A 56,455-nucleotide genomic window follows, 5' to 3' on the forward strand; every position below is an offset into this window, starting at 1 on the left:
CCCCCTGTACTACTTCAGCCGCGAATTCGCGGATAAATCCCGCAAAAGCAGAGTGCTCCCATGCACACAACGGAATAGCATCCGCCTTCAGGCCACCCTGGCCTGCCGCTTCGTCCGCAGTTGCCTCGCCGCCGCCACCATGTTCACCAGTGCCGCCTCCGTTTCTACCCAGCCGCGCGTCTTCAACCCGCAGTCGGGATTGACCCAGAGCCGCTCTGCCGGGATGCGCTCACAGGCCTGTTCCAGCAGCCGTACCATCTCGCCGGTATCCGGCACCCGCGGCGAGTGGATGTCGTAGACGCCTGGTCCGATATCGTTGGGGTATTCGAAGGCGCGAAAGGCTTCCAGCAGCTCCATCTGCGAGCGTGACGTCTCGATGGTGATGACATCGGCATCCATCGCCGCAATCGACTCGATCACGTCGTTGAATTCGCTGTAGCACATGTGCGTATGGATCTGCGTTTCATCGCGCACGCCACTGGCACACAGGCGAAACGCTTCCACGGCCCAGTCCAGATAGCTTCGCCATTGATCACGCCGCAGCGGCAGCCCCTCGCGGAACGCCGCTTCGTCGATCTGGATGATCCTGATACCCGCCGCCTCCAGGTCGCAAACCTCGTCACGGATCGCCAGCGCGAGCTGCCGCGCCTGTTGCTCACGGCTGATGTCTTCACGCCCGAACGACCACATCAGCATCGTTACGGGCCCGGTCAGCATGCCTTTCATGATCTTCTTGGTCTGTTGCTGGGCATAGCTGATCCACTCCACCGTCATTGCGGTCGGTCGGCTCAAATCGCCGTAGATCACCGCCGGTTTGACGCAACGCGAGCCATAACTCTGCACCCAGCCGAAGCGGGTGAAGGCGTACCCGTCCAGCTGCTCGGCGAAATATTCGACCATGTCGTTGCGCTCGGCCTCGCCATGTACCAGCACATCCAGGCCAAGCTGTTCCTGCACCGCGACGGCATGCCGAATCTCGGTCTGCATCGCTTCGGTGTAGTCGGCCAGTCCCAAGCGACCCTGCTTGAATGCCTGACGAGCCAGGCGAATGGCCGGGGTCTGCGGAAAAGAGCCGATGGTGGTGGTGGGAAACGGTGGCAATTTCAGCTGCGCACGTTGCTTCTCGATGCGCTCGGCAAACCCGGACGAACGCTGGGCATGCCGTGGCTTGATCGCCGCCAGGCGCGCCTGCACCTCGGGCTTGTGGATGCGCGGCGACTGGGCGCGACTGGCCTGCACCGCACGGCTGTATTGCAGGGCCGCCTGTACCTGAACGTCCTCGGGCGCATTCACGGCACGTGCGAGGATCGCGACCTCGCTGCATTTTTGCACGGCAAAGGCCAGCCAGCTCCGAAGCTCGGTATCCAGCTGATCCTCACGCACCAGATCCACCGGCGCATGCAGCAGCGAGCAAGATGGCGCAATCCACAGGCGGTCGCCCAGACGCTGCGCCGCATGGCGCACCACCTCCAGCACCTTGTCCAGATCACAGCGCCAGACATTGCGCCCGTTGACCAGTCCCAGGGAGAGAATTTTGTAAGTCGGCAGCCAGTCGAGAATCACCGGGTACTGCTCCGGTGCGCGTACGAGATCAATGTGCAGGCCATCCACCGGCAGCGAAGCGGCCAGCGCCAGATTGTCTTCCAGACCACCGAAATAGGTGGCGACCAGCTTCTTCAACGGTGCCCGCTGCAGCTGGTTGTAGGCCCGCTCGAAGGCATTCTTCCAGTCCTGCGGCAAATCCAGCACCAGAATGGGCTCGTCGATCTGCACCCACTCGACGCCCAGCGCAGCCAGTCGTTCGAGAACTTCTGCGTAAACCGGCAACAGCCTGTCGAGCAGCTCCAGCTTGTCGAACGCAGCCCCCCTGGCCTTGCCCTGCCAGAGATAAGTCAGCGGACCAATCAACACCGGCTTGACCGAATGCCCCAGCGCCAGGGCTTCTTCGACTTCCTCGAACAGCTGCGTCCAGGACAGGCTGAATGCCTGATCGGCACTGAACTCGGGGACCAGATAGTGGTAGTTGGTGTCGAACCACTTGGTCATTTCCTGTGCCTGGCCCGCACCGCAACAACTTTTGCTCACACCGCGCGCCATGGCGAACAACGTATCCAGCGTCGGCTCGCCGCCAGTGGGGCGAAAGCGCTCGGGCACCACACCGAACATCAGCGAATGCGTCAGCACCTGGTCGTACCAGGCGAAATCACCCACCGGCAACAGCTCAATGCCTGCGTCGGCCTGAAGCTGCCAGTGGGCGGCACGCAGTTCGCGGCCCACAGTGCGCAGGCCGTCCTCGCTCAAGTCGCCTTTCCAGTACGCCTCAAGGGCTTTTTTCAGTTCGCGGTCCGCACCGATACGCGGGAAGCCCAGTGAGTGAGCAACAGCCATGCGATTTCTCCAATCCATCTCGATTTCGATGGCGGGAGTGTGTACGCCTTACGACAATGAAACAAACTCAGCTTATTTGATTTAAAGAATAGAAATATTCATGTTGTGACATTTGCGCTCCTGCGTTTTCAAAAAAGGGTCATCCCTTGTCACGACAACAAAATGAATCGGCCCGAAGAACCGAAAGATCTGGGAACACTGCTTGAGCTGCTGGAGCAGGCAGGAGAAGCGGACCAGCCCGTCAGCATCGACTGCATGCTGCAGGCAACCGGACAGCGCAGTTTCGGCGCGCTATTGCTGGTGCCCGGCCTGCTGGTGTTCTCGCCGCTGTCGGGGATTCCCGGACTACCGAGCCTGTTCGCCGTCATGATTGCGCTGATCGCCTTGCAACTGCTGGTCGGTCGGCGGCATATCTGGTTGCCCCAATGGCTGCTCAAGCGCACCGCTCCGCGCAGCAAGTACGACCGCGCGATGGCTTTTATCAAACGCCCGGCAGGCTTTATCGACGGTCTGCTACGACGTCGCCTGGTGTTTCTGACCGAAGGCATTAGCGTATATTTCAACGCCATACTGTGCCTGCTGATCGCCGCCACCATGCCGCCGCTGGAGCTGATTCCCTTCGGCAACTCCATCGCCGGGGCGGCCTTGAGCATTCTCGGACTGGGCATGATGGCGCGCGACGGTTTCATGGTGTTGATTGCCATCGGTTTTTGCATCTGCCTGGCTTACTTCGTCAGCCGCCTGTGGCTGTAGCAGGCTCCGGTCGGCTGTGCCTCCACTCGACAGTATGAGCACGCTGGGACAAACTTCCGTCTCGTAATGAGTCACGCTCAAGTCGTTTCGCCTTCACCCGCCCCTACTCACACAGCGCAGGAAGCCCCGGCATGCTGGAAATTCGTCATCTGAGGACCCTTCATGCCTTGCGCGAAACGGACAGTCTGGTGGAAGCCGCCGAGCGTCTGCATCTGACCCAATCGGCACTTTCGCACCAGTTCAAGGAACTGGAAGAACGTCTGGGACTGCAGCTTTTCGTGCGCAAGACCCGCCCCGTGCGCTTCACCAGTGCCGGTCTGCGCCTGCTGCAACTGTCCGACAGCCTGCTGCCACAACTGCGCAGCGCCGAGCGCGACCTGGCGCGGCTGGCCGGAGGAACGGCTGGCCGGCTGCACATGGCGATCGAATGCCACAGCTGCTTCCAGTGGCTGATGCCCACCATCGACCAGTTCCGTGATGCCTGGCCGGAAGTGGAACTGGACCTGGCCTCGGGCTTTTCCTTCGCGCCACTGCCAGCGCTGGCAAGGGGCGATCTGGATCTGGTGGTGACTTCCGATCCGGTGGAGCTGCCGGGTATCACCTATGTCCCGCTGTTCACCTACGAGGCGCTGCTGGCGGTGGCCAACCAGCATCCGCTGGCCAGCCGGCCCTATGTGCGTGCGGAGGATCTGGCCAGCGAAACCCTGATCACCTATCCGGTGGAACGCGACCGGCTGGATATCTTTACGCGCTTTCTGGAACCGGCGGATGTCGAGCCTGCACAGGTGCGCACCTCGGAACTGACGGTGATGATGATGCAACTGGTGGCCTCGGGGCGTGGCGTCTGCTGCGTGCCGAACTGGGCACTGCATGAGTACAGCACCCGTGGGTACGTCACCGCCCGGCGTCTGGGCGAGAAAGGCTTGTTCGCCACACTTTTCGCTGGCATCCGCGCCGACATGCTGGACTCGCCGTTCATGCGCGACTTCCTGCTGACCGCCAAGGACACCTCATTCGCCACCCTGGAAGGTGTCAGCGCGGCGCCAAAGGTGAAGTAACCTCCGCCACCGACTGCCGATACGGCAGCGCACCCTGTGCTGCCTCGGCATAGCGCAGCACGCCCTGGCGCTCCTGGGCGAGAAAGTCGCTCACTGCCGCGCGCAGCCCCGGATGCACCAGGTAATGCCAGGAGCGGGTAATCACCGGCTCGAAGCCACGAATCAGCTTGTGCTCACCCTGTGCGCCCGCATCGAAGCGTTGCAGGTTTTCGGCAATTGCCAGATCGATGCCCTGATAGAAACAGGTCTCGAAATGCAGCCGGTCGAATTCTGCCAAGCAACCCCAGTAACGACCGTAGAGCCCCTGTGCGTCGATCAGGCTGAAGGCCATGGCGACCAGACGCCCTCCCTGCTTCGCCAACACCACGCGAATCGCTTCGGGCATGCGTTCGGCCAGCAAGCTGAAAAAGCTGCGCGTCAGGTAGGGTTCCCGCCCACGCACGTGATAGGTGTTTGCGTAGCAGGCGTAGACGAAATCCCACTCGGACTCGTCAAGCTGATGGCCCTCGCGCCAGTCAAACCCGATTCCCTGCGCGGCCACCTGTTCGCGCTCCTTGCGCACCTGCTTGCGCTTGCGCGACGTGAAGCCGTCGAGAAAATCCTGGAAGTCGCGATAACCACGGTTATGCCAGTGAAACTGGCAGCCGATACGTTCCAGCCAGTTGCCCCTGCCGCGCAATAACGCATCGGCATCCGGCTCGGTGAAGTTGATGTGCAGACTCGACTGGCCCAGCTCGGCCAGTTCGGCAGTGAGCAAATCCAGCAGCTGTAAGGCGGATTCGCTGTTGCCGAGCAGCCGGTCGCCGGCCACTGGTGAGAACGGCACGGCACAGAGCAGCTTGGGGTAATACTCGATACCCGCGCGGTGACAGGCGTCTGCCCAAGCCCAGTCGAAGACATATTCGCCGTATGAATGGCTTTTGCAATACAACGGCAAGGCCGCCTGCAACGTGCCCGTAGCATCACTCAGCAACCGATGCTGCGGGTGCCAGCCGCTGCTACCACTCACGCTGCGGCTGTCTTCAAGGCTGGAGAGAAAGGCATGACGCAGAAACGGCTGGGGATCAGGCAGTAAAGAATCCCACTGTTGCGGGGCAATCTCGGCGAGGCAGGTAATGGTCTGGATAGGCATGACGAGCAGTCTGGCCCCTTGCGAGCCGGAAAAAAAGCGCTTCGCCCTACAAGCGATGCCCCAATGGTTGCGCGAGGCAGCTGTTTTTGTGGGAGGGCCTTGGCCGCGAGCTTTTGGCGGTAACTCCGTGCTGGCGAAGAAAAGCAAAGCTCGCGGACAAGTCCGCTCCAACCGCCAGCTGGCAGGCCCTACAGGTTGCCCTGCAGGGCCGAATTCATTCTGCCAGCGGACTCACGAAAAGCGGTTACTACTGCGCCCACTTGAGGAAGGCTGCACGGCTTTCCGGGGTCAACAGGTTCCACATCTGCTGCAGCGTGGTCAGGGTGGCGTCGCTGTGCGGCAGAGCCGCCGTCGCTGCGGGTGCAGAACGCAGTGCCACACCCTGAGCAGCCGGCTCGCCTGCAGCACCCAGCGGCGCAACGCTGGTGGCTTGCGGAGCGACCTCACTGGAACCCAGCATCGCGTTGAGCACCGAGGTATTACGGTTACCGGCTTGTGCCTCATGACGCTCGCCGGTACGGGTGTTCAGCGCCCAGGCAGGGAAGTCGGTTTCGAAAGCCCGCGCCTCGGCCAGGTTCTGCGGACGGTCGAACTCCAGACGCCAGGTTTCACCGGCCTTGCCTTCGAAATTGAAGATGGCCGTGCGCCCGCGCACCAGTTCATGGCTGATGCCACCATCGATATCGAAACCGTTCTTGTAGAAGGCATGAACCTGGTAGGCACCCGGCTGCAGGTGCAAACGCTTGTCCGAGGCACCGAACATGGAGTTTGCAGCCGAGTGAGGCTGGCCATTGATGCTGCGGATTTCCAATTCGCTTGGCACCACCAGTTCCAATACCTGGTTCTGCGGCAATGGCGCACCGGAATACAGCTGAACGTGGGGCTGCTGGGCACAGGCTGCCAGCAGGCAGGCCATGACAATAACGAACAAACTGCGCATGAAAACTCCTAAGTGCAAAAGTCCGCCGAACTTCGTCGGCATTGGGTTTGATTACAACCGGGAAACAATAATAAGTCTGAATAGTTTCACTTAAATGACAAACCGGGCTGTCCTTGAAGGAACAGCCCGGTTTGTTTTAACCAATTCCGTGAAGTGGAATCAGAAGTCGTAGCGCAGACCTACGGAGAGGCCGGAAGCCTTTTCACCGGCTGGATTCACGCCAGCAATTGCATTACTACGCACATTGGCTGAGCGGGCCTGTTCCCATGGAACCTGTGCGGAGTTGTCGTCGTTATCGATTACCGCGTAGTTGGCATATACACGAACAGCCTTGTCCAGCTTGTGCTCGACACCTACTACCCACATATCGGCGTCAGCATTGTTGGCATCGGAATCGCGGGTCATCCACATGGCCTTCAGAGCCGTATTGGATGCGACCTTGAATTCGCCACCCAGGCCATAGACATCGGACGACCATGCATCGCGGGAGGCTTGAATCGGAGAGTCATGGTCGACTGTCTGATAGAAGCCAACCAGCTTGAAGGCATCAGTCAGTTTGTAGGCGGCAGCGGCACGAATGCCGTCGCGCTCGCCCCGGCCCTGATCTTCTTCGACCGTCTCGTATGCCAGAGAGGCCTCCAGCGGGCCACCAGCATAGTTCAGCGACAGGCTGACGGCATCGCTGTCCTGATCCTCGACAGCCCACTGGCCTTCGTACATCGAGTAGGCCAGTTTTGCATTGAAACCGCCCATGGTCGGCGTGGTGTACTGGATGGTGTTGTCATAACGCTCGTCGAAACGGCCATTGCCGAAGCGGGTCAGGTTGCGCATGTCACCGACCTGGTCACCGAACAGGTTGGCCGGGCCACGGGCAACCTTGAACGGACTGTCGAAACGACCCAACTGCACCGCACCGAAGTTGCCGCCCAGGCCGACAAAGGTGTCGCGGGTAGCGAAGCTGGTGCTGTCGCCATCGCTACTGCCAGTCGTGAAATTGATCTGCTGCTCGATCTGGAAGAATGCTTTCAGATCAGGGTTGATCTGGTGATCACCCTTGAAACCCAGGCGCGAAGAGTTGCTCGACAGGTTTGTTTCGGAATAGTCGGCGCCATCATCCAGATAATCCACAGATACATGCGCACGACCATAGAAAGACACATCGGCCATTGCCACAGCAGGTACCGCCATCGCAGCACCAACAGCAATCGCAATCAACTTCTTCTTCATCGGGAAAAGCTCCTTCGTTTATGAAACGTCGTCCTGCGAATGACATGACGTCGTCTGTTTCGACGGAGGCGATTATGGAAACCCTATATGACAGAAGGTTGTCTGCAATATGACAATTAGAAGTTTAGGGAACTTTTCGCGAAATCCAGGGCGGAAATAAAATCCGCCCTGAATTCAACTCATCAGCGCTTGCGCAGAATTACGCTGCCGATGGAATATCCCGCACCGAAGGAGCTGAGCACGCCGATGCTGCCAGCCGGCAGGTCATCCTGATGCTTGTGAAAGGCGATCACCGAGCCGGCGGAGCTGGTGTTGGCGTAGGTGTCGAGGATCACTGGCGCCTCTTCCGGGCTGGCGTCGCGACCCAGCAGCTTGCGCACGATCAGATGGTTCATGTTGAGGTTGGCCTGGTGCAGCCAGAAGCGCTTGACCGCCTCGACCTCAATGCCGCTCTGCTGCAAGTGTTCGCCGATCAGCTCGGCCACCATGGGACAGACCTCCTTGAACACCTTGCGGCCTTCCTGCACGAACAGCTTGTCCGGATCGCTCATGTGCTCTTCGTCGGTGCGGTTGAGGAAGCCGAAGTTGTTGCGGATGTTGTTGGAGAACTCGGTCACCAGCCTGGTGCTGACGATGTCCCACTGATGCGCAGAGGTCGCCAGATCGGCGCGCTCGATGATTACCGCGGTGCAGGCATCACCAAAGATGAAATGGCTGTCGCGGTCACGGAAATTCATGTGCCCGGTACAGATTTCCGGGTTGACCATCAGCACTGCCCGCGCCTGACCCAGTTGCACCGCGTTGGAGGCGTTCTGGATGCCAAAGGTGGCCGAAGAACAGGCCACGTTCATGTCGAAGCCGAAACCCTTGATGCCCAGTGCAGCCTGCACTTCGATGGCAACCGCCGGATAGGCGCGCTGCAGGTTGGAGCAGGCGACGATCACGCCGTCGATATCGGCTGCGGTCTTGCCTGCGCGAGCCAGCGCTTCTTCGGCGGCTTTCACCGACATCTCGCAAAGGATCGACCATTCATCATTGCTGCGCTCGGGAATGCGCGGAGTCATTCGTTCAGGGTCGAGAATGCCGGCCTTGTCGGTGACAAAACGGCTCTTGATACCGGACGCCTTCTCGATGAAGGCCGAACTGGACTCGGGCATCGGCTGGACATCACCCGCCTCGATGGCGGCAGCGTGCTCGGCATTGAAACGGCGCGCGCAGGCGTTGAATGACTCCACCAGCTCGTCGTTGGAAATGCTGTGGGCAGGGGTATAAAGACCGGTACCGCTGATGACGACGTTATGCACTGCCGTTCCTCTCGAATGGGGGCTTGATCGAAATGTGTGCACCAGCGGGCGTTGTGAAAATCCGCTAAAAACCCTGAAGTCCGGCGCATGTGGTGCTGGCTATTGTGCATGAAAAGCCGAAAGATTCCGTAACGTTGCGCCTATTTCCGGCCTTGGAATTAAGCCTTTCCCTACATTTGTGCGTGACCGACTGGTCTGAACGTGAAGCATGAAAAGCGATGCGTCCACCTTCTGAAAGATAGCTCCCTTTGACGGCCCTGCCACCCGTCTGCACGGCCCTGGGATATCCTTGTGTACCCACCTCACCCGCTGGAACCCTTCATGAAAGACTCACTCGTCGAACTGATCACGCTCATCAGCTCGGGCTGCATGGATGACCAAGAGATTTCCCGTATCGCTGACGAAGCCGCCCAGGCCTATACCGACCCCGCCGGTTTTCTTCAGGCCAATCCGGATATCAACTACGACGATGAGTTCCCCATTCCACTGGGCGAGTGGGTGATTGTCGGCAGCCTGCCGGATACCGTGCTGTTCCAGGCAGACGATTACCAGGCGCTGTTCGCCCAGATCGTGGCTTCGTTCGGCGCGGGCGTCAGCTTTGTGCTGCAACCCAAGCAACTGGCGAAGACCGAGCCACTGAAGGCGCTCAACCGCATCCAGACCCAACTCGGCGCGCTTTACCCCGAGAAAGGTGGCTATGTGCTGGTTAATTTCAGCGAACCGCTGGACGATGAACTGCAGGCGGTGCTGGTTTACAGCTGCGATGTGGAGAGAGTGATGGCGCTGGCAGTGGAAGTCGGTATTTATGCTGCACCGGCCAACGGCTCGTAGGGTCTATAAATTCGACTTTACCGATTGTGGCGCCGCCTGAGCGGATCGAGCAGTTTCGACAGGCCGTTGTGGTCGATTTCCTGCATCAGCGCCAGCAACTGGCCGATTTCCCCCGGCGGAAAGCCCACCCTGGCGAACCAGTTGAGGTAGTTGCCCGGCAGATCGGCAATCAGCCGTCCCTTGTACTTGCCGTAAGGCATCGTTCGGGTCACTAGCAGCTCCAGGTCTTCGGGTTTCATTACGACTGACCGATTGCAAGAAAGGCCGCAAATACTGCCACAGACCGACTCGTCCCCACAGGCCATTCAGCGCCGCTATCGGTCGTATAGACAGGCTCATGCGGGCAGATCGGTGCCTCTTTGGCACAATGCCCGCATCGTCCGACACCGGACCATCGACAGCATCGAGGAAAGCCATGACGGACCAACCCAATCCCGCACCTGAACTGGATGACGCCACCCTGGCATTCGCCGAACAGGTGTTCGCCAGCGCCCGCGCCGGTGATGCCGAACGCCTGGGTGATCTCATTGACCAAGGCCTGCCTGTCAATATCCGCAACCACAACGGCGATAGCCTGCTGATGCTGACCAGCTACCACGGCCACTTCGAGGCCACGCGCCTGCTGCTGGAACGGGGTGCCGATCCGCAACTGCGCAACAACAAGGGCCAGACGCCATTGGCCGGCGCAGCGTTCAAGGGTGATCTGGACATGGTGAAGCTGCTGGTCGAGCGCGGCGCCGATGTCGAAGGCGCTTCAGCCGACGGCAAGACCGCGCTGATGATGGCCGCGATGTTCAACCGGACCGGGATCGTCGAATACCTGATCGAGCAGGGCGCAAACCCGCACGCCACCGACGTCAACGGCGCCACGCCCCTGGCCGCTGCAGCCTTGATGGGCGCGACCGACACCCAGGCCCTGCTGAGCAGCCTCGGCAAGGACTGACCAAGCATGTCGCGCCAGTAGCGATGGCGTTTAGGTCCGTCATTACACTGCCTGGTGGATCGATAAAACGTGATCCACCCTACAAGAGCACCCTGACGACTCAGCCAGCCAGTGGGACGGACCGTCCACCTACGCCTTGAAGCGGCTGACGTTGTTCAACAGCGTGTCGGCCAGCTCACCCAGACGATTGGCCGTCTGGTGGTTGCTGCCCACTGCACTGCCGTTCTCCTCGGCCATGCGCGCAATCATGGTGACCTGCTTGGCGATTTCAGCCGAGGCCGTGCTCTGCTCGCGCAACGCATGGGAAATCTCCGCCACCGTGGCCAGCACCTGATTGGCCGCCTCACGAATACCGCCCATGGCCTCACCGGCATGCTGGGCACGCTGAACGCCTTCATGCACGCGCGCCACGCCCTGCTCCATGCCTGCCACAGCGTCCTGGGTGCCATGCTGGATCGACGCAACCATCTCGGTGATTTCCTTGGTCGAATTGGCCGTGCGCTCGGCCAGCTTGCGTACTTCGTCGGCAACCACCGCAAAGCCGCGCCCCTGCTCGCCGGCCCGCGCCGCCTCAATGGCCGCATTGAGCGCCAGCAGGTTGGTCTGGGCGGCGATGTCACCAATCACACCGACAATCGCCGAAACCTGGCCCGAACGCTCACCCAGCTCTTCGACGGTTCGCGCCGAACTCTCGACCGAACGAGCGATCTCGCTGATCTCGGCAACCACTGAGGCGACGATGTCGCCACCTTGGCGCGACAGATCACCGGAGTGCTTGGCCAGGCTGTCCGCCTCGCTGGCATTACGGGCGATATGCTCGATACCGACGGTCATCTGCTCCACTGCGGCAGCCATGCTCGATGCCGCATCGCTCTGGCATTGCGAAGCCACATGAATCTGCCCGGACGAAGCCACCAGATTGCGCGCCGAATCGGCGACGTGATCGGAATTGTCCTTGATGCTGCCAATCAGACTGCGCATCGCCTCGGCCATCTCATTGAAGCTGCCGGCGACAAAACGCAACTCGTCGCGCGCGGCCAGATCGATGCGTGCGGTCAGGTCGCCCGAGGCAAGCCGCTGACTGCCCTGGCGCAAGCTGCGAATGCTGTTCATCACCGACAGATAGGCACCCACCGACAGATAGCCGATCAACCCCAGCACGGTAACCAGCGCAGCGATATTCAGGTACAGGACCTGTTGCGCACCTTCGATGCGCTGATTCAGCAGCGCATCCAGGGCAGGCAACAACACGTCGTACATCTGCGCATAACCAATGCTGATGGCCGCAGTGGTCATCTCGAAAAATTGTGCTGAAGACGTACTGTGCAGATCATCATGCAAGGTGATCTGCTCCACCACCTGGCTGACTTCACGGTGCTTGGCCCCCAAAGACTCGAACGCCCGTTGAAGATCGCCCGAGAGTTCTGGCCGTAGCGCGATTACCTTGTCGAGATTTTCACGCATGCCGCCCATGGCGGCCTTGATCTCCTCGGCGAGAACAATGATCGCAATGCGCCCTGCGTCATCCACCTCGCCCTGGGCCAAAGCGCCTGCGCCCCGGGCACGCAGACGCCCGAAGCGCTCCAGCGCAAACGGCAGATCGTTGAGCGCCGTGGTCATCAGATAGAAGGTTTCCGCCTCCGGGTCGAACGTCAGGGCATAGGTGTCCGACAGTGTTCGCTGGAAGCGCAGCAGCTCTGCGATCAGCGCCGTGTGGGCGGTGGCATTTTCGGCCTGTGACGCATTCAAGCCATTGCGCTTGATGGCATCCCAGGCGCTGTTGATTGCCCGCCATTGCTGCAGCTCGCGCCTATCCGCCGCCAGCGTACGCTCCAATTGGCGCAACGCTTCGTCAACGTTGGCTTCGCGCTCGCGTCGCCGGGCCGCAACTTCGGTGTCGCCACCGAGCAGCATCGAGGACAGCCCGCGATGCTGCTGCACATACTCCACCGTCTTCAGCAGGGGACGCGCCAAAGCCGTGGCAACCAGTTCATTCTGTGAGCGCTCGATGGTGCCATTGAGTTGCCCGGCCAGCGTCAGAATCAGGCTGGCAAAGGAAACAAGCGACAACAGGCCGAGCAGGCTGAATTTGACCGGATAGGACAGACGATTCATCAGTCCTTCGGCTGGTGAAAAGAGCATTTTCATAGGTGTATTCCAGGACGATTCGTGACGTTCGCACGAAGCCGTTCGGTATTGCGCACAGGAGGCCGGAACACGCACGCACTTCAGTGTGGACCCGCATCAGAGTTTCCGCGTGCTTGCAGAATCGGCCACGACCGCAGGTGCGTCCCTGACCATAATCAAGGAATGCGCCATGACCGTGATATCACTGCGCCAGCATCCATCAAGACCCTGAAAACACAGGCGCTGGGCCCATGTAATGGTGCTGCGACCAACGGAAGCAGCCACCAACAGCTGCTCGAAAAAGCGAGCGGCAGCCTTTTCCGTACACGCCATGAGCCTTGATGAAAACTGTCAGCGGGAGGGTGCTCGCTGCGGCGGGCCATGAATGTCGAAACCAATCGCTCATGTCGATTGCAGGGGCTGGCCGACTCCACCACACTGCCGTCATTCCCACCTGTGACCGGAGTTGCTTCATGTCTGCACACACTTCCCTTTCGCGCGACACCATTCTGGCCCACCCGGACGCGCTGAACTGCACCATCTACCGCGCACACGCAACTGATCCGGACGGCGAAGAGCAAGACATGGGCGATGCACGCATCGTCATCACCGGCACCTTCGAGCCACCGATCGAGTGGGACGCCAAGGAGCGCGCCGACTACTTCGACGGCATGCCGCCGGAAGCCTTTTTCACCGCCCTGTTCGCCAGCGAAGCCGAAGCCGACTCCAAGGGCTACTTCACCGTCGAGGCAGACGACTATGCCGCCGTCACCGACAAGGACGGCAACGTCGCCATGTATTACGTCTGCGAGCGTGGTGAGGATGACACCTACGTACTGCTACGCGAGGAAGACGAGGACGACGAATAAGCAGCGGCCAGGCCCGCCCCACCAAGAGGAATCGCATGAGCCCTCTGCAACACCGCTGGCAGTCGCCGGTGGCTCGCATGAAGCTGGTCGCCGGCTGCCTGCTGCTGCTCGCCGCCCTGCTCTATGTGCTGGCCACCGCGATGGAGCCGCGCCATGCGGCCTGGGGCTATCTGGCCTCTTTCGCGGAGGCGGCCATGATCGGCGCCATTGCCGACTGGTTCGCCGTCACCGCCCTGTTCCGCCGGCCACTGGGCCTGCCGATTCCGCACACGGCAATCATCCCGCGCAGCAAGGCACGCATCGGCCAAAGCCTGTCGACCTTCATCACCACGCACTTTCTTGCCACGCCACTGGTGCTGAGCAAGCTGCAGGCACTGGATTTGGGTGGCCGCCTGGCCAACTGGTTGCGCCACCCGGACAACGCCGAAGCGGTCGGACGCCAGCTGGTCGGAATGGCACGCTTCGGCGCCGACTCGCTGCAGGATGAGCGCGTGCGCAGCTTCGTTCAGGCCAGGCTGACCGACCGCGTGCGCAAGGTGGATCTGGCGCCGCTCTGTGGCCAGATACTGGAAGTCCTCACGCATCAGGGCAAACACCAGGCCATGCTCGATGAAGCACTGATCCGGCTCGATGCCCTGCTGCAGGATGAGGACACCCGCACCCTGGTGGCCAATGCCATCACCGCCGAGGTCCGCACCCTGCGCTATCTGGGTCTGGGCAAAGCCGTAGGCGGCTGGTCGGCGAACAAGTTCGTCGACGGCATCTCGGCACTGATCGCCGAAGTCGCCAGCGACCCGCTGCATCCCCTGCGCGAGCGCTTCGACGAGCATCTGGCAGGCTATATCGAACGTCTCAGGCACGATCCAGGCTATCGACTGGAAGTCGAGCGTATCGTCGCCCAGCTCCTCGAACATCCAGCCACTACCACCTATATCCAGTCACTCTGGAAAGAACTGACCGAGTGGCTGCAGGCCGATCTGGCCAGCCCCGAATCGAGAATTGGCCGGCGTATCGTCAGGCTCACGCAAGGCCTCGGCGAAGCGCTGGCGAGCGACCCCTCCATACGCAACTGGATCAATGAACGCCTGCTGGCCACGGCGCCAGCCATGCTCGAACGCTACCGCGGGCAGATTGGCGCCTATATCGCACAGCGCGTGGAAAACTGGGAAAGCCGGGAACTGGTCGAGCAGATGGAGCAGAGCGTCGGCAAGGACCTGCAATACATTCGTATCAACGGCACGCTGGTCGGCGGGCTGGTCGGGCTGGCGCTGCATGCCCTGACCCAGTTGGCCACCGGCTGACCTCAGGTGCTGAGCAGACGCATCCGTTCACTGAGCTGGCTAGCGCTGGCATCGCCCGTCAGGGGCTGGTCGCATTGCAACACGGCCGGCGCGCCATCCAGGTACCACAGGCGGTTGGCCAGCTCGTCCGCATCTCGGGCCTCGTGGGTCACGCAGATCATCGCCATGCCTGGATGAGTATCGAGCAGCCGGGCGATCAGTGCGCGCAGTTCGCAAGCACGGTCCGGGTCCAGCGAGGCGAAGGGTTCGTCCAGCAACAGCAGTTGCGGCTTGACTGCCAGGCAACGCGCCAGTGCCGCTCGGCGCGCCATGCCCAGCGAAAGCTGGTCCGGCAGGCGGCCACCCGCCCCGGCAAGCCCCACCTCGCCAAGCAGTCGCTCGATATCCGCAGGCTCCGCGCCGACCAGCGCCAGGTTCTGCCGCAACGTACGCCAGGGCAGCAAACGATGTTCCTGAAACAGGTAGCCGATACGCAGCCCGTCGTGCGCCTGAATCATCGGACTCAGTCGACTGTCCAGCCCGGCAATGGCGTTGAGCAAGGTGGTCTTGCCCGCGCCGGAAGGCCCCAGCAGACAGATGCGGTCGCCTTCGGCCACGGTCGCAACGACCCTGCCGATGACCGGATGCCCCACCACCGGCCCATCCACATACAGTTCAAGCATGCGAACCGCCCGCCGCACGCCAGGCCGACGAACGCCGCTCCAGCGGTTGCAGAAGCACCAGCTCAATCAGCTGCACCACTGCAATAAAGGCGAGGCTGTAGGCCAGGATGCTCGCCACATCGAATATCTGGAAGGCCATGTGCAGCTGGAAACCGATCCCGTCCGAGCGTCCCAGCAACTCAACCACCAACACGATCTTCCAGATCAGCGCCAGTCCGCCACGTGTCGCGGCCATCAGATAGGGAAACAGCTGCGCAAGCCAGACATCTGCCAGCCGTTGCCAGCGACTGAAGCCATACACCCGCGCCATCTGCTCCAGCTTCGGATCGAGGCTGCGCGCGCCTTCACGCAGGGTCACCGCGACGTTCGGCACCTTGTTGATCACCACCGCCAGCACCGCCGCTGCCTCCACCAGGCCGAACCAGACATAGAGCAGGATGATGGTCACCAGCGCCGGCAGGTTGAGGAACAGCACCAGTAACGGGTCCAGCAGCGCATTGGCCAGCCGAGAACGGCCCATCCAGATGCCGATCAGTGTGCCCAGCAGCATCGCCAGCACAAAGCTGAAGATCACCCGGCGCAGGGTTACGCCCAGGTGATGGGTCAGTTCGCCGCTTTGCAGCGCCAGCCAGAAGGCGTCCAGCACCGCCAGCGGTGTCGGCAGCAATGAGGTCTGAGCGATCAATGCAATAAACCCCCACACCACTACGGCCAGTGGCAGCGCAATCCAGCAGGCCCAGCGTGTGGAAGTCACCGGTCGGCCTGGAAAAGTTCAGCCGGCATCAGCCTCGCCGGAGCGGCGCCGGCAAGCCTCAGCAACTGGTGCAGGTGGGCGATGCGCGCTTCGTTCAATGGCGGCGCGATACCCTCGACGAAACTATCGCGCAACGCGGCGAAAACCGCGTCGTCGGCGGCGCGCATCAGAGGGCGGATGGCCTCCCAGTGGGCGGGTTCCTGTGCCAGTTGCGCCTTGGTCTGGTGCAATGCTCGCGCGAAGCCTGTCAGCAAGGTTTCATTGCGTGCCGCCCAGGCCTCGGGAAACAGATAGCCAAGCACGGGCAGATTCGGCTCCAGCTCCAATTCAAGCAACAGATCCGCCAGAGCAAATGCCGTACGCACACCGCCTTCGCCGCGCATCCGTGCCGAAAACTGCCAGAAGGTCAGCAGCGCATCCGCCTGCCCGCGGCGCAGCGCCTGACTCAGCAGCGGTGGCGCAGCGTACTGCACGTGTACCTCGTCCGCCAGGTCGATTCCCTGCCCGGCGGCGGCCCGCTGCAGCAACAGCCAGCCGAGCCCATCCGGGCCACCGGCGACACCTATACGCTTGCCGCGCAGGTCGGCCAGGGTACGGACATCACTGCCCTCGGTGACCAGCACTTCGCCGATCTGCGACGAAAACGGCACATAGCGATAACCCGTTCCAGCCTCGTAGCGCGCCTGTGCCCAGAGCAGATCACTCACCGCGCCATCAACGCTGCCGCTGGAAACCGCCAGACGCGAGGCCGGCAGGTCAGCCACCAGCCGCACCTTCAACTCAAAACCGTTGGCCTGGTCAAGCCGGTGACGCTTGAGATGGTCGAGTTCCCAATGCGCAGTACCAAACTGCAGGACGCTCAGCGTCAGGATCGGCAAAGCCCCCTTCTCGCCCGGCGCGGCGATGGCTGCGCTGACGAACAAGGCAGACCCCATCAGCAGCAACCGCGCGGCACGATAGGAAAGGCGCAGCAAAGCGTTCAGGGAATCTGCGAGGGTACGGGCGAGGTACGACGATAAAGGCATCATGCCGGCAGGTTACGAATCCTCCGGGCCGGCACGAATGATACTTTGGTGCTTCTTCGCTGCTGCGATGGTCGCAGCAGAGCAGCCGCACACAGATCAGGCATAATCCGGCACTGGCCCAGTCACCTGGCGGATCGATATGCAACTGGCAAGAATCAACCGGCTTCTCGCCGGCAAGGCCGTACCCTACACCCGTCCCGGCAGCCACAGCGCCATTGCCAAGCAGCCGCTCGAAGGCCCGGTGCAGGTCGGCCCCGAAGGCCTGGAGGGTGACGAGCAGGGCGACCGCAAGGTACATGGTGGCCTTTACAAGGCCGTGCATCATTATCCCTACGAGCATTACCGCCGCTGGCAGGAACAGCTGGGCGCCCTGCTACTGCTGGAACAGCCCGGCGCTTTCGGCGAGAACATCAGCACCTGCGGACTGAGCGAAGCGGATCTGTGCCTGGGAGATGTGCTGCGTTGCGGTGAAACGCTGCTGGAAGTCGTCCAGACGCGACAGCCCTGCTGGAAACTCAACGACCGCTTCGGCATCCCCGACATGGCCCTGCGCGTGCAGCAAACCGGGATGACCGGCTGGTACTACCGGGTGCTGGAACCTGGCGAGCTGGAAGCCGGGCAGATGCTGAACCTCGAACACCGGCCCTTCCCGCGCTGGCCGCTGAGCCGGGTACTGGAAGTGCTTTACCAGCGCACGCTGGATCAGACCGCCCTGCTCGAACTGAGCGAACTGCCGCTGGTACCCTCCTGGCAAAAACTGGTCGAACGGCGGTTGAACCAACACAGCGTGGAAGACTGGAGCAAGCGCCTGTACGGGGCCGACTCCGAGGGCTGACCGCGATTGTCCACAAAGCTCTCTGCGACCAATGGCGCAGCCCAGACTGTGCGCTGCGCCACAGCGTCCGGATGGGGAGGTGATACCTTCGCGCCCGTCATTTTCCAGCATGGGAACCGTCGTGAAACTACTTATCCAGAGCGCTGCCCTGGCACTGGCCGCCACCATCGCCAGCCATACCTTTGCCGAAGCCGAGCCGCCCGCCACCCTGGCCGAAGCGGTCACTCACTTCTCCGAATACAACAAGCGGCTCGACCAGTCACTTGCTCAAGAGCTGACATCCGAGCGAATGATGGAAATCCACGAGCTCACCTATACGCTCCAGGCCGCGCTGGCGATGATCAACGAAGAAATGGACGGGCTTGCCGACACGCTGGAAGAAATCCATATCGCCTCGGAAGCCCGCAATGCAGAAGATGTTGAGTCATACGGGGCCGATTATCTGAAAACCGCAAGAGCGGTGATCAAGTAGAACGCAGACTGCTCAGGGCTCTTCGGCAACGATATCGAAACCGATCTGGTTATCGACGATCACGCGATACTCCAGCGTCTGTCCTGCCACCACCTGCGCCAGTTTTTCGCGGCGCAGGCTGAGCTTGCCGCACAGGGTGTCATCCAGTGGATCAGTGCTGATGCTGACAATCCGCGCCCCGCTCGGCACCTGGAAGCGCACCACCTCGCCCACATGAATCCGCGCTGCCAGCTCACGGTCGATCAACACGGCGATATAACAGCCGCCACCCCGAAGACCGAAGTCCCGCGTCACCACAACCTCACCGGCATTTTCCAATGGCTGCTGGTAGGCCAGTACCCGATCCTCGGGGATCGGCTTGATATCCTCCGGGTCAGGCTGCCAGGAAGAACAGGCTGTCAGTGACAGCAGAGAGGTCAGAGCTACGATCAGACGCATGGCGATTCCTTGGCAATTAAGCGCACCGGGCATCCGGTACGCGGCAATATGACAGCGTCGAGAATGCCAGATAACCCGACGACTGCGAGAATCTGTCTGGCGTTCGCCATGAAACGCCGGCCTCGCTCAAACCGAGGCGGCAATACGCTGCACCAGCCGCTGCTGCAGCTTCTCCAGCTCGGCATGGTCCGCCTCCTTCGCGGCATGCACGCCCAGGCCCTGCCCCGCATAACGCGGGACGATATGCACGTGGATGTGAAACACCGTCTGCCCCGCCGGAGCGCCGTTGAACTGTGCCACCTGCACACCATCCGGCTGCAGCTCGTCAACGATCACGCGAGTGAGTCGCTGCACCACCTTCATCACCTTGCACAGGGCCTCGGTGTCAACATCGAGCAGATTGCAGGCTGCCGAACGCTTGGGAATCACCAGGGTGTGGCCGGAGGACTGCGGAAACAGGTCAAGGAAGGCGAGCACATCGTCATCCTCATAGAGCCTGTAGCACGGGGCATCGCCCCGAATGATGGTGGCGAAAATGTTCTGCGGGTCGTAGGCCGTGGTGAGGCTCATTGAAGGCTCCGTGGGATTGCAGTGGGCCGAACCATTATAGGGTTAGGACGAATTTCGACAGAGTCCGAAATTGCCGATGATGTTCCACCCGCCATCCGACCAGTGAACAGTGCCTGCGGTGATTCTTCCTCTAGCCTTTTTCCACCCGGAAAAAAATTGCTGCACATCACCGGCACGAGGACAACCCGATGAAGATTTCCATCTATCTCACCTTCGACAGCCAGGCTCGCGAAGCCTTCACGTTCTACCAGCAGGTGCTGGGCGGCACGCTGGAGCTGATGACCTTCAGCCAGGCACCGGACGCCGAGCAGTTTCCCGCCGAATATCAGGACCGCATCATGCACGCCTGCCTGACCCTGGCCGATTACTGCCTGATGGCCTCGGATACACTGCCCGGCGAGCTCTGCGGCGGCGCACCTTATGAAGGCATCAAGGGCTCCTCGATCAGCCTGCATCCAGAAGGCGTAGCCGAGGGCGAGCGCCTTTTCAATGCACTGTCCGAGGGTGGGCAGATCGTGATGCCACTGGAAAAGACTTTCTGGGCCGAACGCTTCGGCATGCTCACCGACCGCTTTGGCGTGTCCTGGATGGTCAATTGCGAGCAGCCCTGAAACGCTTCATCAGCACAGCAGGTGCATGTTCAGCGCCGAATGCCGTGCGCCATACTGGCGCCAGAACGACATCCGGAGCAAACCTGTGGACCTGCTATTTCTCGGCACCTCGTCCGGTACCCCGACCAGAGCCCGCAACGTCAGCGGACTGGCGCTGCTGGAGGACACCAGCAAGGGCTGGTACCTGATCGACTGCGGCGAAGGCACCCAGCATCGTCTGCTGCGCACGCCCCTGTCCTTGCACCGACTGCGCGCGATTTTCATCACCCATGTACATGGTGATCACTGTTTCGGCCTGCCCGGCCTGCTCGCCAGCGCCGGCATGATGGGCCGCAAGGCGCCGCTTGAGATCATCGCGCCGGAAGGCATCGAGGTGTGGATACGCGCAACGCTGCAGATGAGCCAGAGCTGGCTGGGTTACGAGCTGATCTTCCGGGCCGTCGAAAGCCTGGGCGAATGGTGCAGCCCGAACATCCGCGTCGAGGCCATTGCCCTTTCGCACCGCGTACCCTGCTACGGCTATCGCTTCACCGAGGCGCGCCCCGACCCGCGCCTGAATATCGACCGATTGGAGCGTGATGGCATTCCGCGTGGTCCGCTGTGGGGCCAGTTGGCTCGCGGTATGGATGTTGAATGTGAAGGTCGCACGCTATGCAGCGACGACTACCTGAACTTCACCCGCCCGCCCCGGCGCATCGTGGTGGGCGGCGACAACGACCGTCCCGAACTGCTCGCTGACGCCTGTCAGGCGGCCCACGTACTGATCCACGAAGCAACCTATACCGAGGCCGTCGCCAGCACCAACGGCAACACCTTCGGGCACAGCACCGCCGCCCGGGTAGCAGGCTTTGCCCGGCAAGCCGGCGTACCCAACCTGCTGCTGACGCACTTCAGCGCACGCTATCAGCAGGGCCAGCCACGCGGCCATTCCATCGAAGACGTACGCCAGGAAGCAGCCGAGCATTACCCGGGACAACTGTTCCTGGCGTACGACTTCCTGCGACTGCACTTAGGCAAGGATGGGGTTTTGCTACAGGTCGAAACGCCCTGATCCGTTCGGGCACAGACCACTACTCGCCCCCTGGCCGAGTAAAAACCCGTGCGTCTCACCACGCTCACACGCCTGTTCACACCTTCACGTTTTTCTGTAGTACCCACAAAGCGCTTGACCCTGTCACTGCGTCAGGGTGTTCACTCTGCGTATCAGATTGTCGAGGACTCACTCATGGCCGGATGCTGCGGTGGTGAACACAAACCTGGGATAGCGCCAAAAGAGGCGACTGCCACCAGCGAGGCGGCAGTTTTGTCTCCGGGTATGCGGACGGAACCGCTGACTGCCGAAGGGCAAGCGCGAATCAGAATCGAGCAGATGGACTGCCCGACGGAAGAAAAGCTGATTCGCCACAAGCTGTCCTCCCTGCCCGGTATCAGTGAACTGGAGTTCAACCTGCTTCAGCGGGTATTGACTGTTCGCCATACAGCAGACGCATTGCCGATAGCGCTGGCGGCGATCCGCGACCTGGGTTTCACGCCAGTGGTCGAGGGCTCGACTGCGGCGGATGAAAAGACAGGCGCTCCCCCTCGCAAGAAAGCCTGGTGGCCGCTGGCGGTATCGGGCGTGGCGGCAGTATCGGCCGAGGTGCTGCACTTCGCTGAGCTGGCGCCCGAGTGGGTGGTGGCCGGCATGGCGCTGTTCGCCATTCTGCTGTGCGGCCTGGCGACTTATAAAAGGGGCTGGATTGCCCTGAAGAACCGTAATCTGAACATCAACGCGCTGATGAGCATTGCGGTTACCGGCGCGGTGCTGATTGGGCAATGGCCAGAAGCGGCGATGGTCATGTTCCTCTTCTCCGTCGCCGAGTTGATCGAGGCGAAGTCCCTGGACCGGGCTCGCAATGCCATCCGAGGCCTGATGGACCTGACACCGGAACGCGCCACGGTGCAGCAGGCCGACGGTTCATGGCTTGAGGTGGATATTGAAACCATTGCCCTGGGTGCGCTGGTCAGGGTACGTCCGGGGGAGCGAATCGGCCTCGATGGAGAGGTCGCATCGGGCAGTTCCAGTATCAACCAGGCGCCGATCACCGGGGAAAGCCTGCCTGTGGACAAAGGCATCGGCGACCCGGTTTTTGCCGGAACCATCAACGAAACCGGCTCGCTGGAATACCGGGTCGTGGCTGTCGCAGCCAACACCACGCTGGCCCGCATCATTCATGCTGTAGAAGAGGCTCAGGGCGCGCGTGCGCCGACCCAACGCTTCGTCGATCAGTTTGCCAAGGTTTACACCCCCGTCGTTTTTCTGCTCGCGCTGGCCATAGCCTGCGTGCCGCCACTGTTCATGGCCGCGCCCTGGTACGACTGGATCTATCGCGCGCTTGTACTGCTGGTCGTCGCCTGCCCCTGCGCCCTGGTTATCTCGACGCCCGTCACCATTGTCAGCGGCCTGGCTGCGGCTGCCCGAAAAGGCATCCTGATCAAGGGCGGCGTCTACCTGGAAATGGGCAGAAAACTCAGCTTTCTGGCACTCGACAAGACTGGAACCATCACTCACGGCAAGCCGGTACAAACCGATTTCATTGCCTTGGCTGAACAGAACCCGGAGCACTGCCGCGCACTGGCGGCGAGCCTGGCCAGTCGTTCCGATCACCCCGTATCGCAGGCGATAGCCAGGCAGGCAGCGCAGCAGGGACTGAGGTTTTTCGAGGTTGAAGCGCTTGAAGCCCTGCCGGGCCGAGGGGTACGGGGCACCATCGAAGGGATGCACTACCAACTGGGCAACCACCGGCTGGTGGAGGAACTTGGCCTCTGCTCAGCAGAACTGGAAGTGAAACTGGAACAACTCGAACGCCAGGGCAAAACGGTAGTGGTGCTGAGCAACCCGCAGCATGCGATTGCCATGTTTGCGGTTGCCGACACCGTGAAAGCTACGAGCCGCCAGGCAATCGAAGCGCTTCACGCGCTTGGTGTGAAGACCATGATGCTGACCGGCGACAACCCTCACACCGCAGAAGCGATAGCAACGCAGGTAGGCATCGACGAGGCACGCGGCAATCTTCTTCCGATCGACAAGTTGAAAGCCATTGAAAGCCTGCAAGCGCGCGGACACATGGTTGGGATGGTCGGCGATGGCATCAATGATGCGCCGGCGCTGGCGAAGTCCGAAATCGGTTTCGCCATGGCGGCTGCCGGAACGGACACAGCCATCGAAACGGCGGATGTCGCCTTGATGGATGACGATCTGCGAAAGATTCCGGCCTTTATCCGGCTCTCCCAGCAAACTGCAGCCATTCTCAGACAGAACATCGTGCTGGCGTTGGGGATCAAGGCGCTGTTTCTCGCCATTACCCTGACGGGGCAGGCCACCATGTGGATGGCGGTTTTTGCAGACATGGGCGTCAGCCTGCTGGTGGTGTTCAACGGTCTGCGTCTGCTGAAGAAGTAGCGGGGAAACGACACTCGCACCAAGCCCCATCGGCCTGGTCTGGATCAGCCATGCAGGAGCAGCATGCCGGCCCCTGCTCAAGCGACTCCCACCAACCGGCAGCGCTGTGCTTCAGGCCGGCTGTGCTGCCCTCAATAACCTGATCTGGCCCGCCTCAACCAGAGCGGCCAGGGACGTTGGCCTGCCCAGATAGAATCCCTGCACGGCTGCACAACCCATGCCGCGCAACAATTCGAGCTGACCCGAGGTTTCGATCCCCTCGGCCAGCACTGGAATATTCAGGCTGTGCCCCAGCGCCAGCACGGCGGAAATGATTGCCCGTGCCTGCGGATTTTCCTCGATGGACGGCATGAAAGAGCGGTCCGTCTTGATCTTGTCGAACGGAAATGAGCGCAGAATATCCAGCGATGAATAGCCGGTGCCGAAGTCATCCAGAGCAATGCTGACACCCATTCGCTTGAGGCGCGTGAGCACGTCCAGTGCCTTGTCACGGTCGGCAAAGATGCTCGATTCGGTCAATTCCAGCTCCAGCCGCGCCGGCGCCAGCCCGGTATCGCTGAGGACCCGTTGCACCAGATTCACAAGGTCGTCGTGGATAAACTGCATGGGTGACACATTGATGGCGACGCTGTAGGGCTCCGCCCAGGAGGCCGCATCGCTGCAGGCCTTGCGCAGCACCCATTCGCCGAGCGCCAGAATCGTCGTATCGCATTCGGCAAGCGGGATGAACTCGGCCGGTGGAATGTTGCCCTGCGTGGGGTGCTCCCAGCGCAGCAAAGCCTCGTAACCGTGAATGTGCCCGCTGGCAAGGTCAGTCTGCAATTGATAATGCAACTGCAACTGATCCTGTTCGAGGGCGACACGCAAGTCTCTGGCCAGGGCCTTGCGCAGACGAACCCGCTCATCCATCTTCGGCTCGTAGAAGCACACCTGCCTGCCCAGCTCTCCCTTGGCGCGATACATGGCCAGGTCAGCATTGCTGAGCAGGCTTTCCCTGGTACTCGCATCCTGCGGATAGATGGCGCCGCCTATACAGGCGTCCAGACGGAACAAGCCGAACGAGGTCAGCATGGGTTCGTTAATCACTGCCTGCAGTCGCTCGACGAAGGCGTGCAGCCCCTCCGTGCCCTCCTGCAGCCGCAGCACCACCGCAAACTCGTCACCGGACAGACGCACGGGATAGACCTGATCGTTCCCCAGGGCTTTGAAGCGCTGGCCGAGCTGCTGCAAGACCTGATCGCCGGCCATGTGACCATGCAGATCGTTTACCGCCTTGAAACCATCCAGGTCGATGAACAACAGCCCCACCTGCTCGTCGGTCTTTCGCGCCTGATTCAGTGCCTGCTCCAGATGGCGGTTGAAGCTTTCGCGGTTGGGCAGTCCGGTCAGCGCGTCATTCATGGCCATGTACTGCAACCGCACAAGCGACTCCAGCCTGACACTGCCGTCGATCAGGTAGCTCGCCAGGCTAGCGCCGAAGATCAGCAGCGTCACACCAGCCACCACGAAGGCCAGCGCCTGCATGGCAGGTGGATTGGTCACGGCATGCTCCAGCAACACCGGCGACACACCGAAGCCGGCCATCCCGGTGAAATGCAGCGAGACGATGGCAAGCGACAGGAACAGCGCCGGCGGACGGTACCATCCGGGTTTTCGGTTTTTGTGGGCCAGCTGGAACGCCAGCGCACTGAGGCCGGTTGCCAGCAGTATCGAGGCGAAAATGTAGCCGCTCTCCCAACTGACCAGCCCCTGCACACGGTAGGCCAGCATGCCAAGGTAGTGCATCGCCGAGATACCCAGACCGCAGACCGCTCCGCCGATGGCCGGCGCCAGCCTCCAGCGCGGCAATATCGCCAGCATCAGGCCCGCAGAAGCACCCAGCATGGCGACCAGCAATGAAAGCGAGGTCAACCCCGGATCCAGCTCGATGGGAACGTTGGGGCGATAGCCGAGCATGGCGATGAAATGGGTCGACCAGATCGTCGAACCTACCGTGCCGGCACTGAGCGCGCACCACCCAAGCTGCTGGAAGCCCTGTGTTTCCTGCGCACGACGGAACAGCCGCAGGGTGATACCCGCACCCATGACGCACAACAGCGCAGCCATGATCACGAACCCAGGGTGATGCAGTTCCGTGATACAGCCGAAAATCCGATACATACCTTCTTCTAGGCTCCGCGCGGGAGCTACTGCCAAGAGAATAGCGCCAGGATTCTAACGGCCAGAACGGCACCAAGAGATTGAATATCCCAATGCATTGATAGCATTAAGCTATCATTGCGCAACCGTGCGGGCTGCGGCGCAGGTGAAGACCGAGCCAGGTGATGAGCGGTTGCGTCCAGACTGCTGCACGCGCATGTCTGACTCGGTCACAGTGATTACGGTCGGCCGTTTTCGCACAGCACTTGCTAGATCCGCTGCTTGCGCAACGCGCGCACGCCCTCGAAGACCAGAACCAGAATAGCCAGCCAGATCGCACCGTAAGTCAGCCATTGTTCACGTGCGATACGCTCGCCCAGCAGGATGGCCACCGCCACCAGCAGCACCGGTTCGACATAGCTGAGCAGACCGAACAGCGCCATTTCCAGGCGTTTGCCGGCGATGATCATCAACGCCAGCGCGACGGCACTGAGTGCGCCCAGCCCCAAGATCAGCAGAAGCAGCCGTGGGCTTTCGACAACATGCTGCAGGGTGTCGCCATCGGCCAGGGCAAAGGTGGCGGCGACCGGCAGGCTGATGCCGAGATCAAGCAACAGGCCGCCGAGGTTGGCGGTACCGGCCCAGCGACGCAAGGCAAAGTAGCAGGGATAGCCGAGGGCAACCGCCAGTACCGGCCAGGACAGGGACGAGGCCAGCAGCAACTCGTTGCCGACGCCAATCGCCGCCAGTAGACAGGCTAGTCCTTGCAGACGGCTGATCGCTTCGCCAAAGAGCAGCCGCCCGGTCAGCACCAGGGTCAACGGCAGGAGGAAATAGCCGAGGGAGACGTCCAGCCCGTGGCCATTGATCGGCGCCCACATGAACAGCCAGAGCTGCACCCCGACCAACGCCGAGGACAGCGGCAATACCAGCAACAGCCGCGGCTCTTCCAACAAGCGCGCCAGAATCTGGCAAACCTCGCCCCAGCGCGCGAAACCGAGCAGCAACAACGCCAGGCAAGGCGCGGTGAGCAGGATGCGCCAGCCGTAAATCTGCTGGCCGCCAAGCGGCTCGAGAAGAGAAGTGTAGTAGTACAGCGTGGCGAACAGCACCGACGCCCCGAGCGAACTGGCCACGCCCGGCAGACTGTTACGGCTTTGCATGCAAGCCCCTGATTCACAATATCTTCTGAATTGCTCAGCCGTAGAGCCGAATTATTTGCCAGCCAAGCCTCCAAGAAAGTGCTGGCTCCGGTGTGACTCTATGTCCTGGACTCAGGGGTTGCACAGGCTTGATGGAGCCTATGGCTGAACCTGACTCCACTGTTTGCTCAAGCGCTTGTCGGACACCGGCAGTCGGGTTCCCAGCTGCTGGGCCCAAAGCGAAACGCGGTATTCCTCGAGCATCCAGCGGTAAAGGCTGAGTTCAGAATCGCGCTTGCCTTCCTGCAAATGCTTTTTCAGACGCGCCTGATAGTGCTCCTGGTAGCCTGCCAGCTCGCCGGACCACACGCGATCACGTTGCAGCTGCGCGCCGATCTTCTCGAAGCGCTGCTCGATGGCCTTCAGATAGCGCGGGTATTCCTTGAGCCACTCGGCGGGCGTTTCGCGGACGAAACCGGGGTAGACCAGGTTGCCCAGCTGCGCCTTGATGTCGTTGAGCGCCACCGCTTGGGCCAGGTCGATCTTGCCCTTGAAGCGCTTCTGCAGACTGTGCCAGAGCTTGAGGATGTCCAGTGTAAGGCGCGCCAGGCGCTCGGCGTGGGCGGCCCACTCGCCGCGCTTTTTCTCCGCCAGCGAAGCCAGCGCTGCGCCATCACGTGGCAGCGGCGCTTCGCCGTCGAGGATGCAGCTGTCCAGGCTGGCCAGCAGAATGTCCTCAACCAAGGCATCGACCTTGCCCATGTCGCGATAGAGCAGGCCCAGGTCTGTGAGCCCTGGCAGCTTGCTGCGCAGGTACTTGGCGGGTTCTGCCAGTTGTTGCAGCAACAGCCGTTGCAGCGCACGACGGTGTTGCCACTCGGCTTCGGCCTGAGTCGGGAAGCGCCCTTCCTTGACCACCCCGGCCTCTTCCACCAACGCCGGGTACACCGTCATCGACAGCCCGGCCATCTTCGCCTGGGCCTTTTCCGCGACTTGGGCAAAGCCCTTGGCTTCGACCGGTTTCTGCTCGGCCTTCTGCTGCGGCGGCGCCAGGGCAGCCTGGCTGGCTTCGGCGAAACGTGCGGTCAATTCAGCCAGATCGCGGCCTTCACCGAGGAACTTGCCGCGGGCGTCGACCACTTCGATATTCATCTTCAGGTGGTTTTCCAGACCGGCAGCCGCCTCTGCCCAAGCGTCGTCCGAGACCCGAGCACCGGTCATGCGCAGCAGCTCACGCCCCAGCGCCTCGGGCAGCGAACCTTCGCCGAAGCTGATCTTGGCAAGCGCCGCGCCGACGAAGTCCGGCACCGGCACGAAGTTCTTGCGCAGCGCCTTGGGCAGGTTGCGCACCAGGGCCACGGCTTTGGTTTGCAGCAGGCCGGGCACCAGCCAGTCGAGGCGCTCGTTGCGCAGCTGCGGCAACAGCGGCGCCGGTACGCGCAGGGTCACGCCATCTCGCGGGTGGTTGGGTTCAAAGTGGTATTCCAGCGGCAACTGCAGTTCGCCGATGCGCAGGTGATCCGGATACTGCGCGGCAGTGATCTCGCTGGCATCGCGCGCCAGTACATCTTCATCGCGCATGACCAGCAGTTGCGCGTTCTTCGCGCTCTCGCGCTTGTACCAGTTCTCGAAGCTCGCGGTCTGGTAGATGTCCGCCGGCAGGCGCGCGTCGTAATAGGCGAACAGGGTATCTTCGTCGGCGATGATGTCGCGACGGCGCGCCTTGGCCTCCAGCTCGTCGAACAGTTCGAGCAACTCACGGTTGGCGGTCAGTGCCTTGGCGCGGCTATGCATCTCGCCACGCACCAGTCCTTCACGGATGAACAGCTCGCGTGCCGCGGGCGGATCGATGGGGCCGTAATGCACGGGTCGACGGCCAACGACGATCATCCCGAAGAGCGTGACCTGCTCGTAGGCCACCACCTGACCGCGCTTCTTCTCCCAGTGCGGCTCGAAGTGGTTTTTCTTGATCAGATGGCCAGCCAGCGGCTCGATCCAGTCAGGCTCGATCCTGGCGACCATGCGCGCGAAGAGCTTGGTGGTTTCCACCAGCTCGGCGGCCATCAGCCAGTTGGGCTTCTTGCGCCCGATCACGCTGGAGGGATGCACCCAGAAACGCCGCTGGCGGGCACCGAGGAAGTCACCCTCCTCGGTCTTGTTGCCGATCTGGCTGAGCAGGCCCGAGAGGATCGCCTTGTGCACCGCAGCGTAGCCCTTGGCCTTCTGCGCCGCTTCGCTGGCTTCGGCCTGCTGACGGAGGATGACGTTGACCTTGGTGTCCTTGGTGGGGACCGGTTGGGAGTCGGCCCTGGAGGGACGCGTGGAAGAGGCTTTGCCGTCTTCCACCCTACGTACCTTGTCGGCGTGCGCTGGTTGGCCGGAGTCATCCACCGACCTGCCCGCGCCAAGCTTGAGCTCGCGGGCGATCAGGGTCAGCTGACGATGGGCGTCGCGCCACTCGCGCAGACGCAGGTAGTTGAGAAAGTTCTTGCGGCACCAGGTACGCAACGCGCCAGAACCCAGTTCCTGACGCTTTTCCTCAAAGCCGCGCCAGAGATTGATCAGCGCGGCGAAGTCCGAATCCGGGTCTTTCCACTGGGCATGAGCCTGGTCGGCAGCCTGCTGGCGATCAGCCGGTCGCTCGCGCACATCCTGCACCGACAGTGCGCTGGCAACGATCAGCACCTCGGCGAGGCTGCCCTGCACAGCACCTTCGAGCAGCATTCGACCGAGACGCGGATCGATCGGCAGACGCGCCAGCTGGCGGCCCAGCGGCGTCAGCAGGTTCTCGCGATTGACTGCCGAAAGCTCCTGCAGCAGGTTGAAGCCGTCGCTGATGGCCTTGCCATCCGGCGGCTCGATGAAGGGGAAATCCTGAATATCACCCAGGCGCAGATGGAGCATCTGCAGGATCACCGCCGCAAGGTTGGTGCGCAGGATCTCGGGGTCGGTGAATTCGGGGCGGGAAAGAAAATCCTCCTCGCTGTACAGACGAATGCAGATGCCCGGCTCGACCCGTCCGCAACGCCCCTTGCGCTGGTTGGCGCTGGCCTGGGACACGGCCTCGATAGGCAAGCGCTGCACCTTGGCGCGGTAGCTGTAGCGGCTGATGCGCGCGGTGCCGGAGTCGATCACGTAGCGGATGCCTGGCACGGTCAGCGAGGTTTCCGCGACGTTGGTGGCCAGCACAATCTTGCGGCCCGCGGCGGGCTTGAAGATCTTCTGCTGCTCCCCCGGTGTCAGCCGCGCATACAGCGGCAGCACCTCGGTGAGGCGCAGGTTGGCCTTGCGCAGCATCTCAGCAGCGTCGCGGATCTCGCGCTCACCGGGGAGGAACACCAGCACATCGCCGGGGCGCTTGCCGATGCTCTTCTCGTGAGCCTCGATCTCGTCCAGCGCGGCGAGGATGCCCTGGTCGACGGTCAGGTCGTCCTCGATGCGGTTGCCGTCCTCGTCGGTCTCGGCAGCCAGCGGGCGGTACCAGGTGTCCACCGGGTAGGTACGGCCGGAGACTTCGATGATCGGTGCATCCGGAAGGCCGGCCCCGCTGAAATGCTTAGAGAAGCGCTCCAGATCGATGGTCGCCGAGGTGATGATCACCTTAAGGTCAGGCCGGCGTGGCAGCAGCGTCTTGAGGAAACCCAGCAGAAAATCGATGTTCAGCGAGCGCTCGTGGGCCTCGTCGACGATGAGGGTGTCGTACTTTTCCAGAAAGCGGTCGTGCTGGGTCTCGGCCAACAGGATGCCGTCGGTCATCAGCTTGATCAGGGTGCTCTCGGTGCTCTGATCCTCGAAGCGCACCTGATAACCGACCAGCTCGCCCAGCGGTGTGCCGATCTCCTCGGCAACGCGCGTAGCGACGCTGCGCGCGGCCAGCCGGCGCGGCTGCGTATGACCGATCAGCCCGTGTACGCCGCGACCGATTTCCAGACATATCTTCGGCAGCTGAGTGGTCTTGCCCGAGCCGGTTTCGCCGGCAATCACCAGCACCTGATGCTTTTCCAGCGCGGCCTTGATCTCGTCGCGCTTGGCGGCGATGGGCAGTGCATCGTCGTAGCGGATGGCCGGTACGCTTTGCCGCCGCGCCTCGACCCTGGCTACCGAGGCTTGGACGCGTTCAAACCACTGCGCCAGTTTGGCCTCGTCCGGTTTCTTTCTCAGTTCGTGCAGCTGACGGCGCAGGCGATGGCGGTCGGCGCTGAAAGTCTGATCGAGGTTCTTGAGCAGGGTATCGAAGGCGGGGGTTGCGTCGAGCATGGACAGCCGTGGACAGTTCGTGAAGGCCGCGATTGTCGCAGATTTAGCGCTCTACCGGGGCCAACCGTTCGGCCCCGGCGAGGTGGATCAGATGCGGAACTGGCCCACCACGCGCTGCAGGCTTTCGGCGAGGCCATTGAGTTCACGGGAGGTGTGAGCGCCCTCGGCGGCGTCCCTGGCAACTCCGTCCACGGCATCGGCAATGTGGTGCACGCTGCGGTTGATTTCCTCGGCCACGGCGGTCTGCTCCTCGGCGGCGCTGGCGATCTGGGCGTTCATCGAATTGATGGTGCCGATCAGAGCAGCAATGGCGTCCAGCGACTCGCCGGCCTGATTGGCCTGGGCCTGGCTGGCCTCGCCCTTTTCACCCGTGCGCAGCATGGTCGCCACGCTGTGACTGGTGGCACTCTGCAGACGATCGATCATGCTCTGGATTTCACCCGTGCTCTGCTGGGTGCGACTGGCCAATGCGCGAACCTCATCAGCCACCACAGCAAAACCACGCCCGGCCTCTCCTGCGCGTGCCGCCTCGATGGCTGCGTTGAGCGCCAGCAGGTTGGTCTGGTCGGCAATGGCGCGAATCACGTCCAGCACCCCGACAATCCCCTGCACATCTTTCTGCAGGCCGGCCAGTGAGTCACCACTGCCACGCAGCTCGTCAACCAGCTCATGGATCTGCTGGATGCTGCAATCGACCACGCGTTTGGCCGCAAGCCCCTGCTGATCGGTCTCGCGCGCGGCCTCGGCGGCACGCTGCGCACTCATGGCGACTTCGTTGGCCGCAGCGGACATCTCATTGATGGCAGTAGCGACCTGATCGGTCTCATGCCGCTGGCTTTCCATGGCCTGCTCGGAACGATGGGCCTGCTCGGCGACGGCACCCACCAGTCCGGCAAGCTGCGTGGTGGTACCGGCAACCTGCTGCACCAAGGCGTGAATTTTCTCCACGAAACGGTTGAAGGATACCGCCAGCTCACCCAGCTCATCCTGGCTGGTGACCGGCAAGCGCTGGGTCAGATCCCCATCCCCGGCGGCCATTTCATCGAGATTGCGTTTGACCAGCAACAGCGGACGCAAAATGCTGTTGCTCATTACGACCGCCAATACCGCTGCAACCGCCAGCAGCGCAACGACCGAACCCAGCATGATGGCGATCATGGCATCGATGCGTTGCTGAAACGCCTCGCGTGCGGCCTGTACTTCCCGCTCAACGCCATCGAGATTGACCGAGGTGCCGAATGCCAGTTTCCATTTCGGCAGGTATTCGGCATAGCCGACCTTGGGCACCAGCACGCTGCTGTCGCTCCCCAGAACGAAGCTGTAATCAACGTAATGCCTGCCGTCCTGGCCAGCCTTGACCAGATCGCGGATGGCGTAGATGCCATTGGGATCACGGTAGTCGTGGAAGCTTTCTCCAATCCGCTCGCGCGTATCGCCTTGCAATACCCGGCGGGATTGGTCGTCATAGCCCCAGAAATACCCGTCTACGCCATAGGAGAGCTTCTCCAGAAGCTCCACCGCCTCGGCACGCGCCGCCATATCGCCATCGCCCGAGCGTGCATAGATTGCACCGATGGCATTACGCGCCACTTCGACGTAGTTCTTCAACTCTGCCCGGCGATCCTGAATGAGGCTGATACGGCTTTGCGCCTCCTGCTGATCCGCCAGCTCGCGCAACTCATAGATAGCTATTCCACTGAGCAGTATCGCCAGCAGGAGCATCGGCACCAGTCCCAACAGCAGCAGTTTCCCGCGCAGACGTAAGCTCCCGAGCATTTCGTAAAACCCTATTAATAGTATGGAAAAGCGACCGGCCATTATGCCAATTAAAAGGCGTCAAAAAAAGAAGGGCTCGTAAATACAACTGCTTCAGGTGCGGACATGAAAAGGCCCCGCCGAAGCGAGGCCCTGTCAAAGGGATGCGGATATCACTTTTTGCCGAGCTTGCGTAGCTCCTCGTCACGGAGTTCGCGCCGCAGAATCTTGCCGACATTGGTGGTTGGCAGGCTGTCGCGAAACTCGACGGTCTTGGGTCGCTTGTAGCCGGTCAGGTTGTCATGCATGTGCTGCATCACCTGCTCCCTGGTCAGGCTCTCGCCAGGTTTGACCACGATGAACACCTTGATCGCCTCGCCGGACTTCTCGTCCGGTATGCCAATGGCAGCGCACTGCAACACTCCCGGGAGGGTTGCGAGGACGTCTTCCAGTTCATTGGGATACACGTTGAAACCGGAAACCAGGATCATGTCCTTCTTGCGGTCGACGATACGGATATAGCCGTCTTCCTGGATCACGCCAATATCGCCGGTCTTGAACCAGCCTTCAGCATCAATCACCTCGTCGGTGGCTTCCTGTCGCTGCCAGTAACCCTTCATCACCTGCGGGCCCTTGATGCACAGCTCGCCAATCTCGCCCTGAGGCAAGTCCTGTCCGTCGTCGTTGATGACCTTGAAGAGTGTAGAAGGAGCCGGAATGCCGATGGTGCCGATCTGGATGTGCTCGATCGGGTTGACCGAGGCCACCGGGCTGGTTTCGGTCAGGCCGTAGCCTTCGCAGATGGAGCAGCCAGTGACCTGCTTCCAGCGCTCGGCGGCGGCCAGCTGCAGCGCCATGCCGCCCGAGAGGGTGACCTTGAGTGCGGAGAAATCAAGCTTGCGGAATTCCTGGTTGTTACACAGCGCCACGAACAAGGTATTAAGACCGACGAAACCGGTGAAACGGTACTTGGACAGGTCCTTGATCATCGTCGGCAGGTCGCGCGGGTTGGTGATCAGAATATTGTGATTACCGATCAGCATCATTGCCATGCAATGAAAGGTGAATGCGTAGATGTGGTAAAGCGGCAGCGGCGCAATAAGCACCTCGCTGCCGTCATCGAGGTTCGAGCCCATCAGCGCCTTGCACTGCAGCATGTTGGCGACGATGTTGCGGTGGGTCAGCATTGCCCCCTTGGCGATGCCGGTGGTGCCGCCGGTGTATTGCAGCACGGCGATTTCATCACTGCTCGGTGAAGCCTCACGTACGGCCTTTCCGCGACCCAGTGCCAGGGCATCGTTGAGCTTGACCGCCTTCGGCAGGCTGTATGCCGGCACCATCTTCTTCACATGCTTGACCACTGCGTTGATCAGCATCCGCTTGAGCGGCGGCAGCATGTCGGCCACTTCGGTGATGATCACGTGCTTGACGCCGGTCTTGGGCAGCACTTCCTCGGCCAGATGCGCCATGTTGGCCAGACACACCAGCGCCTTCGCGCCCGCATCGTTGAACTGGTGCTCCATTTCCCGCGCGGTGTACAGCGGATTGGTATTGACCACAATGAGCCCGGCGCGCATCGCCCCGAACACCACGATGGGGTACTGAATCAGGTTTGGCAGCTGCACGGCGATGCGGTCGCCGGGCTGAAGGTCGGTGTTCTGCTGCAGGTAGGCGGCAAAGTCACCGGACAACTTATACAGCTCACCGTAGGTCAGGGTCTTGCCGAGATTGCTGAATGCCGGCTTGTCCGCGAAACGCTCGCAGGACTGCTTTAGCACAGCCTGGATGTTCTGGTACTCGTCGGGATTGATTTCGCTTTCGACTCCGACAGGATATTTATCCTTCCAGAAGTTATCGGTCATGACCCACTCCTAAGCGACAGCCTGCTGCGCATGGCAGCTATTTTGTTGTGATTTGTTAATTTCGCGCCGCTAAACGGCTGAAAAGTGGACCGAGGTTATCAGCTTTAAAACTGGCCGAACAGCGTCCGAAACAGAGAAAAAAGGCATAAAGTGACTAATAACAAGAAGCCGGTCACTCACATTATGAATGACCGGCTTCGTCTAAACCGGGCCTCAAGCTTGGTCTCGCAGCTCCCTGCGAAGGATTTTACCCACGGGTGTCATCGGCAGTGAGTCCCGAAAAACCAGTTGCCGCGGCACCTTGTAGCCCGTCAGGTTTTCCCGGCACCAGGCTTGCAACTCTTCCACCGTGAGACTGCTGTCGCTGGGCACCACGAACAGCCTGACCGCCTCGCCGGTCTTTTCATCCGGAACGCCAATAGCCGCACAGGCCGCAACCTTGGCATGCGCCATGGCCACATCTTCAACCTCGTTGGGATAGACGTTGAAACCCGAGACGATGATGAGATCCTTCTTGCGGTCGACAATACGCACAAAACCGTCCTCGCCGATCACCGCGATATCACCTGTCTTCAGCCAGCCTTCAGCGTCGAGTACTTCTGCGGTGGCCTCCGGACGCTGCCAGTAGCCCTTCATCACCTGAGGCCCCATAACGCACAACTCCCCCCGTGAACCGAGGGGCAGCTCGTTGCCGTCGTCATCAATCACCTTGAGCAGCGTGCCTGGCACCGGCAGGCCGACCGAGCCAAGACGCGCCATGCCGCCGTAGGGGTTGGCGCAGGCCACGGGCGAGGTTTCCGTAAGCCCGTAACCTTCGAGCACCTGGCAGCCGGTGATGCTCTGCCAGCGCTCGGCCACCGCAGAGACCAGCGCCGTGCCACCGGAATTGGTGGTCTTCAACCGGGAGAAGTCGATCCTGCTGAAATCACGGTGGGCCATCAGCGCCACAAACAGGGTGTTGAGGCCGAGAAATGCGGTGAACTGCCAGCGCTGCAACTCCTTGACGAAGCCGTCTATATCGCGCGGATTGGTGATGAGCACATTGTGGTTGCCCGTCACCATCATGCACATGCAGTTAACCGTGAAGGCATAGATGTGATAGAGCGGCAACGGCGCGATCATGATTTCAGCACCTTCCTTGACGACGGTCTGACCCTGCTCGTCAAGCTGCTGCATGACGGCACGCACCTGTTGCATGTTGCCCACCAGGTTGCCGTGGGTAAGCATCGCACCCTTGGCCGCGCCAGTGGTGCCGCCGGTATATTGCAGCACGGCGATATCGTCCAGGCCGAGTGTTACCGGAGTTGGTCGGTGGCGCGCACCTTCGCGCAGAACCTGCCTGAACGACACGGCCTGCGGCAGGCTGAACTCGGGCACCATCTTCTTCAGATGCTTGACGGCGGCATTGACCAGCAGGCCCTTGACGGTCGGCAGCATGTCACCGATTCGCGCCTCGATCAGATACTCGATATCGGTATCCGGCAGCACCTCCTGCACCAGCTTGCCGAAGGTGTTGAGGTAAACAAGCCCCCGCACACCAGAATCCCGGAACTGATGGCGCATCTCGCGGGCGGTGTACAGCGGGTTGGTATTAACCACGATCAACCCTGCACGCAGGGCGCCAAAAACGGCAATCGGGTATTGCAACAGGTTGGGCATCTGCACCGCGATGCGGTCACCTGGCTGCAGGCTCGTATGCTGCTGCAGCCAGGCCGCAAAAGCTGCCGAGTGGCGCTCCAGATCGGCGTAGGTCAGCGTCACGCCCATATTGCTGAATGCCGGACGGTTCGCATGGGTCTTGCAGGAGCTCTCAAATACCTCAATCACCGAGCAAAATCCGCCCATATCCACCTCGTTGGGCACTCCAGCGGGGCGTTTGTCATTCCAGAAGTCAGGTTGCATTTGTTATTGGCCTCTTTTACCTGAAAGTGGACTAGACCCAACTTAGCAGCTCAGCGGCACGGCACGACAGGCTAACGAGGGGTAAATCACCAACATGAATCTTGCATCACGGCCGACGCTACGTTCAGCCACCCGCCGCAGCCATGCACGGGTTCACACACAGTCCGCATGACAGGTCTTGAGGACAAGCTTGCAACATGCCTCTAGAATGCAGCCGCAGCGCAAGCACGGCAGCTGCACAGCAGATTGCGCAGCTCTTCATATCGGACCGACAGGCTGCGGCCAGCTGCGATCCGGTCCTACCTCCGAGGAAACTTGATGACCACCATCAGCAACACGCCTTACGCCGCGCTGGAAGTCGGCCAGACTGCGCAATACGAAAAATCCGTGGAAGAACGGGACATTCAGCTGTTCGCGGCCATGTCGGGCGACCGTAACCCGGTGCACCTCGACGCGGAATACGCCGCCGGCACCCCGTTCAAGGAGCGTATCGCCCACGGCATGTTCAGCGGCGCACTGATCAGCGCCGCAGTGGCCTGCACCCTGCCGGGGCCGGGCACCATTTACCTGGGCCAGACCATGACCTTTACCCGCCCGGTAAAGCTCGGCGACACCCTCACCGTACGCCTGGAAATTCTGGAAAAGTTGCCGAAAAACCGTGTTCGCATCGCCACCAACGTGTTCAATCAGAACGACGAGCAGGTGGTTGAAGGCGTGGCGGAAGTACTGGCGCCACGTCGCGCGCAAAGCGTTGAGCTGAAGGAACTGCCGCCGATCAGCTTCGGCTGATCGCCCGTCTGCAGCCATTCGCGGCTGAGATCGCCCCCACGAAATCCCTGCAGGGCATGGCAGTGCACCCCACTGGTGGAAGCGTCTTCAGCCGCGAAGCTTTGCCCGCGCCACCCCATATCGTCTGATGCAAAACTTTCTGGCATTGCCAAAAAATCAGACAAAAAAAAGGGCGACCTAAGTCGCCCAAATGCCTTGCGTGCCCTTTACACCAGCTGGATCAGCGCTTCTTTTGCGCATCCCGCCAGATGAAATATCCGAAACCCCCGAGGAAGACGACCATCAGGCCGACTGTGACAACCCCAGCGAGCACCACATCATCGACGAACATGATTACCTTCCTCCAAACCGTTGTGCTGTCTGATGGCTGCAAGTTACTCCGCTGGCCGGATAAAAAATTGACCGATGTCAATAGGCGCGAAGCCTTGGAAACCAGGCGTCACGCAAGATGACCTGGATCAAGAAAACAGGGGGTATGGGAGGGTGTTGCAAGTCGGGCCTCAGCGTTACTACGAACGCTTCTTAGGCTTGTCTTTGGTCTTCTTCTTCGACTTTCCCAGGGGCAACGCCTGCTCGAAAGCCTGGCGCATCTCGTCAAGGCGCTTATCTTTGATGTCGTGGATGCGCTTTTCGCGTTCTGCGCTGAAGTCGATCAACTTTACTTCACTGCTCATAAGGCTGGCTCGTGGATGGTCCGGTAAAAGTTGGATGACAGGCAGCCCGCAAAATGGGCCCTGCGCTACAGGTGCGCTCACACTATTGGGTCAAACCTCGACATCAACCCAGAGACCCTGGCGTGGCAGTTCGTCCAGCGCCTCCTGATCCCCTTCAGCGGTTTCGCCTTCGGCCAGTTCCTCTGCCGTATAGCCGCGCCGCTGACGCCTGCGCTGCTCGTCACGCAGCATCTGCTCGGCTTCCTGAGGATGGCGACGATCCAGTTCTACCGAACTTTCATTGGCGCTTGGCTCGACAGGCGTGACAGGCGCGATATCAGGGCGCGGCTTTACCACGTCCTGCTGCGCATTGACCTGAACGACTCCGGCTGGAATGACTGGCAGCATTTTCGCTCTCCATTCAGCATGACCGACCCATGGCTGAATATAACCTGTACCGGTTGATCGGCTGAACCGCCGACGACTTTAATAGCAAGGCTACACTGGCTTGGGGCCTGCTCCCGTTTCATCACCACCGCAGCGAAACGAAAACCGTCCCTTGAGATGATTCCGCAGGCATCTGTCGTCGCTCTGACGGCAGCGTTCCGTTACCATAGCGCGCTTTTTTCACAGCGGGAGGCAGCATGGCGCAGCAGTATCTACCGGGGCAACGCTGGATCAGCGACAGCGAAGCGGAACTCGGCCTGGGAACCATCCTGACACTCGACGGACGGATGCTTACCGTGCTTTACCCGGCAACCGGCGAGACCCGCCAATATGCGGCGCGCAGTGCCCCGCTGACCCGCGTGCGCTTTGTACCCGGCGATGAAGTCACCCATTTCGAAAGCTGGAAGATGACCGTGCGCGAGGTCGACGACGTCGACGGGCTGCTGATCTATCACGGCCTGACCGCGCAGAACGAAGCCCGCACCCTGCCGGAAACCCAGCTGTCCAACTTCATCCAGTTCCGCCTGGCCAGTGATCGCCTGTTCGCCGGGCAGATCGACCCGCTGAACTGGTTCAAGCTGCGCTACCACACCCTGGAAAACCAGAGCAAACAACTGACTTCCTCGCTGTGGGGGCTGGGCGGCGTGCGTGCGCAACCCATCGCGCATCAGCTGCACATCGCCCGCGAAGTCGCTGACCGCATCGCGCCGCGCGTGTTGCTGGCCGATGAGGTTGGCCTGGGCAAGACCATCGAAGCCGGCCTGGTGATCCACCGCCAGCTGCTGTCGGGTCGCGCCCGGCGCGTACTGATCCTGGTGCCGGAAAACCTCCAGCATCAATGGCTGGTGGAAATGCGCCGCCGCTTCAACCTGGAAGTCGCATTGTTCGATGACGAACGCTTCATCGAGAGCGATGCCAGCAACCCCTTCGAGGACACCCAGCTCGCGCTGGTTTCGCTGGAGTGGCTAAAGGAGGACGAACGCGCCCAGGACGCCGCTTTCGCCGCCGGCTGGGACCTGCTGGTGGTGGACGAAGCGCACCATCTGGTCTGGCACCCGGAAAACGCCAGCCCCGAATACAGACTGGTCGAACAGCTGGCCGAGGTGATTCCCGGCGTGCTGCTGCTGACCGCAACGCCCGAACAGCTGGGTCAGGAAAGCCATTTCGCACGCCTGCGCCTGCTCGACCCCAACCGTTTCCACGACCTGGAGGCCTTCCGCGCTGAAAGCGCCAGTTACCAGCCGGTCGCCGAGGCTGTGCAGGAACTGCTCGACGAGGGTCGGTTGTCGCAACAGGCACATCAGACCATTCATGACTTCCTTGGCGCCGAAGGCGAAGCCCTGCTCGCCGCCGCCACCGATGGCGATGTCGAGGCCAGCAGCCGACTGATCCGCGAACTGCTCGACCGCCACGGCACCGGGCGTCTGCTGTTCCGCAATACCCGCGCCGCCGTGCGTGGTTTCCCCGAGCGCCAGCTGCATCCCTATCCGCTGCCCTGCCCGGCTGAATATCTGGAGCTGCCCCTGGGCGAGCATGCCGAGCTGTATCCGGAAGTCGCCTTCCAGAGTCAGCAGGACGAACCCGAGGCACAGCACCGCTGGTGGACTTTCGATCCGCGTGTCGAGTGGTTGATCGATACGCTGAAAATGCTGAAGAAATTCAAGGTACTGGTCATCTGTGCCCACGCCGAGACCGCGCTGGACCTGGAAGACGCCCTGCGCGTGCGCTCCGGCATTCCGGCTACAGTGTTCCATGAAGGCATGAGCATCCTCGAACGTGACCGCGCCGCTGCCTACTTCGCCGATGAGGAGTTCGGCGCGCAGGTGTTGATCTGTTCGGAAATCGGCAGCGAAGGCCGCAACTTCCAGTTCGCCCATCACCTTGTCCTGTTCGACCTGCCGGCGCACCCGGACCTGCTCGAACAGCGCATCGGCCGTCTCGACCGCATTGGTCAGGCGCATGTCATCCAGCTGCATGTGCCCTATCTGGAAACCAGCCCGCAGGAACGCCTGTTCAAGTGGTACCACGAGGCATTGAACGCTTTCCTCAACACCTGCCCTACCGGCAATGCGCTGCAGCACCAGTTTGGTACGCGCCTGCTGAGCCAGCTTGAAGAAGGTGATGACGAAGCCTTCAGCAAGCTGATCGACGAAGCCCGCATCGAACGCGAACGCCTGGAAACCGAACTGCATGCCGGTCGCGACCGCCTGCTGGAACTCAATTCCGCCGGCGGTGACCAGGGTGCTGCGCTGGTCGAGGCCATCGAGGAGCAGGACGATCAGTTCGCCCTGCCGATCTACATGGAAGAGTTGTTCGACGCGTTCGGCATCGACAGCGAGGACCACTCCGAGAACGCACTGATCCTTCGTCCCAGCGAGAAGATGCTGGACGCCAGCTTCCCGCTCGGCGACGACGAAGCGGTGACCATCACCTACGACCGCGAACAGGCACTGGCCCGCGAAGACATGCAGTTCCTCACCTGGGAGCACCCCATGGTGCAGGGCGGCATGGATCTGGTGCTGTCCGGCTCCATGGGCAATACCGCCGTGGCGCTGATCAGAAACAAGGCACTCAAACCCGGTACCGTGTTGCTGGAGCTGTTGTTCGTCAGCGAAGTGGTGGCGCCGCGCGCGCTGCAGCTCAACCGCTTCCTTCCGACATTGGCGCTGCGTTGTCTGCTCGACGCCAACGGCAACGACCTGGCGGCCAAGGTGGCCTTCGAAACACTTAACGACCAGCTGGAGAGCGTGCCGCGGGCCAGCGCCAACAAATTCATCCAGGCCCAGCGCGATGTGCTGGCGACGCAGATCAGCAGTGCCGAAGCGAAAATCGCCCCGCGCCATGCTGAACGCGTCGCTGTTGCCCAGCGTCGGCTGCAGGCCAGCCTGGACGAGGAACTGGCGCGCCTCACCGCCTTGCAGGCGATCAACCCGAGCGTGCGTGACAGCGAGATCGAGGCCCTGCGCAAGCAGCGCGAAGACGGCCTCGCCATGCTGGAAAAAGCTGCCCTGCGCCTGGAAGCCATCCGCGTACTGGTCGCCGGCTGATTCCCCCCGCCAAAGCCCCGGCCCAGCGCCGGGGCACCCCCTTCCTGCGCCCTTCCTTTACCACTAAGGAAACGGCCTCGCGTTTGAGCGGTCCACATCACACAGCCTGATGATGGAGAACGCCATGAGCGACCACGCCCTGACCCTCGATGACGCAATGCAGCTCGTCTCTGAAGCCTTCCTGCCGTGCGGCTGCGTGACCAGCGCCAACCCGGACGACGACAGCTTCGGCTTTACCGTGATGGACGGCAGCGGCGGTGAAGTGCTGCGCGTACCCGCCGTATCGCGTGAGGAGTACAGCCATGCCCAACGGCTGGGTAGCGTGATCGAGCATGCGCGCCTGGACGTCGAGGACAAGGCCCAGCGGCTCGAACCTTGGACCATGCCGGTCCTCGCAGACGACACCGGCATCCCGGAGACACCGCCCAACTATTGATCGCAGGCTGCACAGCTCGAACCGGGATGGCCCAGGCCTTGTGCGTGCAACGCACCCGCAGGCACTACACCGCCCATCCCATGCCAACGAGGGGGATCTCCATGGGCAACCTGGCAGAAGAACAGCCAATAGAGCGACCGCTCCCTGCCGAAGCGGAGTCCCCGCTGCGGCGCTTCACCCAGGTGCGCGCAGCCAGCGAAGCAATCTGTACACCCTTGCAGATCGAGGATTACATCATCCAGAGCATGCCGGACGTCAGCCCGCCCAAGTGGCATCTGGCGCACGTCAGCTGGTTCTTCGAAGCCTTCGTGCTCAAGCCCTTCCTGACCGGCTACAGGCCTCTCGATCCGGCCTACGACCACCTGTTCAATTCCTATTACGAAACACACGGCAGGCCTTTCCCACGTGCCAGTCGGGGGCTGATTTCCCGGCCCGGCGTGGCGGACGTCTATCGCTTCCGGCAGCACATCGATCAGGCCATGGGCGAACTGCTGGCCGATCCGCCACGCCAGCATGCAGAAGAAATCCAGCACCGGGTCGAACTGGGTCTGCAACATGAGCAGCAGCACCAGGAACTGCTGCTGATGGACATCAAGCACATTCTTGCGCAAAACCCGCTGCAGCCGGTCTACCGAAACAACCTGAAGCCGGCGCCAACACCGCTCAACACTCCCCTGCGCTGGCACGACTACACCAGCGGCATACAGTCCATCGGCCACGCCGGTTCAGGCTTTGCCTTCGATTGTGAAACACCACGGCATCGACAGTTCATCGAGGACTTCCAACTGGCCGACCGGCTGATCAGCAACCGCGAATATCTGTCCTTTATGACCGATGGCGGCTATGCACGCAGCGAACTCTGGCTATCGGACGGCTGGGCGCACATTCGCCAGCACGGCTGGGATTCACCGCTGTACTGGCAACGCCTGGATGATGCCTGGCACGAGATGACGCTCGGCGGCCTGCGTGCACTGGACCTCGATGCGCCGGTCTGCCACATCAGCTTCTACGAGGCGGATGCCTACGCCCGCTGGGCCGGCGCGCGCCTGCCCACCGAAGCCGAATGGGAAGTGGCCGCCAGTGAGCAGCCCCGGCAGGGTAACTTTCTTGAAAGCGATCACCTGCAGCCGGTAGCCGCTTCGCCCGCAGAAGGACTGAGGCAGATGTTCGGCGATGCCTGGGAATGGACCGCCAGCGCCTACCGGCCCTACCCCGGCTTCCGCTCACTGGACGGCAGCCTGGGGGAGTACAACGGCAAGTTCATGTCAGGGCAGATGGTCCTGCGCGGTGGCTGCTGCGCCACGCCCCAACACCATATTCGCGCCACCTACCGCAATTTCTTCCAGCCGGCCATGCGCTGGCAGTTCGCCGGGCTACGCCTGGCCAGGGAGCCGTAAGATGGCATTGGCCGTACAGCTGCATGACAGTATCCAACCACCTGGGGACAGTTCCCTGCGTGACGAGGCATTGGCGGGCTTTGCGGCTTCGCCCAAGCATATCTCGCCCAAGTTTTTCTATGATCGACGCGGTTCGGAGCTGTTCGAGCAGATATGCCTACAACCGGAGTATTACCTGACCCGCACCGAGGAACGCATTCTCGCCGATGCCGCCGAAGACATCCGTGAGATAGCCGGGCCGCAAAGCAACCTGATCGAACTGGGCAGCGGCGCCAGCCGCAAGGTTCGCCTTCTGCTCGAAGGACTTCGACCGGCCAGCTACCTGGGTATTGATATTTCCGAAGATTTTCTGCTGAGCAGCACCCGCCGACTGGCTACCGATTACCCGTGGCTCGATGTGCATGCCGCCTGCAGCGACTTCTCGGAGTCGCTGCAATTGCCCGAAGATTTTGCTCTGGAACACCCGCTGGTGTTCTTTCCCGGCTCCAGCATCGGCAATTTCACCCCGCAGCAGGCACGCCGTCTGCTCGGCCATTTGCATGACATCCTTCCACCCGGCAGCGGCGTGCTGATCGGTGTCGATCTGGTCAAGGACAAGGCCACACTGGAAGCCGCCTACAATGACCGCGCCCAGGTCACGGCAGCGTTCAACCTCAATCTGCTGCAGCGTATCCACCGGGAGCTGGACAGCGATATCGACCCGTCACGCTTCGTTCATCGGGCCTTTTTCAACGAAGACCAGTCACGCATCGAAATGCATCTGGTCAGCCGTGTGGCGCAGACTGTCACCCTCGAAGGTCGGAAGTTTCACTTTGAAGCCGGTGAGAGCCTGCACACCGAGAACTCCTACAAATACAGCCTGGGCAGTTTCACCGAATTGGCCGGTAGCGCCGGATTCGAGTCCAGCGGGCAATGGACCGACCCGCGGCAGCTCTTCAGCGTGCATTACCTGCAACGACGCCCATGACCAGGCTGCAACGCGCCTGTATGAGCAACCTGTTGCTCATACTGAATTCAAGCCCTGCGAGTGCTGCCAAGGAACCAGACGATCTGACACCGACGTTGGGCCTCGCTGGACATGCGCAAGGCGCTGGAACTGACCGTAGAGAGCCTCGAACAGAAACGACAGCGCTAATGCAAGCGACTGCCGCAAATCACGAAACAAGTGAAGCGAGCACTCATCAGTGTCGCTGGATATGAAAAACCGGCAAGGCACACCCGCAATTGCCGGTTTAGTTTTACAACGGCCTGTTAACGGGCCAGTTCATCGAATATTTCCGGTACCAGAGCGGCCTGGCCCTTTTCGTCCAGACGCTGGCGCAGCCCGGTATCGGCATTACCCTCTTCGAGGATATCCAGCAGTCGCTGACCGCGCTCAGTCAGAATGAAATTCTCACCGTTACCGCCCTGCTCTTCGGGTCGCGAAACAATGAAACCCCCTTCGAACAGCAAACTCTCGTAGTTCTGGGCATCGGCCTTTAGCGAATCGAGGTTGGGCATTGGCTGGCTGTCATCTTCCAGCGCGACGGCGTGCTCTTCTGCGTACTGACGCGGCGTGAAGGGTTCGTTGCCGGGTTTCTGCACTTCACGCAGCAGGCGCAGCATCAGGCTCCAATCGTAGGTCATGAACATTCTCCCGTGCTTGTCGCCGCTTCAAAGCGTGCGGCTTTGTTATAGGGACCCCATTCAGGTGGGCATGGTTCGATAGCCAGAAGGCTTGAACCAAAGCACTGTTGCGATGATCCACCGTACAAGCCGTTAACGGAGCGCAGCCATGAAATACCTGATGATTCCCCTCGCAGCCGCCCTGCTGGCAAGCCAGCCGGTATTGGCCGAATGCACCCCGGACCAGATCAATGACAAGGCGGCGCAACTGGCCGAGCGCGTCGAGCAGCTGACCGAACGCGATCCGGAGCGCGCCGCCGAGATCAACGAGCAATTGCGGGAAATGGAAGTCAAGCGAACTGCGGACGAGCTGGGCGACGAATGCCAGGCTTACGAACGGCGTTTGCAGCACATCGAGCAGGCTGAAAAGGAAGCGGATATTCCGCCAGCCAAGGAGCGCTGAATCTCCCTGCGACGTGCTGGCGGAACAATACTGCTTTCGTGAGAGCGGATTTACCCGCGAATGCCGCGGCTGAAGCCGCTCCCACCAAGTGGTTGGCTCGCGTGCTCACGACAGCCAACGGCACATAACCCGCCATTGCACGTCTTATTGCCCTTCGGGCTTCTTGCGTCGTAGCGGCGCCATGCCGTCACTGCTGACCACCTGCGACGCCGGGGCTTCGCGTTTGGCATTCTTCGGTCGCTTGGCGGTCGGCTTTCCGGCTTGCTTGGCCTTCTTGTCACCGCCGTTCTTCTTGTCATCCTTTTTCTTCTTGGTACCCGCAGCCTTGCCCGAGGCCTTGAGATTCTTCGGCCCCATGTAGCCGCCCTTGAGGCCCTTGACCACGCGGTGCTCGAAACGCTGCTTGAGGTAGCGCTCGATGCTCGACATCAGGTTCCAGTCGTTGTGGCAGATCAGCGAGATGGCCAGTCCTTCTGCACCGGCACGCCCGGTCCGGCCGATGCGGTGCACGTATTCGTCGCCGGAACGTGGCATGTCGAAGTTGATCACCAGGTCCAGCCCTTCGATATCCAGCCCGCGCGCCGCCACGTCGGTCGCCACCAGCACCTTCACACCGCCTTCCTTGACCCGATCGATGGCCAGTTTGCGGTCCTTCTGATCCTTGTCGCCGTGCAACACATAGGCCTTCACGCCTTCGGCTACCAGCCGGCCATAAAGTCGGTCGGCCTGAACACGGGTGTTGGTGAAGATCACGGCCTTCTTGTAGGTCTCGTTGGCCAGCAGCCAATGGACCAGCTTTTCCTTATGTTCAGGACTTTCGGCGGTGATGATCTGCTGACGCGTACCTTCGTTCAGCTCGCTGACACGGTTTAGCTGCAGGTGCAGCGGGTCGCGCAACACGCTGGCGGCCATCTCGCGCAGAGCCGCACCGCCACTAGTAGCGGAGAACAGCAGCGTTTGCTGGCGCTTGTTGCACTCACCCACCAGGCGCTGAACATCCTCGGCAAAGCCCATGTCGAGCATGCGGTCGGCTTCATCGAGGATCAGCAGCTCGACGTCTTTGAGGATCAGCGTGCCGGCATTGAGATGCTCGATCATCCGTCCTGGCGTGCCGATGAGAATGTCCGGCACCTTGCGCATGATCGCCGCCTGGACCTTGAAGTCCTCGCCGCCGGTGATCATCGCCGACTTGATAAAGGTGAACTGCGAGAAGCGCTCGACTTCCTTGAGTGTCTGCTGCGCCAGCTCGCGGGTCGGTAGCAAAATCAGCGCGCGCACATCGGTACGCACCACGGCATCGCCAATCAGACGATTAAGCATCGGCAGCACGAAGGCCGCCGTCTTGCCGCTACCGGTCTGCGCCGTGACCCGCAGGTCACGCCCCTCAAGTGCCGGAGGAATGGCCGCAGCCTGCACCGGGGTCGGCTCGACGAATTTGAGTTCGGCGACTGCCTTGAGCAGGCGTTCGTGCAGGGCGAATTGGTCAAACAAGGGGGCACCTCAGGAGATCGTAAAAAAACGTCGCATAGAGTAACCCGTCTGCCAGGCAAAAGCGCACAGCGACGAACCGGCGACACACCTTCTCGCAGAAGGCCACGCTCGCGAAGAGTGGCCCAAACTGATCGCAGGCATGGCCTAAAGGTGCCTTGCTGCGCCGAAGATCATTGCGGTTCGCAGGTCAGCTTGATCCGCAGGCGAATCACTTCACGCTTGAACTTGGCCGTCAGCGGCTTGCGCTCGCCGGCCTGCAGCGTGGTGTGACGGGTGCGCGGCGCCTCAGGGCCGTTGCGGAAGACAGCCGTGCAGGCCACCGGACGCTCACCGATGTTCTGCAGCAACAAGGCGGCCATGTCCCGGTCGATGGATTCGGTACTGACAACCATTTCAGCGCCATTGAGCTGCTGATCCATTTCCACCGGGTAGCTGACGGCCACGGCGCTCAGTGGGATGATGGCCAACGCAGCGATGCAGATTCTTTTCATTGTGTGCAGCTCCTCGACAAGGCGGATGCCAGCCTACCAGACAGACGCAACAGGAAAGCAACGGAATGAAAACGCCCCGCGTAACCCTTGATCAGTGGCGGACCCTGCAGGCCGTGGTCGACCACGGCGGCTTCGCCCAGGCGGCCGAAGTTCTTCATCGTTCGCAGTCCTCGGTCAGCTATACCGTGGCGCGCATGCAGGAACAGCTCGGTATCCCGCTGCTGCGCATCGAGGGACGCAAGGCGGTGCTCACCGAAGCGGGCGAAGTGCTGGTGCGTCGCTCCCGGCAGCTGGTGAGCCAGGCCGGGCAGCTGGAAGAGCTGGCGCATCATATGGAGCTAGGCTGGGAAGCCGAGGTGCGGCTGGTGGTAGACGCCGCCTATCCCAATGCCCAGCTGATTCGCGCGCTGACCGAATTTATGCCGCGCAGCCGAGGCTGCCGCGTACGGCTGCGCGAGGAGGTGCTGTCGGGCGTCGAAGACGTCCTCAAGGATGGCACCGCTGACCTGGCCATCACCGGCCTGGACATCACCGGCTACCTCGGCGCTGAACTGGGCACCGTCGAATTCATCGCCGTCGCCCATGCCGAGCATTCGCTGCACCAGCTCCAGCGCAAACTCAGCGTGCAGGACCTGCAGAGCCAGATGCAGGTGGTGGTGCGTGACTCCGGCCAGCGCCAGCCACGTGACGCCGGCTGGCTGGGCGCCGAACAGCGCTGGACCGTCGGCAGCCTGGCCACTTCGGTCGCCTTCGTCAGCAGCGGCCTGGGTTTCGCCTGGCTACCGCGGCACATGATCGGTCGCGAACTGGCAGAGGGCATACTCAAACCGCTGCCAATGATCCAGGGCAGCATCCGCCGCCCGCTTTTCTACCTTTACACCAACCCCGACAAGCCACTCGGCCCGGCAACACAGATTCTCATCGAGCTGATCAAGACGTACGATGCTCAATCACAGTCTGCGCCGGGCAGGCTGAACCAGGCTTCCAACCACACCAGGACTACACCATGAAACGACTTGTACTTGCCGCCTGCTCATTGCTGCTCGCCGGGAACCTGTTCGCCGCAGACAACCCGCACGTACTGCTGAACACCAGCATGGGTGAAATCGAAATTGAACTGGAGGCCGAAAAAGCCCCCATCAGCGTGAAAAACTTTCTCGAATATGTGGAAAGCGGTTTCTACGACAACACCGTGTTCCACCGCGTGATTCCCGGCTTCATGATCCAGGGCGGCGGTTTCAACGACGGTCTCGGTCAGAAATCCACCAGGGCGCCGATCAAGAACGAGGCCGACAACGGTCTGCACAACGTTCGCGGCACGCTGGCCATGGCCCGTACCCAGAACGTCGATTCGGCCACCAGCCAGTTTTTCATCAATCACCGTGACAATGACTTCCTCGACCATGGCAGCCGTGACTTTGGCTATGCGGTGTTCGCCAAGGTGGTACGCGGCATGGAGGTGGTCGACCAGATCGCCCAGGTGCCAACCGGCAACCGCAGCATGATGCAGAACGTCCCGTTGACACCGGTGAAGATTATTTCCGCGAAAAAACTGTAACCCGTACCCGGCGCTGGCGCAGTGATGCGCCGGCGCTCGGCACAGAGCAGGAGACCGAGCCATGAATGAACAGAATCACCTGAATACCGCCGAAGGCGAAGCAAAGCTGCTCCAGGATCTGCTCAGCGCCGAGCGCGCCGGCGCCAGGGTTGCCGGAGAAAGCCTGCAGCAGTGCAGCGACCCTGCGCAGCGCAAACTGCTTGAGCAGATTCGCCAGGGCGAGGTCGACAGCTGCAAGCTTGTGCTCAACTGCCTCCAGCATCTGGGCATCGAACCGAACCGCGAGACCGGCGCCTTCTATGGCAAGGCCATGGCCATCGAGTCGCTGGACAAGCGCCTGCCCTTTGTCGACAAGGGCCAGCAATGGGTGATCCGCAAGCTGCGCGAATACCTGCCCGGCTGTGAGGATGATCTGATTCGCGGCGAGCTGGAAAAGATGCTGCGCATACACGAAGTCAACAGCAACGCCTGAGGCTCGCCCTGTTACTTACCGGGCGTCCTTCCAGTAGCGTCGCCAGCGCGACACCAGCTTCTCGGGCGTTTCCAGATAAAGCTCGTCACCGAGGGCAAATGCCAGTTTCTGCAGCTCGCTACGACGCTGTTCAATGGCCTTGCCCAGCTGCTCATGCACGGACTCTGCGCCAAACAGCGCGGGTTGCGACTGCATCAGTTGTTGCATCATCGCCAGGTCGTGGTCGTCGCCCAGTGCATCCGCCAACTGCTTCAGCGACTTGCTGCGCAAACGCATCAGCGATGGCCAGAGCGGTGTCAGCAGCTGCGTCTGATACCAGTGATCCTTGACCCGCTTGCGCCACTCATGGAGCTTCTCGGCACTGCGATCGAGCCGCGCCCTGGCCAGCTCCGCGCAGCCATCGGCGTAGGTACGCTCAACACCCGCAGACAGCAGATCGAAACCCTGCCCCTTCAGTGGCCACGTATCGATGCTTGCTCTGGCGGCCTGCAACTCTGCGATGACCTGCTCGACGCGCTCATCGAGATCGCTGTCAACATGCTCGCTCCGTGCCCGCGCCTCCAGTCGGCGGCGAACCTGCCTGAACTCGACGCTGCCAAATACCTCGGGAAAGCGCCGGGTCAGCAGGTCCCAGCTTTCCAGCAGGGCACTGGCCTCACGGGTCTGAGCCAGTACACGCCCCAGACCGCGCAGCCGCTGGCTTTCACCGGTAAACGCTACCCCCATCGGCTTGCGCACCAGGCGTAGCAGGGCGCGCAACTCCTTGAAGCGCTTGCGGGCCTGATGTATGCCTTCGGCCTTATCCGAAACCGGTACGCCCAGCGCGCTGATGGCTTTATCGATGCCCTGGTAACCAACCTTGCGCACAGCACCAGCCGGATTCTGAAGGCGCAGCCTGTAAGCCATGACAACTCCCCAAGTCGTGTTTACCGAGCCCACTCTGCCTCGCGGAGTCGCTTCGGACAGGGATTCACCCTAGCCTTTATTCGTCAGGCTGGCCATAGCACCCGCGCTAAGGGGAACGGTCAGGCCGGCACCGCTTCGGCCTGCTCGGCACCCGCTGCCATGCCGGCGGTCATCCGCCTGGCGTCCTGCGCGAAGCTACGCGAAGCGAAAAACAGGAACACCATGGTCAGCAGCAAGGTCGCCGGAATCAGAAACATGGCATCGTGCAGCCCCACCGCTCTAAAGGCTTCGCTCATCTCGCTGGCGCCTGCGGCAAGCATCGCCGAATGGGCGAAATGATCGGACAACAGCCCCACCACCACCGTGCCCATACCGCCGCCGAGCAGGTACAGACCGGCGAAGAACAACGCCATGGCCGTGGCGCGCAGACGTGGTTCGACCACATCCTGAATGGCGGTATAGACGCACGTGTAGAAGTTGTACGAAAACAGCCAGCCGATGCTGAATATTGCGACGAACAGGCCAACGGCGATCTGCCCGGCAAACAGCGCATAACCGGTACAGAGAGTCGCCACCAGCATGCTGGCGCTGGCAAACAGCAGGCGACCACGTTCGTAACGGGCATGGATGCGGTCGGCGATCCAGCCACCCAGCGTCAGACCGACCAGACCGGTGACGCCGACGATGACCCCGGTAGCCACCGATGCTTCCACCAGCGGTACGCCGAAATAGCGCATCAGCATCGGCACCATGAAGGCATTGCTGGCATAAGTGGCGAAATTGAATGCCAGACCGGCCAGCACCAGCCACCAGAAGGTGCGTATCGCCAGCACCTTGCGGATGGGCTGCTCGACGCGCTCCTGGGAAATCTTCACGGCTTCTGCCGCGCCGCGCTGGGGTTCCTTGATGAGAAAAATGAACACCGCCAGGATCAGCCCTGGTACTGCCGCGATAAAGAAGGGCGCACGCCAGCTATCGAAGGCCTGGACCATCCAGCCGATGGTGAAGAAGGCCAGCAGAAGCCCGAGCGGCAGGCCAAGCATGAAGATGCCCATGGCACGGGCACGTTTATGGGCTGGAAACAGGTCACCGATCAGCGAGTTGGCGGCTGGCGCGTAGCTGGCTTCCCCAATGCCGACCCCCATGCGGACCAGCAGAAAACTCCAGAAATTCCAGGCCAGACCGTTGACCGCTGTCAGCCCGCTCCAGGCTGTAAGGCCCCAGCCCATGATCTTGCGTCGCGAGCCATTATCGGCCATGCGACCCAGCGGCAGACCGGCGATGGCGTAGACGATGGTGAAGGCGGTGCCGATCAGTCCCAGCTGGAAGTCGTTGAGGTTCCATTCCAGGCGAATCGGTTCGTTGATGATCGCCGGAATGGTGCGATCAAAGAAATTGAACAGGTTCGCCAGGAACAGCAGGAACAACACGCGCCAAGCGTTTGCGGCTTGGGTAGATTGCTGCATGACGTCGCTCTCGGTTTATTGTTATTCGGTCGGTTTCCGAGAATGACTCTAGAGGGCTGTCAGTCGTCTGTCTGTGACAATCAGCCCTGCTTATGCTGCGCAATGGAAGCTTTCAAGCAGCCGGCCATGCCTGGCGCCACTGCTTCAGCCAACCCAGACTCGCTGCCGTGTCCTGCTCGCCCGGGCGGTATTCGGCCGCCAGCCAGCCACCGTAACCCACCGCCTGCAGGGCTTCGAGCAGGGGCGCGAAGGCCAGCTGGCCGGAGCCCGGCGCACCGCGACCGGGGCAGTCGGCAAACTGCACATGACCGATGCGCTGACCCAACTGCTGAATGCCGGCGACGATATCCAGCTGCTGTCGCGCCATGTGATAGAAATCCAGCTGCGCCCGGCAGTTGGGGTGATCGACCCGTTCGAGCAATTCCAGCAGGTGCTCGGGGGTGTTGATCAAAAAGCCCGGCATATCCAAAGGGTTGATTGCCTCGCAAAGCACCCCGACGCCCAATTGCGCGAAGGCCTCGGCGCTCTTGCGCAGGTTGTCGGCCAGTGTGGTCAGCGCCTGCTCGCGGCTGACGCCTTCGGCCAGGCGGCCCGGCAATACGTTCACGCTCAGTGGTCGCGCCATGGCCGCATAGGTCAGCGCCTCCTGCAAGGCGGCATCGAATGCGTCCTGGCACGCCGGAACCGCGGCCAGCCCGGCACCACCCTGCAACAAATCGCCAGCCGGAAGATTGATCAGCACCAGCGGCAAGCCGGCGCGTTCGAGCAGCTCCTTCAGGCGAATCGCCGGCATCTCGTAGGGAAACTGGATTTCCACGCCATCGAAACCGGCCACCTTCGCAGCCAGCACGCGCTCGGCCAGTGGCAGTTCGCCGAACAGCATGGAGAGGTTGGCAGCGATCTTCATTGCTTGTGCTCCCGGTACATCTTCACCAGGGTGGCAGGGTCCTGATCCAGGTGCCCCTGGCTGCCATGCAGCCGCATCAGCTGCGCCGCCAGCCCGGTCATGGGTGTTGCGCTGCCTTCCTCACGGGACAGTTGCGCGGCGGTATCCAGATCCTTGAGCAGGGTGCGCACATGCCATTTGATCGGCTCGAACTCACTGCTGGCCATCTGCGGCGCGAGAATCTGCAGCGGTCTGGAGTCAGCGAAACCTCCCGCCAGTGCCGGCGCGATCAGACCGGCATCAACCCCGGAGCGCTCGGCAAGCGCCACCACTTCGGCAATCACCAGCGCGTTGCAGGCAACGATCATCTGGTTGCAGGCCTTGGTCACCTGGCCCGCACCGACCTCGCCCATGCGGGTCAGGCGTTGCCCCAGATGCATCAGCACAGGCCGCACTCGCGCGATATCTTCGGCCCGACCGCCCGCCATGATCGCCAGGCTGCCCGCCTCGGCGCCCCCCGTACCACCGGATACCGGCGCATCGATCCAACGCATACCGCTGCGCGCCTCCAGCTCGGCGGCCATGGCGCGAGTGGCGGCAGGCTCCAGACTGGAATGATCAACCAGCAGCTGACCCTCTCGCGCGCCTTCGACTATGCCGCCGGGACCAAAAACAACCTCACGCACCACCGCGGTATCGGCCAGGCAGAGCAACAGGATATCGGCATTGGCACAGAGCTCGGCGGGGCTATGCACCTGCCGGGCGCCGGCTTCGACCAGCGCAGCACATTTGTCCGGCGAGCGATTCCAGACCGTCAGGGGAAAGCCGGCGGCCAGCAGCCTGCGACACATGCGCAGGCCCATCAGGCCGATACCGGCAAAGGCAATTGAAGGCAGATCGGACATCGGGCGGCTCCTCGAAAGCTGGGGATGAGGATTCTAGCGCCGCACAGGTGCCAACAGCCAAGTCGTCACGTCCCACCCGGTCGCGCGTTTCCGCCAGGGGACCTCAGCGAGTCGCCTTGATTCGATGCTCCCAGCGGCGTTTGGCGAAGCGACGCATGTTGGGGATGTCGTCGGTTTCGTCGAGGATCGGTTTGCCAATGATGGTTTCGATGATGTCTTCGAGCGTCACCAGCCCCTGCCAACCGCCGAACTCGTCATACACAAGGCACATGTGCTGGCGCTCATGCATCAGTTGAGTCATCAGCTGCTCGACATTGGCCGTTTCGTGAACAACCTTGAGCGGTTTGGTAATGCTGGACACCGGGGCGCTGTCATCATCCGCTGCCAGCGCGTCGTAACGGAAGATCACGCCCAGGGGCGTCTCGCCCTCACCAATGACCGGATAGCGCGAAAACTGGCTGTGGCGAATCTTCTGCTTCAGATCGGCAACGGTCTCATCCGGCGACACGAACTCACACACGGTTCTCGGGGTCATGACTGCTCGAACCTTGATCTCGTGCAGATCGAGAATATTGCTGATGACGCGCTGCTCATCCTCGTCCAGCTCACCGACTTCGCGCCCGAGAACAGTCAGCGCCTTGATTTCCTCACGTACATCATGAGTGGGCGCCTTCCCGGCAAACATCCGCATGATCTGGTCGGACAGCAGGATGAAAGGCTTCAGCAGCAGGATCATCGCGCCAAGCAGGGACGGGAGATAGGGCGCGATCTGCCGCCAGTAGCGCGCGCCGATCGACTTCGGCAGGATTTCCGACAGGACCAGGATCAGGATGGTCATGACCGCCGAAGCAATCCCCAGGTAACCATCACCGAAAACCACCGTGACCTGCGCGCCAACGCCCGTCGCGCCCACGGTATGCGCAACGGTATTGAGCGTAAGGATCGCCGCCAGCGGCTGATCGACCTGATCTTTCAGATTCTTCAGGCGCTCGTAGAGCCTGGGCTTATCGACCTTTTGGCTGGCAATGAAGCTGGGTGTGATGGAAAGCAGCGCAGCCTCGAGGATGGAACAGAGGAAGGATACGCAGATGGACAGGACAGCGAACGCTATCAGAAGGGTCATGGTGTCGGTAGGTTGCCAAAGGAGACTCATGGTAGAGGCGACAGCAAAAAACAATCCACCGACTTGCACTCGCGAGTGCAACATTTGATTTGTGAGTTAACGCTAGAGATGGCACAGGGCCAGAAGTCGGTGGGATAACCAGCGACAACCTGGGATGACTCAGGGCGGGCAGGCGCGGCGCGGGTTTGCGGGCGGGATGGTCGAGACAGGCAGGGCTGAAGTCGTGCCAATGCAGTGCAAGATCGAAAAACTATGATGTCCCCGCTGAGCCCACAGTCTTGCGGTCTCTTTGACATAGGCCAAATGTCGCGAAGGAATCCGCTAAGCAAGAGAGCGCGCGGCTCAGCAGAATGCAAGCGGTTGTTTTTCTCTCGGAGAGAAAAACAACCGCTGCACAATCAAGGCATCGCAGTTGCTTTTCCCCCGAAGCCTCCCGGTTCACTGGCTTTCAGCCAAGAGCATTCAGCTCACGCCTACCGAGAAAAGCAATCGGGTAAAGCAACTACAGAGTTGCTTTACCCGTGGCGTTATCCGCGCTTGGCCATGACGTAGGCATAGGTTTTCTGCAGCTCTTCGGTTGCCAGATCGGCCAGCGAATCAGCTTGGAAGCTCTTCTTGATGTATGCCTTGTAGAAGTCGGGATCGCCGAGCTGGTTTTTGCAGCGCGCCTTGATGGCGCCCACGCGCTTGGCGCGCCAGGAGTCGTCCTTGCGCGGGGCTGAGCGCATGTTTCTCAGCGTGGCCATCTCACGCTGAACCAGCGTGACCGCATCGGCAAAACGCTCCTGGAGGATCAGGCTGTACGAGGTAGTTCCGGCGGCCTTGTTGATGCGCGACCAGGCGATGCCATAGGTAAGCGGCTTCTTCTTGAGCGTGGTGTGCAGCTTCACCCATTCATCGCACAGCGCTTTCAGCTGCGCCTTCTGCTCCTCGGAGATGTGCTGCGGCCCCGGCTGGACGACGACCCTGAAGCGAGCCGGTGGCGCAGCCCCGAACTGGATATGGATGTCGCCCTGGTTGCCGATGATATTGGTGCCGCCGGCTATAGTTTGCACATGCACGGCGGGCGCAGCGGTCGAGTTGATGTCCCTGCCTGCCGCGTATCCTTCCGACGCTTCGACTTTCTTGCTCACATCTTTTTCCTCACTTCCTTTCTATGGCCATGTCGCGGCCGGCGGCATGACCGCCTGGCGCGCTGACGTTGACGCTCTTATCCACCTGCACCGCCCCGGCGGCGCCTTGGAGAGCGCCGATGGCTGCAGCCTTCACCGCCAGCGGCGCGGCGCGGTAACGCGCGAGCAACTCCTCCTCGTCAGCGCTAAGAGCCGCCGAGCTGCGGACTCCTGTGACGATGTACTGCACGTCGGCGCCGACTTTGGAGACTGCAGCTAAGTACCCGGCTTTTGGCTGCGTTAAGTCCTTTTCGTAGTCGATCTGACTCTTCTTCGTCGTTCCCGCCAGTCCAGCAAAGGCAGGCTGGGCAAAGCCAAGCCGTTCACGTTCCTCCCTCAGGCGCTCGCCTATGGTCACAAATACCTCTCCTTTACTATTGACAGGTAACTATTTAGTTACCATCATTGA

Annotated in this window: 51 protein-coding genes; 20 read left to right on the forward strand and 31 right to left on the reverse strand. The window is 61.4% G+C overall.

The window, feature by feature from the left end:
* Positions 1–87: 87 nt before the first annotated feature.
* Entirely contained in the window at positions 88–2,388 is a 2,301-nt protein-coding gene (metE, locus tag NAV32_RS11970) for a 5-methyltetrahydropteroyltriglutamate--homocysteine S-methyltransferase (RefSeq protein WP_256053029.1), read from the reverse strand.
* A 162-nt stretch (positions 2,389–2,550) separates the two neighbouring features.
* Here metE and NAV32_RS11975 point away from each other — a divergent pair, with 162 nt between their 5' ends.
* Positions 2,551–3,141, forward strand: coding sequence for an exopolysaccharide biosynthesis protein (locus NAV32_RS11975; RefSeq protein WP_256053030.1), 591 nt, complete (start codon positions 2,551–2,553; stop codon positions 3,139–3,141).
* A gap of 131 nt (positions 3,142–3,272) precedes the next feature.
* Positions 3,273–4,199: a transcriptional regulator MetR gene (metR, locus tag NAV32_RS11980; protein WP_256053031.1), complete on the forward strand. Its 927-nt coding sequence runs from the start codon at positions 3,273–3,275 to the stop codon at positions 4,197–4,199.
* Here metR and NAV32_RS11985 read toward each other — a convergent pair.
* The 4 genes from NAV32_RS11985 to NAV32_RS12000 form a co-directional block, all read right to left on the reverse strand.
* Positions 4,174–5,331 carry a GNAT family N-acetyltransferase gene (locus NAV32_RS11985; RefSeq protein ID WP_256053032.1) on the reverse strand — a complete coding sequence of 386 codons (1,158 nt, stop codon included), beginning with the start codon at positions 5,329–5,331 and terminating at the stop codon, positions 4,174–4,176. The genes metR and NAV32_RS11985 overlap by 26 nt on opposite strands.
* Positions 5,332–5,578: 247 nt before the next feature.
* On the reverse strand, positions 5,579–6,271 hold the full coding sequence (locus NAV32_RS11990) for a DUF2057 family protein (protein ID WP_256053033.1): 693 nt from the start codon (positions 6,269–6,271) through the stop codon (positions 5,579–5,581).
* A gap of 159 nt (positions 6,272–6,430) precedes the next feature.
* Complete coding sequence (locus NAV32_RS11995) at positions 6,431–7,498, reverse strand: porin (protein WP_256053034.1); 1,068 nt, start codon at positions 7,496–7,498, stop codon at positions 6,431–6,433.
* A gap of 182 nt (positions 7,499–7,680) precedes the next feature.
* Positions 7,681–8,802 carry a beta-ketoacyl-ACP synthase III gene (locus NAV32_RS12000; protein ID WP_256053035.1) on the reverse strand — a complete coding sequence of 374 codons (1,122 nt, stop codon included), beginning with the start codon at positions 8,800–8,802 and terminating at the stop codon, positions 7,681–7,683.
* Between the two features lie 321 nt (positions 8,803–9,123).
* Between NAV32_RS12000 and NAV32_RS12005 the strand changes: the two genes are divergently transcribed.
* Positions 9,124–9,633 (forward strand): hypothetical protein, encoded by a 510-nt coding sequence (locus NAV32_RS12005; protein ID WP_256053036.1) that lies wholly within the window; start codon positions 9,124–9,126, stop codon positions 9,631–9,633.
* A 17-nt stretch (positions 9,634–9,650) separates the two neighbouring features.
* Here NAV32_RS12005 and NAV32_RS12010 read toward each other — a convergent pair whose 3' ends face one another.
* Positions 9,651–9,872, reverse strand: coding sequence for a DUF3820 family protein (locus NAV32_RS12010; RefSeq protein WP_256053037.1), 222 nt, complete (start codon positions 9,870–9,872; stop codon positions 9,651–9,653).
* Positions 9,873–10,048: 176 nt separating this feature from the next.
* Between NAV32_RS12010 and NAV32_RS12015 the strand changes: the two genes are divergently transcribed.
* Positions 10,049–10,576 (forward strand): ankyrin repeat domain-containing protein, encoded by a 528-nt coding sequence (locus tag NAV32_RS12015; protein ID WP_256053038.1) that lies wholly within the window; start codon positions 10,049–10,051, stop codon positions 10,574–10,576.
* Positions 10,577–10,705: 129 nt separating this feature from the next.
* Here NAV32_RS12015 and NAV32_RS12020 read toward each other — a convergent pair whose 3' ends face one another.
* Positions 10,706–12,724, reverse strand: coding sequence for a methyl-accepting chemotaxis protein (locus tag NAV32_RS12020; RefSeq protein WP_256053039.1), 2,019 nt, complete (start codon positions 12,722–12,724; stop codon positions 10,706–10,708).
* Between the two features lie 452 nt (positions 12,725–13,176).
* Here NAV32_RS12020 and NAV32_RS12025 point away from each other — a divergent pair, with 452 nt between their 5' ends.
* Together NAV32_RS12025 and NAV32_RS12030 are read left to right on the forward strand one after the other, a co-directional pair.
* Positions 13,177–13,572, forward strand: a complete 396-nt coding sequence (locus tag NAV32_RS12025) for a hypothetical protein (protein WP_256053040.1) — start codon at positions 13,177–13,179, stop codon at positions 13,570–13,572.
* Positions 13,573–13,607: 35 nt separating this feature from the next.
* Positions 13,608–14,873 (forward strand): DUF445 domain-containing protein, encoded by a 1,266-nt coding sequence (locus NAV32_RS12030; protein WP_256053041.1) that lies wholly within the window; start codon positions 13,608–13,610, stop codon positions 14,871–14,873.
* Between the two features lie 2 nt (positions 14,874–14,875).
* On the opposite strand, the gene NAV32_RS12035 is transcribed toward NAV32_RS12030, so the two are convergent.
* Genes NAV32_RS12035 through NAV32_RS12045 form a run of 3 tightly spaced genes read right to left on the reverse strand, consistent with a single transcriptional unit; the run spans position 14,876 to position 17,224 of the window.
* On the reverse strand, positions 14,876–15,535 hold the full coding sequence (locus NAV32_RS12035) for an ATP-binding cassette domain-containing protein (RefSeq protein ID WP_256053042.1): 660 nt from the start codon (positions 15,533–15,535) through the stop codon (positions 14,876–14,878).
* Complete coding sequence (locus NAV32_RS12040) at positions 15,528–16,289, reverse strand: ABC transporter permease (protein ID WP_256053043.1); 762 nt, start codon at positions 16,287–16,289, stop codon at positions 15,528–15,530. Before NAV32_RS12040 ends, NAV32_RS12035 begins: the two co-directional genes overlap by 8 nt.
* A complete protein-coding gene (locus NAV32_RS12045; RefSeq protein WP_256053044.1) occupies positions 16,286–17,224 on the reverse strand; it encodes an ABC transporter substrate-binding protein in 939 nt (312 codons plus the stop codon). The genes NAV32_RS12040 and NAV32_RS12045 overlap by 4 nt, the downstream gene beginning before the upstream one ends.
* Before the next feature lie 229 nt (positions 17,225–17,453).
* Here NAV32_RS12045 and NAV32_RS12050 point away from each other — a divergent pair, with 229 nt between their 5' ends.
* A complete protein-coding gene (locus tag NAV32_RS12050) occupies positions 17,454–18,149 on the forward strand; it encodes an MOSC domain-containing protein (RefSeq protein ID WP_256053045.1) in 696 nt (231 codons plus the stop codon).
* 121 nt (positions 18,150–18,270) lie between these two features.
* On the forward strand, positions 18,271–18,621 hold the full coding sequence (locus NAV32_RS12055) for a DUF6746 family protein (RefSeq protein ID WP_256053046.1): 351 nt from the start codon (positions 18,271–18,273) through the stop codon (positions 18,619–18,621).
* Between the two features lie 12 nt (positions 18,622–18,633).
* Here the strand turns inward: NAV32_RS12055 and NAV32_RS12060 are convergent, their stop codons facing one another.
* Positions 18,634–19,059 carry a 3-isopropylmalate dehydratase gene (locus tag NAV32_RS12060; protein WP_256053047.1) on the reverse strand — a complete coding sequence of 142 codons (426 nt, stop codon included), beginning with the start codon at positions 19,057–19,059 and terminating at the stop codon, positions 18,634–18,636.
* A gap of 126 nt (positions 19,060–19,185) precedes the next feature.
* On the reverse strand, positions 19,186–19,629 hold the full coding sequence (locus tag NAV32_RS12065) for an HIT family protein (RefSeq protein ID WP_256053048.1): 444 nt from the start codon (positions 19,627–19,629) through the stop codon (positions 19,186–19,188).
* Positions 19,630–19,817: 188 nt separating this feature from the next.
* On the opposite strand from NAV32_RS12065, the gene NAV32_RS12070 reads away from it, so the two are divergent.
* From NAV32_RS12070 to NAV32_RS12080, 3 genes are all read left to right on the forward strand, one after another.
* Entirely contained in the window at positions 19,818–20,240 is a 423-nt protein-coding gene (locus NAV32_RS12070; RefSeq protein ID WP_256053049.1) for a VOC family protein, read from the forward strand.
* An 85-nt stretch (positions 20,241–20,325) separates the two neighbouring features.
* Complete coding sequence (locus tag NAV32_RS12075) at positions 20,326–21,291, forward strand: ribonuclease Z (protein ID WP_256053050.1); 966 nt, start codon at positions 20,326–20,328, stop codon at positions 21,289–21,291.
* Between the two features lie 264 nt (positions 21,292–21,555).
* Positions 21,556–23,682 carry a heavy metal translocating P-type ATPase gene (locus NAV32_RS12080; protein WP_256053051.1) on the forward strand — a complete coding sequence of 709 codons (2,127 nt, stop codon included), beginning with the start codon at positions 21,556–21,558 and terminating at the stop codon, positions 23,680–23,682.
* A 111-nt stretch (positions 23,683–23,793) separates the two neighbouring features.
* Here the strand turns inward: NAV32_RS12080 and NAV32_RS12085 are convergent, their stop codons facing one another.
* From NAV32_RS12085 to fadD2, 6 genes are all read right to left on the reverse strand, one after another.
* On the reverse strand, positions 23,794–25,842 hold the full coding sequence (locus NAV32_RS12085) for a putative bifunctional diguanylate cyclase/phosphodiesterase (protein WP_256053052.1): 2,049 nt from the start codon (positions 25,840–25,842) through the stop codon (positions 23,794–23,796).
* Positions 25,843–26,090: 248 nt separating this feature from the next.
* Positions 26,091–26,984 (reverse strand): EamA family transporter RarD, encoded by an 894-nt coding sequence (rarD, locus tag NAV32_RS12090; protein WP_256053053.1) that lies wholly within the window; start codon positions 26,982–26,984, stop codon positions 26,091–26,093.
* A 138-nt stretch (positions 26,985–27,122) separates the two neighbouring features.
* Positions 27,123–31,220, reverse strand: a complete 4,098-nt coding sequence (gene hrpA / locus NAV32_RS12095; RefSeq protein ID WP_256053054.1) for an ATP-dependent RNA helicase HrpA — start codon at positions 31,218–31,220, stop codon at positions 27,123–27,125.
* An 87-nt stretch (positions 31,221–31,307) separates the two neighbouring features.
* Positions 31,308–32,996 carry a methyl-accepting chemotaxis protein gene (locus NAV32_RS12100; RefSeq protein WP_256053055.1) on the reverse strand — a complete coding sequence of 563 codons (1,689 nt, stop codon included), beginning with the start codon at positions 32,994–32,996 and terminating at the stop codon, positions 31,308–31,310.
* 152 nt (positions 32,997–33,148) lie between these two features.
* Entirely contained in the window at positions 33,149–34,837 is a 1,689-nt protein-coding gene (gene fadD1 / locus NAV32_RS12105) for a long-chain-fatty-acid--CoA ligase FadD1 (protein ID WP_256053056.1), read from the reverse strand.
* A gap of 213 nt (positions 34,838–35,050) precedes the next feature.
* Positions 35,051–36,739 carry a long-chain-fatty-acid--CoA ligase FadD2 gene (gene fadD2, locus NAV32_RS12110; RefSeq protein ID WP_256053057.1) on the reverse strand — a complete coding sequence of 563 codons (1,689 nt, stop codon included), beginning with the start codon at positions 36,737–36,739 and terminating at the stop codon, positions 35,051–35,053.
* Between the two features lie 318 nt (positions 36,740–37,057).
* Between fadD2 and NAV32_RS12115 the strand changes: the two genes are divergently transcribed.
* Positions 37,058–37,528 carry a MaoC family dehydratase gene (locus NAV32_RS12115; RefSeq protein ID WP_256053058.1) on the forward strand — a complete coding sequence of 157 codons (471 nt, stop codon included), beginning with the start codon at positions 37,058–37,060 and terminating at the stop codon, positions 37,526–37,528.
* Between the two features lie 220 nt (positions 37,529–37,748).
* Here NAV32_RS12115 and ccoM read toward each other — a convergent pair whose 3' ends face one another.
* The 3 genes from ccoM to NAV32_RS12125 all read right to left on the reverse strand — a co-directional run bounded on the left by ccoM (position 37,749) and on the right by NAV32_RS12125 (position 38,589).
* A complete protein-coding gene (gene ccoM, locus NAV32_RS17660; RefSeq protein ID WP_336604867.1) occupies positions 37,749–37,859 on the reverse strand; it encodes a cytochrome c oxidase subunit CcoM in 111 nt (36 codons plus the stop codon).
* Positions 37,860–38,037: 178 nt separating this feature from the next.
* Entirely contained in the window at positions 38,038–38,202 is a 165-nt protein-coding gene (locus tag NAV32_RS12120; RefSeq protein WP_256053059.1) for a hypothetical protein, read from the reverse strand.
* Between the two features lie 90 nt (positions 38,203–38,292).
* The gene (locus NAV32_RS12125) at positions 38,293–38,589 is read right to left on the reverse strand and encodes an aspartate-semialdehyde dehydrogenase (protein ID WP_256053060.1); all 297 of its coding nucleotides are present in this window, start codon (positions 38,587–38,589) and stop codon (positions 38,293–38,295) included.
* Positions 38,590–38,825: 236 nt separating this feature from the next.
* Here NAV32_RS12125 and rapA point away from each other — a divergent pair, with 236 nt between their 5' ends.
* From rapA to egtD, 4 genes are all read left to right on the forward strand, one after another.
* Entirely contained in the window at positions 38,826–41,675 is a 2,850-nt protein-coding gene (gene rapA / locus NAV32_RS12130; protein WP_256053061.1) for an RNA polymerase-associated protein RapA, read from the forward strand.
* A gap of 124 nt (positions 41,676–41,799) precedes the next feature.
* Positions 41,800–42,111 (forward strand): hypothetical protein, encoded by a 312-nt coding sequence (locus NAV32_RS12135; protein ID WP_256053062.1) that lies wholly within the window; start codon positions 41,800–41,802, stop codon positions 42,109–42,111.
* A gap of 101 nt (positions 42,112–42,212) precedes the next feature.
* Positions 42,213–43,508 carry an ergothioneine biosynthesis protein EgtB gene (gene egtB, locus NAV32_RS12140; protein WP_256053063.1) on the forward strand — a complete coding sequence of 432 codons (1,296 nt, stop codon included), beginning with the start codon at positions 42,213–42,215 and terminating at the stop codon, positions 43,506–43,508.
* A 1-nt stretch (position 43,509) separates the two neighbouring features.
* A complete protein-coding gene (gene egtD, locus NAV32_RS12145; protein WP_256053064.1) occupies positions 43,510–44,475 on the forward strand; it encodes an L-histidine N(alpha)-methyltransferase in 966 nt (321 codons plus the stop codon).
* 284 nt (positions 44,476–44,759) lie between these two features.
* On the opposite strand, the gene NAV32_RS12150 is transcribed toward egtD, so the two are convergent.
* The gene (locus tag NAV32_RS12150; RefSeq protein ID WP_256053065.1) at positions 44,760–45,134 is read right to left on the reverse strand and encodes a transcriptional regulator; all 375 of its coding nucleotides are present in this window, start codon (positions 45,132–45,134) and stop codon (positions 44,760–44,762) included.
* A gap of 148 nt (positions 45,135–45,282) precedes the next feature.
* Here NAV32_RS12150 and NAV32_RS12155 point away from each other — a divergent pair, with 148 nt between their 5' ends.
* Positions 45,283–45,576 (forward strand): hypothetical protein, encoded by a 294-nt coding sequence (locus tag NAV32_RS12155; RefSeq protein WP_256053066.1) that lies wholly within the window; start codon positions 45,283–45,285, stop codon positions 45,574–45,576.
* Between the two features lie 144 nt (positions 45,577–45,720).
* Here NAV32_RS12155 and NAV32_RS12160 read toward each other — a convergent pair whose 3' ends face one another.
* The gene (locus NAV32_RS12160; protein WP_256053067.1) at positions 45,721–47,067 is read right to left on the reverse strand and encodes a DEAD/DEAH box helicase; all 1,347 of its coding nucleotides are present in this window, start codon (positions 47,065–47,067) and stop codon (positions 45,721–45,723) included.
* Between the two features lie 170 nt (positions 47,068–47,237).
* A complete protein-coding gene (locus tag NAV32_RS12165) occupies positions 47,238–47,558 on the reverse strand; it encodes a 3-phosphoglycerate kinase (RefSeq protein ID WP_256053068.1) in 321 nt (106 codons plus the stop codon).
* 65 nt (positions 47,559–47,623) lie between these two features.
* Between NAV32_RS12165 and NAV32_RS12170 the strand changes: the two genes are divergently transcribed.
* The 3 genes from NAV32_RS12170 to NAV32_RS12180 all read left to right on the forward strand — a co-directional run bounded on the left by NAV32_RS12170 (position 47,624) and on the right by NAV32_RS12180 (position 49,588).
* The gene (locus tag NAV32_RS12170; RefSeq protein WP_256053069.1) at positions 47,624–48,568 is read left to right on the forward strand and encodes a LysR family transcriptional regulator; all 945 of its coding nucleotides are present in this window, start codon (positions 47,624–47,626) and stop codon (positions 48,566–48,568) included.
* Entirely contained in the window at positions 48,565–49,116 is a 552-nt protein-coding gene (locus NAV32_RS12175; protein ID WP_256053070.1) for a peptidylprolyl isomerase, read from the forward strand. Before NAV32_RS12170 ends, NAV32_RS12175 begins: the two co-directional genes overlap by 4 nt.
* A 61-nt stretch (positions 49,117–49,177) precedes the next feature.
* Positions 49,178–49,588: a DUF6306 domain-containing protein gene (locus tag NAV32_RS12180; RefSeq protein WP_256053071.1), complete on the forward strand. Its 411-nt coding sequence runs from the start codon at positions 49,178–49,180 to the stop codon at positions 49,586–49,588.
* Positions 49,589–49,603: 15 nt separating this feature from the next.
* Here the strand turns inward: NAV32_RS12180 and NAV32_RS12185 are convergent, their stop codons facing one another.
* From NAV32_RS12185 to NAV32_RS12215, 7 genes are all read right to left on the reverse strand, one after another.
* Entirely contained in the window at positions 49,604–50,494 is an 891-nt protein-coding gene (locus tag NAV32_RS12185) for a CHAD domain-containing protein (protein ID WP_256053072.1), read from the reverse strand.
* Between the two features lie 119 nt (positions 50,495–50,613).
* Positions 50,614–51,960 (reverse strand): spinster family MFS transporter, encoded by a 1,347-nt coding sequence (locus NAV32_RS12190; RefSeq protein WP_256053074.1) that lies wholly within the window; start codon positions 51,958–51,960, stop codon positions 50,614–50,616.
* Positions 51,961–52,072: 112 nt separating this feature from the next.
* Positions 52,073–52,867 carry a hydroxypyruvate isomerase family protein gene (locus NAV32_RS12195; RefSeq protein WP_256053075.1) on the reverse strand — a complete coding sequence of 265 codons (795 nt, stop codon included), beginning with the start codon at positions 52,865–52,867 and terminating at the stop codon, positions 52,073–52,075.
* Positions 52,864–53,751, reverse strand: a complete 888-nt coding sequence (locus NAV32_RS12200) for an NAD(P)-dependent oxidoreductase (RefSeq protein ID WP_256053076.1) — start codon at positions 53,749–53,751, stop codon at positions 52,864–52,866. The genes NAV32_RS12195 and NAV32_RS12200 overlap by 4 nt, the downstream gene beginning before the upstream one ends.
* Before the next feature lie 103 nt (positions 53,752–53,854).
* Positions 53,855–54,874, reverse strand: coding sequence for a CNNM domain-containing protein (locus tag NAV32_RS12205; protein WP_256053077.1), 1,020 nt, complete (start codon positions 54,872–54,874; stop codon positions 53,855–53,857).
* Between the two features lie 527 nt (positions 54,875–55,401).
* Positions 55,402–56,007, reverse strand: coding sequence for a hypothetical protein (locus NAV32_RS12210; protein ID WP_256053078.1), 606 nt, complete (start codon positions 56,005–56,007; stop codon positions 55,402–55,404).
* A gap of 10 nt (positions 56,008–56,017) precedes the next feature.
* A complete protein-coding gene (locus tag NAV32_RS12215) occupies positions 56,018–56,404 on the reverse strand; it encodes an XRE family transcriptional regulator (RefSeq protein ID WP_256053079.1) in 387 nt (128 codons plus the stop codon).
* Between the last annotated feature and the right edge of the window lie 51 nt (positions 56,405–56,455).

Origin of the sequence: Stutzerimonas stutzeri (assembly GCF_024448695.1) — a bacterium.
Taxonomy (GTDB): domain Bacteria; phylum Pseudomonadota; class Gammaproteobacteria; order Pseudomonadales; family Pseudomonadaceae; genus Stutzerimonas; species Stutzerimonas stutzeri_T.

Excerpts from the sequence above, each read along its gene's own strand:
- NAV32_RS12125 (WP_256053060.1), bottom strand. The coding sequence starts at position 38,589 with ATGCTGCCAGTCATTCCAGCCGGAGTCGTTCAGGTCAATGCGCAGCAG.
- NAV32_RS12170 (WP_256053069.1), top strand. The coding sequence starts at position 47,624 with ATGAAAACGCCCCGCGTAACCCTTGATCAGTGGCGGACCCTGCAGGCC.
- fadD1 (WP_256053056.1), bottom strand. The coding sequence starts at position 34,837 with ATGACCGATAACTTCTGGAAGGATAAATATCCTGTCGGAGTCGAAAGC.
- NAV32_RS12180 (WP_256053071.1), top strand. The coding sequence starts at position 49,178 with ATGAATGAACAGAATCACCTGAATACCGCCGAAGGCGAAGCAAAGCTG.
- NAV32_RS12070 (WP_256053049.1), top strand. The coding sequence starts at position 19,818 with ATGAAGATTTCCATCTATCTCACCTTCGACAGCCAGGCTCGCGAAGCC.
- NAV32_RS12005 (WP_256053036.1), top strand. The coding sequence starts at position 9,124 with ATGAAAGACTCACTCGTCGAACTGATCACGCTCATCAGCTCGGGCTGC.
- NAV32_RS11995 (WP_256053034.1), bottom strand. The coding sequence starts at position 7,498 with ATGAAGAAGAAGTTGATTGCGATTGCTGTTGGTGCTGCGATGGCGGTA.
- NAV32_RS12030 (WP_256053041.1), top strand. The coding sequence starts at position 13,608 with ATGAGCCCTCTGCAACACCGCTGGCAGTCGCCGGTGGCTCGCATGAAG.
- rarD (WP_256053053.1), bottom strand. The coding sequence starts at position 26,984 with ATGCAAAGCCGTAACAGTCTGCCGGGCGTGGCCAGTTCGCTCGGGGCG.
- NAV32_RS12135 (WP_256053062.1), top strand. The coding sequence starts at position 41,800 with ATGAGCGACCACGCCCTGACCCTCGATGACGCAATGCAGCTCGTCTCT.
- NAV32_RS12020 (WP_256053039.1), bottom strand. The coding sequence starts at position 12,724 with ATGAAAATGCTCTTTTCACCAGCCGAAGGACTGATGAATCGTCTGTCC.
- rapA (WP_256053061.1), top strand. The coding sequence starts at position 38,826 with ATGGCGCAGCAGTATCTACCGGGGCAACGCTGGATCAGCGACAGCGAA.
- NAV32_RS12035 (WP_256053042.1), bottom strand. The coding sequence starts at position 15,535 with ATGCTTGAACTGTATGTGGATGGGCCGGTGGTGGGGCATCCGGTCATC.
- egtD (WP_256053064.1), top strand. The coding sequence starts at position 43,510 with ATGGCATTGGCCGTACAGCTGCATGACAGTATCCAACCACCTGGGGAC.
- NAV32_RS12175 (WP_256053070.1), top strand. The coding sequence starts at position 48,565 with ATGAAACGACTTGTACTTGCCGCCTGCTCATTGCTGCTCGCCGGGAAC.
- NAV32_RS12205 (WP_256053077.1), bottom strand. The coding sequence starts at position 54,874 with ATGACCCTTCTGATAGCGTTCGCTGTCCTGTCCATCTGCGTATCCTTC.
- NAV32_RS12115 (WP_256053058.1), top strand. The coding sequence starts at position 37,058 with ATGACCACCATCAGCAACACGCCTTACGCCGCGCTGGAAGTCGGCCAG.
- NAV32_RS12015 (WP_256053038.1), top strand. The coding sequence starts at position 10,049 with ATGACGGACCAACCCAATCCCGCACCTGAACTGGATGACGCCACCCTG.
- NAV32_RS12025 (WP_256053040.1), top strand. The coding sequence starts at position 13,177 with ATGTCTGCACACACTTCCCTTTCGCGCGACACCATTCTGGCCCACCCG.
- NAV32_RS12065 (WP_256053048.1), bottom strand. The coding sequence starts at position 19,629 with ATGAGCCTCACCACGGCCTACGACCCGCAGAACATTTTCGCCACCATC.
- NAV32_RS12100 (WP_256053055.1), bottom strand. The coding sequence starts at position 32,996 with ATGCTCGGGAGCTTACGTCTGCGCGGGAAACTGCTGCTGTTGGGACTG.
- NAV32_RS11985 (WP_256053032.1), bottom strand. The coding sequence starts at position 5,331 with ATGCCTATCCAGACCATTACCTGCCTCGCCGAGATTGCCCCGCAACAG.
- NAV32_RS12085 (WP_256053052.1), bottom strand. The coding sequence starts at position 25,842 with ATGTATCGGATTTTCGGCTGTATCACGGAACTGCATCACCCTGGGTTC.
- NAV32_RS12185 (WP_256053072.1), bottom strand. The coding sequence starts at position 50,494 with ATGGCTTACAGGCTGCGCCTTCAGAATCCGGCTGGTGCTGTGCGCAAG.
- metR (WP_256053031.1), top strand. The coding sequence starts at position 3,273 with ATGCTGGAAATTCGTCATCTGAGGACCCTTCATGCCTTGCGCGAAACG.
- NAV32_RS12120 (WP_256053059.1), bottom strand. The coding sequence starts at position 38,202 with ATGAGCAGTGAAGTAAAGTTGATCGACTTCAGCGCAGAACGCGAAAAG.
- NAV32_RS12050 (WP_256053045.1), top strand. The coding sequence starts at position 17,454 with ATGCAACTGGCAAGAATCAACCGGCTTCTCGCCGGCAAGGCCGTACCC.
- NAV32_RS12080 (WP_256053051.1), top strand. The coding sequence starts at position 21,556 with ATGCGGACGGAACCGCTGACTGCCGAAGGGCAAGCGCGAATCAGAATC.
- metE (WP_256053029.1), bottom strand. The coding sequence starts at position 2,388 with ATGGCTGTTGCTCACTCACTGGGCTTCCCGCGTATCGGTGCGGACCGC.
- NAV32_RS12010 (WP_256053037.1), bottom strand. The coding sequence starts at position 9,872 with ATGAAACCCGAAGACCTGGAGCTGCTAGTGACCCGAACGATGCCTTAC.
- hrpA (WP_256053054.1), bottom strand. The coding sequence starts at position 31,220 with ATGCTCGACGCAACCCCCGCCTTCGATACCCTGCTCAAGAACCTCGAT.
- egtB (WP_256053063.1), top strand. The coding sequence starts at position 42,213 with ATGGGCAACCTGGCAGAAGAACAGCCAATAGAGCGACCGCTCCCTGCC.
- fadD2 (WP_256053057.1), bottom strand. The coding sequence starts at position 36,739 with ATGCAACCTGACTTCTGGAATGACAAACGCCCCGCTGGAGTGCCCAAC.
- NAV32_RS12045 (WP_256053044.1), bottom strand. The coding sequence starts at position 17,224 with ATGGGGTCTGCCTTGTTCGTCAGCGCAGCCATCGCCGCGCCGGGCGAG.
- NAV32_RS12200 (WP_256053076.1), bottom strand. The coding sequence starts at position 53,751 with ATGTCCGATCTGCCTTCAATTGCCTTTGCCGGTATCGGCCTGATGGGC.
- NAV32_RS12190 (WP_256053074.1), bottom strand. The coding sequence starts at position 51,960 with ATGCAGCAATCTACCCAAGCCGCAAACGCTTGGCGCGTGTTGTTCCTG.
- NAV32_RS11990 (WP_256053033.1), bottom strand. The coding sequence starts at position 6,271 with ATGCGCAGTTTGTTCGTTATTGTCATGGCCTGCCTGCTGGCAGCCTGT.
- ccoM (WP_336604867.1), bottom strand. The coding sequence starts at position 37,859 with ATGTTCGTCGATGATGTGGTGCTCGCTGGGGTTGTCACAGTCGGCCTG.
- NAV32_RS12060 (WP_256053047.1), bottom strand. The coding sequence starts at position 19,059 with ATGCGTCTGATCGTAGCTCTGACCTCTCTGCTGTCACTGACAGCCTGT.
- NAV32_RS12155 (WP_256053066.1), top strand. The coding sequence starts at position 45,283 with ATGAAATACCTGATGATTCCCCTCGCAGCCGCCCTGCTGGCAAGCCAG.
- NAV32_RS11975 (WP_256053030.1), top strand. The coding sequence starts at position 2,551 with ATGAATCGGCCCGAAGAACCGAAAGATCTGGGAACACTGCTTGAGCTG.
- NAV32_RS12195 (WP_256053075.1), bottom strand. The coding sequence starts at position 52,867 with ATGAAGATCGCTGCCAACCTCTCCATGCTGTTCGGCGAACTGCCACTG.
- NAV32_RS12150 (WP_256053065.1), bottom strand. The coding sequence starts at position 45,134 with ATGACCTACGATTGGAGCCTGATGCTGCGCCTGCTGCGTGAAGTGCAG.
- NAV32_RS12165 (WP_256053068.1), bottom strand. The coding sequence starts at position 47,558 with ATGAAAAGAATCTGCATCGCTGCGTTGGCCATCATCCCACTGAGCGCC.